This window comes from Streptomyces sp. NPDC058284, assembly GCF_042881135.1.
GTDB lineage: Bacteria > Actinomycetota > Actinomycetes > Streptomycetales > Streptomycetaceae > Streptomyces.
In genome coordinates, this window is the sequence record NZ_JBHVYE010000006.1 from 254,196 (window position 1) to 309,721 (window position 55,526).

Annotated in this window: 53 protein-coding genes (2 of these 53 cut by a window edge); 21 read left to right on the forward strand and 32 right to left on the reverse strand. The window is 72.5% G+C overall.

Features of this window, described 5'->3' with window-relative positions; genetic code table 11:
- Positions 1 to 67 carry the end of an acyl-CoA dehydrogenase family protein gene (locus tag ACFVYR_RS11795; RefSeq protein WP_384254885.1) on the forward strand. It extends 1,058 nt beyond the left edge of the window, so the window shows 67 of its 1,125 coding nt (coding positions 1,059–1,125); its start codon lies beyond the left edge, outside the window; it ends in the stop codon at positions 65 to 67.
- Between the two features lie 89 nt (positions 68 to 156).
- Entirely contained in the window at positions 157 to 1,206 is a 1,050-nt protein-coding gene (locus tag ACFVYR_RS11800) for an HAD-IIIC family phosphatase (protein WP_384254888.1), read from the forward strand.
- Between the two features lie 77 nt (positions 1,207 to 1,283).
- Here ACFVYR_RS11800 and ACFVYR_RS11805 read toward each other — a convergent pair whose 3' ends face one another.
- A complete protein-coding gene (locus tag ACFVYR_RS11805; RefSeq protein ID WP_384254719.1) occupies positions 1,284 to 1,946 on the reverse strand; it encodes an O-methyltransferase in 663 nt (220 codons plus the stop codon).
- Positions 1,947 to 2,360: 414 nt separating this feature from the next.
- Here ACFVYR_RS11805 and ACFVYR_RS11810 point away from each other — a divergent pair, with 414 nt between their 5' ends.
- The 3 genes from ACFVYR_RS11810 (at position 2,361) to ACFVYR_RS11820 (ending at position 5,986) form a co-directional block, all read left to right on the forward strand.
- Positions 2,361 to 2,876 (forward strand): EF-hand domain-containing protein, encoded by a 516-nt coding sequence (locus tag ACFVYR_RS11810; RefSeq protein ID WP_384254722.1) that lies wholly within the window; start codon positions 2,361 to 2,363, stop codon positions 2,874 to 2,876.
- A gap of 347 nt (positions 2,877 to 3,223) precedes the next feature.
- The gene (locus ACFVYR_RS11815; RefSeq protein ID WP_384254724.1) at positions 3,224 to 4,726 is read left to right on the forward strand and encodes an FUSC family protein; all 1,503 of its coding nucleotides are present in this window, start codon (positions 3,224 to 3,226) and stop codon (positions 4,724 to 4,726) included.
- A 174-nt stretch (positions 4,727 to 4,900) separates the two neighbouring features.
- Complete coding sequence (locus ACFVYR_RS11820; RefSeq protein ID WP_384254725.1) at positions 4,901 to 5,986, forward strand: lactonase family protein; 1,086 nt, start codon at positions 4,901 to 4,903, stop codon at positions 5,984 to 5,986.
- 85 nt (positions 5,987 to 6,071) lie between these two features.
- On the opposite strand, the gene ACFVYR_RS11825 is transcribed toward ACFVYR_RS11820, so the two are convergent.
- The 9 genes from ACFVYR_RS11825 to ACFVYR_RS11865 form a co-directional block, all read right to left on the reverse strand.
- Positions 6,072 to 7,025, reverse strand: a complete 954-nt coding sequence (locus ACFVYR_RS11825) for a sirohydrochlorin chelatase (RefSeq protein WP_384254727.1) — start codon at positions 7,023 to 7,025, stop codon at positions 6,072 to 6,074.
- A gap of 95 nt (positions 7,026 to 7,120) precedes the next feature.
- Positions 7,121 to 8,197, reverse strand: a complete 1,077-nt coding sequence (locus ACFVYR_RS11830) for an N-acetylglucosamine kinase (RefSeq protein WP_384254730.1) — start codon at positions 8,195 to 8,197, stop codon at positions 7,121 to 7,123.
- Positions 8,194 to 8,871: a uracil-DNA glycosylase gene (locus tag ACFVYR_RS11835; RefSeq protein ID WP_384254732.1), complete on the reverse strand. Its 678-nt coding sequence runs from the start codon at positions 8,869 to 8,871 to the stop codon at positions 8,194 to 8,196. The genes ACFVYR_RS11830 and ACFVYR_RS11835 overlap by 4 nt, the downstream gene beginning before the upstream one ends.
- A 33-nt stretch (positions 8,872 to 8,904) precedes the next feature.
- Positions 8,905 to 9,990, reverse strand: a complete 1,086-nt coding sequence (locus ACFVYR_RS11840; RefSeq protein ID WP_384254734.1) for a WD40/YVTN/BNR-like repeat-containing protein — start codon at positions 9,988 to 9,990, stop codon at positions 8,905 to 8,907.
- Between the two features lie 102 nt (positions 9,991 to 10,092).
- Positions 10,093 to 11,022, reverse strand: a complete 930-nt coding sequence (gene mmuM, locus ACFVYR_RS11845; RefSeq protein ID WP_384254737.1) for a homocysteine S-methyltransferase — start codon at positions 11,020 to 11,022, stop codon at positions 10,093 to 10,095.
- The gene (locus ACFVYR_RS11850) at positions 11,019 to 13,136 is read right to left on the reverse strand and encodes a dipeptide ABC transporter ATP-binding protein (RefSeq protein WP_384254739.1); all 2,118 of its coding nucleotides are present in this window, start codon (positions 13,134 to 13,136) and stop codon (positions 11,019 to 11,021) included. Before ACFVYR_RS11850 ends, mmuM begins: the two co-directional genes overlap by 4 nt.
- 16 nt (positions 13,137 to 13,152) lie before the next feature.
- On the reverse strand, positions 13,153 to 14,058 hold the full coding sequence (locus tag ACFVYR_RS11855) for an ABC transporter permease (RefSeq protein ID WP_384254741.1): 906 nt from the start codon (positions 14,056 to 14,058) through the stop codon (positions 13,153 to 13,155).
- Positions 14,055 to 15,014 (reverse strand): ABC transporter permease, encoded by a 960-nt coding sequence (locus ACFVYR_RS11860; RefSeq protein WP_384254744.1) that lies wholly within the window; start codon positions 15,012 to 15,014, stop codon positions 14,055 to 14,057. The genes ACFVYR_RS11855 and ACFVYR_RS11860 overlap by 4 nt, the downstream gene beginning before the upstream one ends.
- Complete coding sequence (locus ACFVYR_RS11865; RefSeq protein WP_384254746.1) at positions 15,011 to 16,852, reverse strand: peptide ABC transporter substrate-binding protein; 1,842 nt, start codon at positions 16,850 to 16,852, stop codon at positions 15,011 to 15,013. Before ACFVYR_RS11865 ends, ACFVYR_RS11860 begins: the two co-directional genes overlap by 4 nt.
- A gap of 279 nt (positions 16,853 to 17,131) precedes the next feature.
- On the opposite strand from ACFVYR_RS11865, the gene ACFVYR_RS11870 reads away from it, so the two are divergent.
- From ACFVYR_RS11870 to ACFVYR_RS11895, 6 genes are all read left to right on the forward strand, one after another.
- Entirely contained in the window at positions 17,132 to 18,346 is a 1,215-nt protein-coding gene (locus tag ACFVYR_RS11870) for an ROK family protein (RefSeq protein WP_384254749.1), read from the forward strand.
- Positions 18,343 to 19,944 carry a M81 family metallopeptidase gene (locus ACFVYR_RS11875; protein WP_384254751.1) on the forward strand — a complete coding sequence of 534 codons (1,602 nt, stop codon included), beginning with the start codon at positions 18,343 to 18,345 and terminating at the stop codon, positions 19,942 to 19,944. Before ACFVYR_RS11870 ends, ACFVYR_RS11875 begins: the two co-directional genes overlap by 4 nt.
- Before the next feature lie 16 nt (positions 19,945 to 19,960).
- Positions 19,961 to 20,794, forward strand: coding sequence for a transporter substrate-binding domain-containing protein (locus tag ACFVYR_RS11880; protein ID WP_384254753.1), 834 nt, complete (start codon positions 19,961 to 19,963; stop codon positions 20,792 to 20,794).
- Positions 20,795 to 20,870: 76 nt separating this feature from the next.
- Positions 20,871 to 21,230, forward strand: a complete 360-nt coding sequence (locus ACFVYR_RS11885; protein WP_384254755.1) for a DUF6479 family protein — start codon at positions 20,871 to 20,873, stop codon at positions 21,228 to 21,230.
- Positions 21,231 to 21,299: 69 nt separating this feature from the next.
- The gene (locus ACFVYR_RS11890) at positions 21,300 to 21,683 is read left to right on the forward strand and encodes a VOC family protein (protein WP_384254757.1); all 384 of its coding nucleotides are present in this window, start codon (positions 21,300 to 21,302) and stop codon (positions 21,681 to 21,683) included.
- 63 nt (positions 21,684 to 21,746) lie between these two features.
- On the forward strand, positions 21,747 to 22,010 hold the full coding sequence (locus ACFVYR_RS11895; protein WP_384254759.1) for a GlsB/YeaQ/YmgE family stress response membrane protein: 264 nt from the start codon (positions 21,747 to 21,749) through the stop codon (positions 22,008 to 22,010).
- A 43-nt stretch (positions 22,011 to 22,053) separates the two neighbouring features.
- Here ACFVYR_RS11895 and ACFVYR_RS11900 read toward each other — a convergent pair whose 3' ends face one another.
- Together ACFVYR_RS11900 and ACFVYR_RS11905 are read right to left on the reverse strand one after the other, a co-directional pair.
- On the reverse strand, positions 22,054 to 22,356 hold the full coding sequence (locus ACFVYR_RS11900) for a DUF3040 domain-containing protein (protein ID WP_384254761.1): 303 nt from the start codon (positions 22,354 to 22,356) through the stop codon (positions 22,054 to 22,056).
- Positions 22,357 to 22,475: 119 nt separating this feature from the next.
- Entirely contained in the window at positions 22,476 to 23,555 is a 1,080-nt protein-coding gene (locus ACFVYR_RS11905; RefSeq protein ID WP_384254764.1) for an NADH:flavin oxidoreductase/NADH oxidase, read from the reverse strand.
- A gap of 193 nt (positions 23,556 to 23,748) precedes the next feature.
- Between ACFVYR_RS11905 and ACFVYR_RS11910 the strand changes: the two genes are divergently transcribed.
- Entirely contained in the window at positions 23,749 to 24,144 is a 396-nt protein-coding gene (locus ACFVYR_RS11910) for an ArsR/SmtB family transcription factor (protein ID WP_384254766.1), read from the forward strand.
- A gap of 73 nt (positions 24,145 to 24,217) precedes the next feature.
- Here the strand turns inward: ACFVYR_RS11910 and ACFVYR_RS11915 are convergent, their stop codons facing one another.
- Together ACFVYR_RS11915 and ACFVYR_RS11920 are read right to left on the reverse strand one after the other, a co-directional pair.
- The gene (locus tag ACFVYR_RS11915) at positions 24,218 to 25,588 is read right to left on the reverse strand and encodes an FAD-dependent oxidoreductase (protein WP_384254768.1); all 1,371 of its coding nucleotides are present in this window, start codon (positions 25,586 to 25,588) and stop codon (positions 24,218 to 24,220) included.
- Between the two features lie 174 nt (positions 25,589 to 25,762).
- Complete coding sequence (locus tag ACFVYR_RS11920) at positions 25,763 to 26,389, reverse strand: DUF305 domain-containing protein (protein ID WP_384254890.1); 627 nt, start codon at positions 26,387 to 26,389, stop codon at positions 25,763 to 25,765.
- Positions 26,390 to 26,599: 210 nt separating this feature from the next.
- Between ACFVYR_RS11920 and ACFVYR_RS11925 the strand changes: the two genes are divergently transcribed.
- Entirely contained in the window at positions 26,600 to 28,102 is a 1,503-nt protein-coding gene (locus tag ACFVYR_RS11925) for an LVIVD repeat-containing protein (RefSeq protein ID WP_384254770.1), read from the forward strand.
- 9 nt (positions 28,103 to 28,111) lie between these two features.
- On the opposite strand, the gene ACFVYR_RS11930 is transcribed toward ACFVYR_RS11925, so the two are convergent.
- From ACFVYR_RS11930 to ACFVYR_RS11940, 3 genes are all read right to left on the reverse strand, one after another.
- Positions 28,112 to 28,771 carry a TetR/AcrR family transcriptional regulator gene (locus ACFVYR_RS11930; protein WP_384254772.1) on the reverse strand — a complete coding sequence of 220 codons (660 nt, stop codon included), beginning with the start codon at positions 28,769 to 28,771 and terminating at the stop codon, positions 28,112 to 28,114.
- Positions 28,772 to 28,920: 149 nt separating this feature from the next.
- A complete protein-coding gene (locus ACFVYR_RS11935) occupies positions 28,921 to 29,604 on the reverse strand; it encodes a phosphatase PAP2 family protein (protein WP_384254775.1) in 684 nt (227 codons plus the stop codon).
- A gap of 193 nt (positions 29,605 to 29,797) precedes the next feature.
- Positions 29,798 to 30,733: a M56 family metallopeptidase gene (locus ACFVYR_RS11940; protein ID WP_384254777.1), complete on the reverse strand. Its 936-nt coding sequence runs from the start codon at positions 30,731 to 30,733 to the stop codon at positions 29,798 to 29,800.
- A 140-nt stretch (positions 30,734 to 30,873) separates the two neighbouring features.
- Between ACFVYR_RS11940 and ACFVYR_RS11945 the strand changes: the two genes are divergently transcribed.
- Positions 30,874 to 31,515, forward strand: a complete 642-nt coding sequence (locus ACFVYR_RS11945; RefSeq protein ID WP_384254780.1) for an HAD family hydrolase — start codon at positions 30,874 to 30,876, stop codon at positions 31,513 to 31,515.
- A 75-nt stretch (positions 31,516 to 31,590) separates the two neighbouring features.
- Here ACFVYR_RS11945 and ACFVYR_RS11950 read toward each other — a convergent pair whose 3' ends face one another.
- A complete protein-coding gene (locus tag ACFVYR_RS11950) occupies positions 31,591 to 32,148 on the reverse strand; it encodes a DUF5134 domain-containing protein (protein WP_384254782.1) in 558 nt (185 codons plus the stop codon).
- A 182-nt stretch (positions 32,149 to 32,330) separates the two neighbouring features.
- Here ACFVYR_RS11950 and ACFVYR_RS11955 point away from each other — a divergent pair, with 182 nt between their 5' ends.
- Both ACFVYR_RS11955 and ACFVYR_RS11960 read left to right on the forward strand, forming a co-directional pair.
- On the forward strand, positions 32,331 to 34,064 hold the full coding sequence (locus ACFVYR_RS11955; RefSeq protein ID WP_384254784.1) for an FUSC family protein: 1,734 nt from the start codon (positions 32,331 to 32,333) through the stop codon (positions 34,062 to 34,064).
- The gene (locus ACFVYR_RS11960) at positions 34,061 to 34,597 is read left to right on the forward strand and encodes a MarR family winged helix-turn-helix transcriptional regulator (protein WP_384254787.1); all 537 of its coding nucleotides are present in this window, start codon (positions 34,061 to 34,063) and stop codon (positions 34,595 to 34,597) included. The genes ACFVYR_RS11955 and ACFVYR_RS11960 overlap by 4 nt, the downstream gene beginning before the upstream one ends.
- Before the next feature lie 236 nt (positions 34,598 to 34,833).
- On the opposite strand, the gene ACFVYR_RS11965 is transcribed toward ACFVYR_RS11960, so the two are convergent.
- Positions 34,834 to 36,180, reverse strand: a complete 1,347-nt coding sequence (locus tag ACFVYR_RS11965; protein ID WP_384254789.1) for an NAD(P)/FAD-dependent oxidoreductase — start codon at positions 36,178 to 36,180, stop codon at positions 34,834 to 34,836.
- A gap of 281 nt (positions 36,181 to 36,461) precedes the next feature.
- On the opposite strand from ACFVYR_RS11965, the gene ACFVYR_RS11970 reads away from it, so the two are divergent.
- A complete protein-coding gene (locus tag ACFVYR_RS11970) occupies positions 36,462 to 37,997 on the forward strand; it encodes a carboxylesterase/lipase family protein (protein ID WP_384254791.1) in 1,536 nt (511 codons plus the stop codon).
- Positions 37,998 to 38,027: 30 nt separating this feature from the next.
- On the opposite strand, the gene ACFVYR_RS11975 is transcribed toward ACFVYR_RS11970, so the two are convergent.
- Entirely contained in the window at positions 38,028 to 38,420 is a 393-nt protein-coding gene (locus tag ACFVYR_RS11975; RefSeq protein ID WP_384254794.1) for a VOC family protein, read from the reverse strand.
- A gap of 100 nt (positions 38,421 to 38,520) precedes the next feature.
- On the opposite strand from ACFVYR_RS11975, the gene ACFVYR_RS11980 reads away from it, so the two are divergent.
- Both ACFVYR_RS11980 and ACFVYR_RS11985 read left to right on the forward strand, forming a co-directional pair.
- Entirely contained in the window at positions 38,521 to 39,072 is a 552-nt protein-coding gene (locus ACFVYR_RS11980; RefSeq protein WP_384254796.1) for a GNAT family N-acetyltransferase, read from the forward strand.
- 161 nt (positions 39,073 to 39,233) lie between these two features.
- The gene (locus ACFVYR_RS11985; RefSeq protein WP_384254798.1) at positions 39,234 to 40,937 is read left to right on the forward strand and encodes a BCCT family transporter; all 1,704 of its coding nucleotides are present in this window, start codon (positions 39,234 to 39,236) and stop codon (positions 40,935 to 40,937) included.
- A gap of 67 nt (positions 40,938 to 41,004) precedes the next feature.
- Here ACFVYR_RS11985 and ACFVYR_RS11990 read toward each other — a convergent pair whose 3' ends face one another.
- The 4 genes from ACFVYR_RS11990 to ACFVYR_RS12005 form a co-directional block, all read right to left on the reverse strand.
- Positions 41,005 to 41,688, reverse strand: coding sequence for a glycerophosphodiester phosphodiesterase (locus tag ACFVYR_RS11990; protein ID WP_384254801.1), 684 nt, complete (start codon positions 41,686 to 41,688; stop codon positions 41,005 to 41,007).
- Positions 41,689 to 41,765: 77 nt separating this feature from the next.
- Positions 41,766 to 41,891: a hypothetical protein gene (locus tag ACFVYR_RS11995; RefSeq protein WP_384254804.1), complete on the reverse strand. Its 126-nt coding sequence runs from the start codon at positions 41,889 to 41,891 to the stop codon at positions 41,766 to 41,768.
- Positions 41,892 to 41,969: 78 nt separating this feature from the next.
- Complete coding sequence (locus tag ACFVYR_RS12000; protein WP_384254806.1) at positions 41,970 to 42,692, reverse strand: PadR family transcriptional regulator; 723 nt, start codon at positions 42,690 to 42,692, stop codon at positions 41,970 to 41,972.
- Positions 42,693 to 42,790: 98 nt separating this feature from the next.
- Positions 42,791 to 44,344, reverse strand: a complete 1,554-nt coding sequence (locus ACFVYR_RS12005; RefSeq protein ID WP_384254808.1) for a bifunctional phosphatase PAP2/diacylglycerol kinase family protein — start codon at positions 44,342 to 44,344, stop codon at positions 42,791 to 42,793.
- A gap of 103 nt (positions 44,345 to 44,447) precedes the next feature.
- Between ACFVYR_RS12005 and ACFVYR_RS12010 the strand changes: the two genes are divergently transcribed.
- Positions 44,448 to 44,828 (forward strand): DUF488 domain-containing protein, encoded by a 381-nt coding sequence (locus ACFVYR_RS12010; protein ID WP_384254811.1) that lies wholly within the window; start codon positions 44,448 to 44,450, stop codon positions 44,826 to 44,828.
- A 9-nt stretch (positions 44,829 to 44,837) separates the two neighbouring features.
- On the opposite strand, the gene ACFVYR_RS12015 is transcribed toward ACFVYR_RS12010, so the two are convergent.
- The 8 genes from ACFVYR_RS12015 to ACFVYR_RS12050 all read right to left on the reverse strand — a co-directional run bounded on the left by ACFVYR_RS12015 (position 44,838) and on the right by ACFVYR_RS12050 (position 54,777).
- The gene (locus ACFVYR_RS12015; protein WP_384254813.1) at positions 44,838 to 45,407 is read right to left on the reverse strand and encodes a non-oxidative hydroxyarylic acid decarboxylases subunit B; all 570 of its coding nucleotides are present in this window, start codon (positions 45,405 to 45,407) and stop codon (positions 44,838 to 44,840) included.
- Entirely contained in the window at positions 45,398 to 46,786 is a 1,389-nt protein-coding gene (locus ACFVYR_RS12020) for a UbiD family decarboxylase (protein ID WP_384254816.1), read from the reverse strand. Before ACFVYR_RS12020 ends, ACFVYR_RS12015 begins: the two co-directional genes overlap by 10 nt.
- Positions 46,773 to 47,516: an aspartate/glutamate racemase family protein gene (locus ACFVYR_RS12025; protein ID WP_384254818.1), complete on the reverse strand. Its 744-nt coding sequence runs from the start codon at positions 47,514 to 47,516 to the stop codon at positions 46,773 to 46,775. Before ACFVYR_RS12025 ends, ACFVYR_RS12020 begins: the two co-directional genes overlap by 14 nt.
- Positions 47,517 to 47,649: 133 nt before the next feature.
- Positions 47,650 to 48,579, reverse strand: coding sequence for an amidohydrolase family protein (locus ACFVYR_RS12030; protein WP_389611704.1), 930 nt, complete (start codon positions 48,577 to 48,579; stop codon positions 47,650 to 47,652).
- A gap of 77 nt (positions 48,580 to 48,656) precedes the next feature.
- The gene (locus ACFVYR_RS12035; protein WP_384254893.1) at positions 48,657 to 50,909 is read right to left on the reverse strand and encodes a molybdopterin cofactor-binding domain-containing protein; all 2,253 of its coding nucleotides are present in this window, start codon (positions 50,907 to 50,909) and stop codon (positions 48,657 to 48,659) included.
- A 44-nt stretch (positions 50,910 to 50,953) separates the two neighbouring features.
- A complete protein-coding gene (locus ACFVYR_RS12040; protein ID WP_384254823.1) occupies positions 50,954 to 51,673 on the reverse strand; it encodes a GntR family transcriptional regulator in 720 nt (239 codons plus the stop codon).
- Positions 51,674 to 51,687: 14 nt separating this feature from the next.
- The gene (locus ACFVYR_RS12045; protein ID WP_384254825.1) at positions 51,688 to 53,193 is read right to left on the reverse strand and encodes a nucleobase:cation symporter-2 family protein; all 1,506 of its coding nucleotides are present in this window, start codon (positions 53,191 to 53,193) and stop codon (positions 51,688 to 51,690) included.
- 165 nt (positions 53,194 to 53,358) lie between these two features.
- Complete coding sequence (locus ACFVYR_RS12050; RefSeq protein WP_384254828.1) at positions 53,359 to 54,777, reverse strand: amidohydrolase family protein; 1,419 nt, start codon at positions 54,775 to 54,777, stop codon at positions 53,359 to 53,361.
- Positions 54,778 to 55,079: 302 nt separating this feature from the next.
- Between ACFVYR_RS12050 and ACFVYR_RS12055 the strand changes: the two genes are divergently transcribed.
- Positions 55,080 to 55,526, forward strand: the 5' end (the start) of a protein-coding gene (locus tag ACFVYR_RS12055) for an alpha/beta fold hydrolase (protein ID WP_384254830.1). The gene runs 552 nt beyond the window's last position; only the first 447 of its 999 coding nucleotides appear in the window; it begins with the start codon at positions 55,080 to 55,082; the stop codon falls past the right edge of the window.

The following is a 55,526-nucleotide window of genomic DNA, read 5'->3' on the forward strand; positions in this document are numbered from 1 at the left end:
CATCGAAGGCAGCAACGAGATGTGCCAGTTGATGCTGGCGCGACACGTCCTCGGCAGCAGTGTGTGAAGGGAATCGGAGTGACGACAACCGGAGCGAACCCGCCCACCGCGCCGACAGCGCCGATATCGCCGACAGCGCCCGCATCGACGCCCGTACTGAAGTGCCTGGTCTGGGACCTCGACAACACCCTCTGGCAGGGGACCCTCCTGGAAGACGACGAGGTGACGCTGTCCGACGCGATACGCGAGGTCGTCGTGGAGCTGGACTCCCGCGGCATCCTCCAGTCCGTCGCCAGCAAGAACGACCACGACACGGCCTGGGCCCGCCTGGAGAAGCTCGGCATCGCCGAGTACTTCGTGCTGCCGCGGATCGGCTGGGGGCCCAAGTCGGACTCCGTACGCCGCATCGCCGACACCTTGGGTTTCGCTCTGACCACCGTCGGCTTCATCGACGACCAGCCCGCCGAACGCGCCGAGGTCACCCACCACCTGCCCGAGGTCCGCTGCTACGAGGCCGAGGCCGCTGAACGCCTGCTGGGCCGACCGGAGTTCACCCCGCCCTTTCAGACGGTCGACTCCCGGCGGCGGCGCCAGATGTACCAGGCGGGCTTCCGGCGCGAGGCCGCCCGGGACGAGGCGACCGGTCCCGACGAGGACTTCCTGCGCTCCCTGGAACTGGACATGCGCATCGGCCGCGCCACCGACGAGGAGCTGTCGCGCGTCGAGGAACTCACCCTGCGCACCAGCCAGATGAACGCCACCGGAGTGCACTACTCCGATGCCGACCTGCGCGGGCTCCTCACCGATCCCGGCCACGAGGTCCTGGTGGTCACGCTCACGGACCGGTTCGGCCCGCACGGCGCGGTCGGCGTACTGCTTCTGGAGCGCCGCCCGCAGGCCTGGCACCTCAAGCTCCTGGCCACCTCGTGCCGCGTGGTGTCGTTCGGCGCGGGCGCGACCATCCTCAACTGGCTCATCGCCGAGGCGGCCCGCGCGGGCACCCATCTGGTGGCCGACTTCAGGCCGACCGACCGCAACCGCATGATGGAGATCGCCTACCGCTTCGCGGGGTTCACGGACGGCGACCCGTGCTCCTGCGTCGCCACCCTGCCGCGGGCGGCGGACGACCTCCAGCGCCTGCATCTGCGGCCCGCGCCACGTCCGGCGTCCACGACGATCAAGGTCACCGCGGTGGAACTGTCCTGAGCGACGGCGGCGGGAGCGAGCCGCCGGGGGCGGCCCCGGTAGGAGTGCCACACCGACCGGGGCCGCCCCCACCCGACTCAGCGCTTACGGGCCAGAGTGATGCCGTCCGCCATCGGAAGCAGGGAGATGTCAACGCGCTCGTCCGTGGCGAGCGCCGAATTGAGCTCTCGAATGGCCACGGTGTCGGCGTCGTCGAATTCCGGGTCCGCGACGCGTCCGAAGAAGAGCGTATTGTCGATGACCAGAAGTCCGCCGCTCCTGGTGAGGGCGAGCGACTTCTCAAAATACGCGCGGTAGTTGGTTTTGTCGGCGTCGATGAATACGAGGTCGAACGCGCCGGTGCCCCGCTCGGCGAGGAGCTCGTCCAGGGTGTCCTTCGCGTCCCCGACGCGCAGCTCGATACGGTCGTCGACGCCGTCCCGCTTCCAGTACGCGGCGCCGATATCGGGCCACCGGTCGGTGACGTCGCAGGTCACGACCTTGCCGTCGGCGGGCAGCGCACGGGCCATGCACAGCGTGCTGTATCCGGTGAAGGTGCCGAGCTCCAGCACGGAGCGGGCTCCGGTGAGCCGGACGAGCAGGGCGAGCAACTGCCCTTCCTCCGCCATCACCTGCATGGTCGTACCGCCGGGCAGCTGCGCCGTTTCCTCCCGCAGTCCTCTCAGGATCTCGTCGTCGCGAAGGGATACGTCCCTGACGTAGGCGAGGAGGTTTTCGGCGGCGTCGATCTGATGGGCCATAGAGGCGATGCCCTTCTCTTGACTGTGTGCTGAATCCCGGCTGCTGTGCGCTGAATGGAAGTCCCTTGCCGACCGTAACAGCGGATACCGCGACGTGCCTCCGAAATGGGCGAATCCAAAGGGCAGTTGACCGAAAATCCGTGCCCGCGACGCCCTCGCCTCCTGCCGCCCTCGAACGCCACGGCCCTCACTCCTGCGCGTCCGGGGTAGTCGTGGGGCTCCAGATGCACAATTTCCGTGAACGATGGATAGCGTGCCAGGCAATTTCGAATGTCAAGTCGCCGACGGCCGCGCCGAGTCACCTGATTCAGCCATCGTCATATGCACCCGACCTGACCATTGAACACTCTTTACCGAGGTGTCTACTATTCAGCGAAATGATCGCCGGAACTGGTGGAGAGGTGGGTACGGAAAGTGAGTATCGAACAAACCGAGAGCCAACGCAGCAGGGTGAGCAAGGCATTCGATCTGATGGACCTCGACGGTAGTGGCGAGCTGGGCATCGAGGACATCGAGTCGCTGGCCGAGCAGTTGACCGGCCGGTTCGGTTTCGCTACCGGCTCCCAGCAGCACGAAGACTTCCGGCAGGCGAGCACCCGGCTGTGGCAGGGCGTGCTCTCCGACATCGGCCTGAGCGCCGGCGACAAGATCAGCCGCAAGGAGTACGTCGACTTCTACGCCGACGCCGAGCCGGCAACGGTCCAGCGCACCTTGGCTCCGTTCACCGAGCAGCTCTTCAAGCTGTTCGACGCCGACGGCGACGGCAAGGTCTCGAAGAGCGAGTTCGAGCGTTACCACCGCGCGTGGGGTGTTCCCCAGGAACGGATCCAGGGCACGTTCGAGCAACTGGACACGGACGGCAGCGGCGACCTGTCGAAGGAGGAGCTCCACAAGTACCTCAGTGGGTTCATTTTCGGAGACTTCCGGTAACACCTCACCGGAAACAGTTCGGCCCGAAATCAGACCTTCCCCGGTCGGGCGCTGACGTGCGGCGGCCGACCGGGGAAGTTTGCGTGTGGCATGAAATCTCACGTGCCGGGGACGAGAAATGCGTATTGGTCCCTGCCGAGCAGCGGTGGGCCGCCCACCCCTTGGCCAGTTGGCCAGCCATGCCTCGCATCCGCAGCCCGGGAGTGAGCCATTGGCCCAGTCACGGCTGCACCGGTTGAGCCAATGGCGGTTCGATGATGTGATGTCCTGGTCGATGGCGCTGCGGATCTCCGCGGCGCCTTTTTCATGTGGACAGAACGAGTCGGAGCGAAAGGGGCGGGGAAGCCGTGCTGAAGAGGGTGTTCGTGGCGCCGGATCCGGGACGTGCGAGGCTGCGCTTCGCCGCACGTGCCGTCCTCGGCATCACGCTTGCCGTGGCCGTGTGCGGTGCCGCAGGGCACTCGCTCGCCGCAGCGATCACCGGAGGGCTCGCCGCCCTCCTCGCCCTGTTCACCGTCTCCGACGCGAGCGTGCGGGGGCAGGCGGTCACCACCGCGCTGCTGCCCGCCGTCGGATTCCCCGTGCTTGCCCTCGCCGCCGGGTTGCACGACTACCCCGTGGCGCGGGACATCGCCTTCCTGGCCGTCATGGGGGCGGGCGTGTACGCGCGGCGGTGGGGGCCGCGCGGGCACTCGCTCGGCGTGTTCGCGTTCATGACCTTCTTCACCGCGCAGTTCCTCCACGCGGAGCCGGCGCAGCTGCCCCAGCTCTGGGCCGCGGTCCTGCTGTCCCTGGTCGCCTCCTCGGCGGTGCGCTTCGGGGCGTGGTGCTACGAGCGCCGGCTGCCGCCCGCCGTGGTCCCCGCTGCGCCGGGCGGCAGGGGGCTGGCCCGAGCCACCACCCGGCAGTCGATCCAGGCCGTGGCAGGCGGCGCCTTCGCGCTCGCCATGGGGCAGGCCCTGTCCGGCGAGCGCTGGTACTGGGCCGTAGGGGCCACCTGGTGGGTCTTCGTGAACACCACCTCGCGGGGCGAGACGCTGGTCCGGGGATTTCGCCGGGTGCTCGGCACCGTCCTCGGCATCGCCGCGGGACTCGTCCTCGTGGTGCCGCTGGACGGGGCTCCCGTCCCCAGTGCCTTGCTGATAGCGGTCAGCGTCTTCGGAATCTTCTACACGGCCGCTGTCTCGTACTCGTGGATGATGCTCTCGGTGACGGTGCTCGCGGGATCCCTCTACGGACTCCTCGGAGTACTGGACACGAGCCTGCTCGGGCTGCGGCTCGCGGAGACCGGCGTGGGGGCGCTGGGCGCGGCACTCGCGGTGCTGCTCATCCTGCCCATCACGACCCATGCGACGACCGAGGCCTGGATCGAGCGCGCGCTGCGCTGCGTGCACGCCTGCACGGCGGAGGCCGCCGCCCGGCTGGGGGGCTCGGCGTCCGCCGACCCCACCCCGGTGATCGCCGAACTCGAGGCGCTGCTGGGCCGGGTCCGGCTTTCCCTGGCCCCGCTCGTGCACCCCTTCAGCCCGTTGCGGGCCCGAAAGGGACGGGCGCTGCAGGTGCTCGCCCTGCTCGACGACTGCGCTCGCGAGGTCCGCGGTCTCGCGGCCATAGCGGATGACCCCGAGGCGTCCCACGACGACCGCCTCGCCGCGGCGTGCTGGCGCGTCGAGGCGGCGGTCGAGGCCCTGACGACACCAGGGGCGAGCGCGGGGCCGACGGCCGGCGACCTGGCGCACGCAGCCGTGGCCGAGCCCGCGCTCGCTCACCTGCACAGCCTGGAAAGAGCGCTTGTCGACCTCGCGACGCCGTTGCAGCGGGCGGGCTCCACGCCGCTGACCGGCCGCTGAGCCGCCGAGCGTCGCCCCTCCGGCCCGTCTCAGTACCCCATCCCGCCACCCCGCCCGTACGCGAACTCGACGGTTCGACCGACGTGCGTCGACCTCCTGGTCTAGACCGGCTGCTAGCGTCGGCCGCACGAAGGGCGGCGCGGACGCGGCGCTCCGGGCGAGAGGGGACGGACAGTGGTCGTCGGCAGGCAGGCGGGACGGGGCTCGGGGCGAGCGTCGGGACGTACATCGGGGCGGGCGTACATCGGAGGTTTCACCGCGGCCGGAGGGCACGGTGTCCTCACCGCGGACGTCGATCCGGACACCGGCGCGCTGACCCTCGTCGGCGCCACGGACGCGGTCGCGGACCCCTCCTACCTCGCGCTCTCTCCCGACGGGGAGACGCTCTACGCGGTCAGTGAGACGCCCGACGGCGCCGTCGCCGCGTTCCGGACCGCGGGGGGCAGGGCCGTGCTCACGGGCCCGCCCGTCCCGGTCGGCTCCGCGCCCACGCACCTCGCTCTGCACGACGGCCACGTACTCACCGCGAACTACCGCTCGGGCAGCGTCACGGCCGTACCGCTGCGCGCCGACGGCACCCTCGCGCCCGCGCCGTCGAGCGAGCTGCGGCACACCGGCTCAGGCCCGCACCCGCAGCGCCAGCAGGCCCCGCACGCCCATCAGGTCCTCGCCGACCCGAGCGGGCGCTGGGCGGTCAGCGTCGACCTCGGCACGGACTCCGTGCGGGTCTGCGCGCTCCGGGACGGCGAGCTGTCCCTGCACCGCGAGGTCGCGCTGCGCCCGGGTTCCGGCCCGCGGCACCTCGTCTTCCACCCGCGCGGCGATCGCGCGTACGTCCTGAACGAGCTCAGCCCCACCCTCACCGTCTGCTCCTGGGACGCGGTGGACGGCGGGCTCAAGCCCCTCGGTGAGCTGTCGATCCTCGTGGACGCCCCGGACGGCGACACCTACCCCTCGGAGGTCGTCGTCGCGCCCGACGGGCGGTTCCTGTGGACCGCCACGCGCGGGCCGGACGTCATCTCGGTCATCGCCCTGGACGAGGCGGGCGACACGCCACGGCTGGCGGCCACCGTGCCGTGCGGCGGCCACTGGCCGCGCGACCTCGCCATCGACCCGGCCGGGCGGCACCTGTACGCGGCCAATGAGCGCTCCGGGGACGTCACCTGGTTCACCATCGACCAGGAGACGGGCCTGCCGAAGCGGACGGGCTCCGTCGAGGCGCCGGCGGCCTCCTGCGTGATCTTCGGCCGGGCGACGTGACGTGATCCCCTGGTGAATACGGCGACGGGCCCGCCCCCACATCGGGGCGGGCCCGTCGTCATACGGTCCGAATACGGTCCGAGTGTCAGTGCACCGGCGTGCCCGAAGGCTGCTGCGGCGTGATGCCGAGCGCCGTCGTGTACTTGGCCAGCGCCAGCTTGCCGATCGCCGGGTAGGGGCCGAGCGGCTCGGCGACGGAGCAGCCCGCCTCCTTCGCGGCGGCGTCGAGCAGGGCGGAGTCGAGCTCGGGGCCGATCAGGTACGGCGCGAGGGCCAGCTGGGCCGAGCCGGAGCCGCGCAGCTCGTCGGCGGTCGCCGCGATGGCGCCCTCCTCGTCGAGCGCGGCGGCCATCACGGGCACCGCGAGGCGCGCGGCGAGCAGCATGCCGGTGATCCCGGCGGCCTGCACGGCCTCCTCGCCGCCGACCGTGGCCAGCACGATGCCGTCCGCGGCGGTCGCCACGGTGAACAGGCGGGCGCGGTCGGCGCGGGCGAGCCCGGCCTCCGAGAGGCGCACGTGCAGCGCCTCGGCGAGCAGCGGGTGCGGACCGAGCACATCGGTCAGCTCGGCGGCGGCACCGCTGTCCATGACGGCCTGCCGGAAGCGCCGCATCAGCGTGGCGTCGGGGCCCGCGAGCAGCGGCACGACCACGGCGACGGGGCCCTCGGCCTGCGCGGCCTCGGCCACCTCGGGGTCGGCGGCACGCGCCCGCTCGGCGCGGGCGGCACGCTCCGCGGACGCGCGCGCGAGCACGGACTGCAGCGAGGGAAACTCGGGGAAGGGCGTGACGGTGGCGTCCTCCGTACCGTCGAGGTAACCGATTCTGGCGTCGAGACCGGGCAGCTCGGAGCGGGCGATGCTCACGACTTCCTCGGCGAGGCCGCGCGTGGTGGTGCTGGGGGCGCCCGGCACGGCGAGAACAAGTGCGGGCGCGCCTTCAGGAGCCGCGACGGGCTCCGGACGGCGGTGCCGGCCCGGCTGACGGGGGCGCGGCATTCGTACAGGCAGGCCGGATGCGGGCCCAGTGGAGGAGCTCATGCGCCCGCATGCTACTGGCTTGCGAGCCCTCGCTGTTCGGGGAGGGTGCAGGTGGGCGGTATAAGTCCGTTTTTGTCTGATGAATTACGCAGAGGTCAACTCTCGCCTCGTCCGTGAAGGCTGTCGCCCCCTCCGTGAGGGCTGTCATCCTCCCCGTGGCTGTCCTCCTGTCCGTGGACGGAGAGCATGCGCGCGTCGTGCGGCAGGCGCAGTCGGCCGACGGCAATGTCGACCGCGATGCGCAACGCTCCGTCCAGCGGGTCACCGGCCGCGGGAACCCGCCTCGCGCGCGGCAGTTGATCCGCGAGTTCTTCGCGCAGGGGCGCGAGCAACGGCTCGCCCACGTTGAACAGGCCGCCGGTGAGGGCGACTTCGCACTCCTCGGTGCCGGGGCGGACGGCGGCCGCGGCCTCGGCGATGTGGCGGGCCGCGGCCCGCAGGATGCCGTCCGCCACCGGATCGTCCGCCGCGCAGCCGGCCACGTCGGGCGCGAAGGAGGCGAGGACCGCGGGCCGGTCCGCGCGCGGGTAGAGCAGGCCGGGCAGACCCGGCAGTGGGCCGAACCTCTCCCGCGCGCGCGTGAGCAGTGCTCTCGAACCGCCGCGCCTGCCGTCGTGCGCCCGCATCGCCGCTTCGAGTCCCGCGCGGCCGATCCAGGCGCCGCCGCCGCAGTCGCCGAGCAGGTGGCCCCAGCCGTCGGCGCGGTGCCAGGCGGCCAGGTCCGTGCCGATCGCGATCATTCCGGTGCCCGCGGCGACGACCACCCCGGGGCGGTCGCCGAGCGCGCCCGCGTACGCGGTCACGGCGTCCGCGGCGAGCGCCGTGCGCCGTACGCCAAGGGCCCGGCCGAGGGCGGTGGGCAGCTCGGCGCGGAGGTCGTCGCCGAGGGTCGCGAGGCCCGCCGCGCCGACGCAGACCGTCGTGATGTGTCCGCCGCCCGCCTGCTCCAGCAGGGCCCGCGCCATGGGCAGGAGCTGGTCGAGGAAGTGGGCGGCGTCGATGCCCCGGGGCTCCGTGCGTACCGGCTCGGCCGAACCGGCGCGCACCGGTTCGGCTCCGCGCGGCTCCTGCGGCTTTTCCGGTCCCCGCGACCCGTCCGGCACGTGCCGCAGCGCGGCCCGCAGGCCGGACCCGCCCGAATCGACGCCGAGCACCCACTGACCGGGCGTCACGGCAGCCGCCAGTCCACCGGCTTCGCCCCCTGCTTGACCAGCAGGTCGTTGGCCCGGCTGAAGGGGCGCGAGCCGAAGAAGCCGCGGTCGGCCGACATCGGTGACGGGTGCGCGGACTCCACCGAGGGCAACTGGCCGAGGAGCGGGCGCAGATTGCGGGCGTCGCGCCCCCACAGGATCGACACCAGCGGCTTTCCGCGCGCGGCCAGCGCCCGGATGGCCTGCTCGGTGACCTCTTCCCAGCCCTTGCCGCGATGCGCGGCGGGCTTGCGCGGGGCGGTGGTGAGCGCCCTGTTGAGCAGCAGGACGCCCTGCTCGGTCCAGGGCGTGAGGTCGCCGCTCGACGGCGGGGGCAGCCCCAGGTCGTTGCTCATCTCGCGGTAGATGTTGATGAGGCTGCCGGGCAGCGGTCGCACTTCGGGGGCGACCGAGAACGACAGGCCCACCGCGTGACCTGGTGTGGGGTAGGGGTCCTGGCCGACGACCAGGACGCGGACGTCGTCGAAGGGCTGCTGGAAGGCGCGCAGGACGTGCTGCCCCGAGGGGAGGTAGGTGCGTCCCGCGGCGATCTCCGCGCGCAGGAAGTCCCCCATCGAGGCGATCCGTTCGGCCACCGGCTCCAGGGCCTTCGCCCAGCCCGGTTCGACGATTTCATGCAAGGGTCGTGGTGCCACGGCGTCACCCTACTGCCGTAACGGCGGGGTCGATCAACCGATGGCCGCGGCCCGTACGCAGAGCACGTCCGGCAGGTGCGAGGCGAGCAGCCGCCAGCTGTCGCCGTCGTCCGCCGACGCGTACACCTCGCCGTTGCGGTTGCCGAAGTAGATGCCCGCCGGATCGCAGTCGTCGCTCGCCATCGCGTCGCGCAGCACCGTGCCGTAGTGGTCCTCCTCGGGCAGTCCGGCGCTCAACGGCTCCCAGCTCCGGCCCGCGTCACCCGTGCGGTAGACCCGGCACCGGTGGTCGGCCGGGACACGGTCGCTGTCCGCGGTGATCGGGAAGACGTACGCCGTGCCGCCGCGGTGCGGATGTGCGACGGCCGCGAAGCCGAACGTGGACGGCAGGCCCGCACCGATGTCCGTCCAGTGCGCGCCCGCGTCGTCGCTTCGGTACACACCCCAGTGGTTCTGCAGGTACAGCCGGTCGGGGTCGGCCGAGTCCCGTGCGACCTTGTGCACGCACTGGCCGAACTCGGGGTCGGGCTCCGGCAGGAACACCGCCGAGACGCCCCTGTTCGCCGGGGACCAGCTCGCGCCGCCGTCCAGCGTGCGGAACACCCCGGCCGCCGACACCGCGACCGTCACCGCGCGTGCGTCGCGGGCGTCGGTGAGCACGGTGTGCATGCCCTCCCCGCCGCCGCCCGGCACCCACTTGGAGCGGGTGGGGTGCTCCCAGAGGGGGCGGACGAGCGAGAAGGACTCGCCGCGGTCCTCCGAGCGGTACAGCGCCGCGGGCTCCGTGCCCGCGTACACCACGTCGGGCTCGGCGGCCGACGGGTGCAGCTGCCACACCCGCTCCAGCGACGCCCCGGTGTCCTTGGGGAACCGCACCGCGGGCTTCGCGGGCTCCGTCCAGCTCCGTCCGAGATCGTCGGAGTGGAACACGGAGGGCCCCCAGTGCGCGCTGTCACCGCCGGCCAGCAGGCGGGGGGTGGGGCCGCGGGTGTCGATCGCGACGGAGTACACGGCTTGCGCGTTGAAGTACGGGCTGTCGTCGAACTCCCAGGCGCCACCCCGCCTGCGTCCGATGAAAAGGCCCTTGCGGGTGCCTACGGTCAGGATGATGTCGGCCATGCCGACCACCTCCGGGACGTCGTTGTCTCAGGTAGCGGCCAGTCTGCACCCCACCACTGACAGTCACCCCCGCTGACGGCGTCCGGCCAGGTCAGCGGGGTGTCACTCGTCCGCTGCCGGACCTGCCCGGCCGGTGGTCCGCCCCGGCGCGAGCTCCGCCGCCACCGACGCGATCGCGCCGGGACCCACCCGGCAGCACCCGCCGATCAGCCGCGCCCCCGCCGCCCGCCACTCCTCGGCCTGCCCGGCAGCGAACCGGCCGGGACCGCGCCAGGACCGCGTCGCGGCGTCCCAGGCCTCCCCGCTGTTCGGGTAGACGACCGCGGGTTTGCCGGTCACCCGCGCCGCGAGCGCCACCGCGGGCCCCGCGTCCCTGGGATCGCAGCAGTTCACGCCGACCGCGATCACCTCGTCCACCTCCGCGGCGAGCGCGAAGGCCTCCTGGAGCGGTTGCCCCGCGCGGGTGCGGTCGCCCGCGACGCTGTACGACAGCCAGGCGGGCACCCCGAGTCCGCGGACCGCTCTCAGCAGCGCCCGCGCCTCGTCGGTGTCGGGCACCGTCTCCAGGGCGAGGACGTCGGGTCCGGCCTCGGCGAGGGTTTCCAGCCGCGGCCGGTGGAAGCGCTCCAGCTCGTCGACGGACAGGCCGTACCGTCCCCGGTACTCGGCGCCGTCGGCGAGCATCGCCCCGTAGGGCCCCGCCGACGCGGCCACCCACACCTCGCGCCCGAGACGCGATCCGGCGCGGCGCGCCAACTCGACGCCGAGGACCAGGAGTTCCCGGGCTCGCGCCGCGTCGATGCCGTGCCGCGCGAACCCCTCGTACGTCGCCTGGTAGCTCGCGGTGATGGCGACCTCGGCGCCCGCCTCGTAGTACGCGCGGTGGGCCGCCTCGATCGCGGTCGGCGCGTCGGCGAGCAGTCGCGCGGACCACAGGGCATCGCTCAGGTCGTGCCCGGCGGCCTCCAACTGGTTGGAGAGGCCGCCGTCGAGCACGACGGGGCGCTGGGCGAGGGCTTCGGCGAGTCTCACACCCTCGACGCTAGCTGAGGCGAGGTCAACGGGAAGTGGCAGGCCACCTCGTGCCCCTCCCCGTTCGGCGTGCTGACCGGCGGTTCGGTCGTGGCGCACACGTCCTGCGCGAGAGGGCAGCGGGTCCGGAAGCGGCAGCCCGACGGGGGCTTCGCCGCGGAGGGGGTCTCGCCCTCCAGAGGTGTGCGTGCGGCGCCGGAGGCCGCCTCCGGGTCGGGCAGGTTGACCGTGTCGAGGAGCCCGCGCGTGTAGGGGTGCAGCGGATGCGCGTACACGCGCTCGGCCGGACCCGACTCGACGAGCTTGCCCAGGTACATCACGCCGACGGTGTCCGCCAGATGGCGTACGACGGCCAGGTCGTGCGAGATGAACAGGTAGGTCAGACCGCGCTCGCGCTGCAGTTCGCGCATCAGGTTGAGGATCTGCGCCTGCACGGACACATCGAGTGCGGACACCGGTTCGTCGGCCACCACCAGATCGGGCGACAGTGTCAATGCTCTTGCCAAACCAAGCCGTTGGCGCTGACCGCCGGAGAACTCGTGCGGGTAGCGGTGCACGGCGCCGCGCGGCAGGCCGACGGCGTCGAGGAGCCCGGCGACGAGGTCCTCCCGTTCGGCACGGTCGCCGACGCCCTGGATGACGAGCGGCTCGCGCAGGATCTCGCCGACCCGCATGCGCGGGTCCATCGCGGCGGTGGAGTCCTGGAACATCAGCTGCACGCGGCGCCGGTGCGCGCGCCGCTCGGCCCGCGACATCCGTGCCGGGTCGGCGCCGTCGAACCGCACTGTGCCACCGGTCGGCTCGTCGAGGCCCGCCACGATCCGCCCGAGCGTCGTCTTGCCGCAGCCGGACTCGCCGACCATGCCGTACGTCTCGCCCTTGCGGATGGTCAGCGACACCCCGCCGACCGCGCTGACCGTGCCGCGGCTGCGCGAGAACGCGCCGCCCTTGAGGGGGAACTCCTTGACGAGCGAGTCGAGTTCCAGGAGTACGTCACCTGGTGCGCCGGTGGCGGGCACGGTCGCGGGCACCACCACCTCGTCCTCGGAGGCCACCACCTCCGGTACCGGGTGGAAGCACGCGAACCGGTGCTCCGTGCCCTCGGCTCCGGCGTCCACGAGCTGCGGCTCCTCGGCGCGGCACTCGTCCGTGGCGAACGTGCAGCGCGGCGCGAAACGGCAACCGGTGGGGCGGACCGCGAGGTTCGGTGGCAGGCCCGCGATGGTGTGCAGTTCGGTGCCGCTGTCGGCCGCGCGCTCGGGCAGCGCGGCGAACAGGGCCTCGGTGTAGCGGTGGCGCGGGCGGGCGAACAGGCTCCGCACGTCCGCGTGTTCGGCGACCTTGCCCGCGTACATGACCGCGACCCGGTCCACGCGGTTGGCGATGACGCCCAGGTCGTGGGTGACCAGGATCATCGCCATGCCGAGGCGGGAGCGCAGCTCGTCGATGAGTTCCAGGATCTGGTGCTGCGTCGTCACGTCGAGGGCCGTCGTCGGCTCGTCCGCGATCAACAGCTTCGGCTCGCAGACCAGCGCCATGGCGATCGACACGCGCTGGCGCATGCCGCCCGACAGCTGGTGCGGGTAGGCCTTCATGCGCTCGGCCGGCTGCGGCATGCCGACCAGGCGCAGCATTTCCTGGGCCTTGGCCCAGGCCTCCTTCCTGCTGATGCCGGGGCGGTGCAGGAGCAGCGGCTCCGCGACCTGCGCGCCGATGGTCATCGTCGGATTGAGGGAGGTCAGCGGATCCTGGAAGACCATGCCGATCGTGTTGCCGCGGATGTCCTGGAGGACGGGGGCGGAAGCCGTGGCGAGGTCGCGGCCGTCGAACAGGACGCGTCCGCCGGTGATCGCGCCGCCCGGCGGCAGCAGGCCGAGGACGCTGAGCGCGGTCATGGTCTTGCCGCAGCCGGACTCGCCGACGATGCCCAGGGCCTCGCCGGGGGCGAGGGAGAGGGAGACGCCGTCGAGGGCGTGGACGGTGCGCTCGCGCGAGGCGATGTCGACGCGCAGGTCCTCGATACGGAGCAGGGGCTCGGTCGCGGGCTCGGGCTCGGCGGCGCGCTCGGTTTCGGTCGCGGTCGCGGGCTCGGCGGCGCGCTGGGGCTCGGTCATCTTCTCGTCTCTCCTGTTACTTCCGCAGCCGGACTTCGAACGCGTCCCGCAGCCCGTCGCCGATGAAGTTGAACGCGGCGACGACCAGCACGATCGCGATGCCCGGCGGGAAGATCAGCCACCAGTAGCCGTTCTGCGTGTAGGTGATGCCGGCCGACAGCATCGAGCCCCAGTCGGCCGAGGGCGGCGGGATGCTCAGGCCGAGGAACGCGAGGTAGCTGACGTAGAGGATCGCGTCGGCGATCTGGAACGTGCAGTTGACGATGACGGTGCCGATGGCGTTCGGCACGATGTGCTTGAAGACCGCCCGTGCGCCGCCGCCGCCCATCATCCGCATGGCCTGGACGTACTCGCGGTCGCGCAGCGACAGAGCCTCGCCGCGCACCAGGCGGGCGGGGGACAGCCACGCCACCGACGCGATGATCACGATGAGGACGCCCTTGCTGGGCGTGATGATCGCGGCCACCACGACGAGCAGGAACATCGCGGGGATGGCGAGCGCCGCGTCCGTGATCCGCATCATCGTGGCGTCGACCCAGCCGCCGAAGTAGCCCGCGATCGCGCCGTAGACGGTGCCGAAGAGGGTGGCGAGCAGGCCCGCCGCCAGACCGATCTCCAGGGATGTCCGCCCCGCGACCATCAGGCGGCCGGTCATGTCGTAGCCGAGATCGGTGGTGCCCAGGAGATGGCCGGAGGTGCCGGGCGGCAGGTTGGCCTGCGAGAGGTCGGTGTGGACCTGCTCGGTCGAGTACAGGAACGGGCCGAGATAGCTGAAGGCGAGCAGCAGGAGCAGCACCACCACGCCCGTCAGGGCGAGCTTGTTGCCGGTGAAGACCCGGAGCGTGCGACGGGCCAGCGAAGGCGTGGCCCGCGCGGCGTCCTCATGGCCTGGCGCGGTGACAGGGGCGACCGTGGTACTCATGCCACGCTCCGTATCCGGGGATCGAGGACGGCGTACAGGACGTCGGTGAGCAGCGAGCCGACGACGGTGGCGACTCCGACGACCAGCGTCACGCCGAGCAGTACGGGGAAGTCGGAGCCCTGCGCCGCGTTCCAGAACAGCAGCCCCATGCCGGGGTAGTTGAACATCGACTCGACGACGAGGGCGCCGCTGAAGAGGGTCGGGAGGTAGAGGCCGAGGAGCGTCGCGAGGGGGATCAGCGCGTTGCGCAGGACGTGCCTGACCATGATCCGGCGGCTCGACTGGCCCTTGGCCATCGCGGTGCGGACGTAGTCCTCTGTGAGGTTGTCGAGTACCGCCGAGCGCATATAGCGGCTGAACATCGCGATGATGCCGAACGCCATCGTGACCACCGGAAGGATCAGTCCGGTGAAGTCGCCGAGCAGTGCGCCGATGGTCTCGCCCTGCGGAGCCTCCGCCGGGAACACGGGCATGACCTGCGCGAACAGGATGATCATGATGAGGCCGAGGAAGAACACCGGCGTCGCGTACAGCAGGAAGGCGAGACCCGTGAGCGCGTAGTCCGACGCCTTGCCGCGCCGGACGGCCTGCAGCAGGCCGAGCGGCACCGCGATGACGACCGCGAGCACGGTGGAGAGCACCGTCAGGAGCAGTGTCTTCGGCAGCCGCTGCGTCAGGAGGTCGATGACCGGCGAGTTGAGCTTGAAGGACTCGCCGAGGTCGCCCGTGAGCAGCCGCTTCAGATACATCGCGTACTGCATCGGCAGGGAACGGTCGTAGCCCTGCTGGTGGTTGAAGTGTTCGATCTGCTGCGGTGTGCCCTTCGGGCCGAGGATGGCGCGGGCCGGGCCGCCCGGCAGCAGGTGCAGGAGGACGAAGACGATGACCGACACCAGGAAGAGGACGACGATCGCCTGGAGGAGGCGCTTGACCAGAAAGCCGGTGAAGCCGGTCACTTCTCGGCCCCCTTCTTCTTGACGTAGTACCAGTGCTGGGGAGCGAAGGTGACGGTCGGGTTCTGCGAGACGCCGCGCAGGTCGTTGCGGATCACCGAGACCTGGTACGCCGGGTTGGGCATCCACATCACGGGGAGCTGCTCCGCGAGGTACTCGCCGTACTCGTGCACCGACTTCATGTCGGGGGAGTACTGCACGCTCCGGATGATGCGGTCGGCCCTCTTGTCGCTGTAGTTCCCGAAGTTGGCGGACGCGCCCGTCGAGAAGAGCTGCTCGCCGCTGGGGTTGAGCGGGTAGTACCAGCTGCCGGCCGTCCCGAAGAACGACATGTCCCAGTCGCATCCTGGGTCCTTCGCCTTGCACGGCACGGAGTTGCCGAGCACCGAGTTGAGCGGCTGCTGGCGCACGGTCAGGTCGATGCCGGCCTTGGAGAGCGACGACTTGAGCTCCTGCATCATGTTCGTCGTCTCGGTCGAGCCGGACTGGGAGAGCAGGGTCAGTTCGAGCGGGGTGTTCGCGCCGATGCCCTTGCCGCACCGGTCGGGGCCGGTGCCGGGGCGTACGCAGCGTGCCGTGCCGTCCTTCGTCCGCCAACCGTGCCGGGAGAGCAGGGCCTTGGCCTTGCCGACGGAGAACGGGTACTGGTTCTTCGCCATCTTCTCGGACAGGTACTGGCTCTTCGGGGTCACCGGTACGGGGCCGAGCGTCGGTGTCGCGCTGCCCTGCCAGATGACGTCGCTCATCGCCTTCTGGTCGACGAGGTGCTGCATCGCCTGGCGGATGTAGAGCTGGTTCATCAACGGGCCGCCCCCGGCGGAGTTGAAGTTGTAGACGATGTACGTCGCCGCCCAGCCCTCCCACGGATCGACGCGGTAGCCCTTGCCCTCGAACTTCTCCTTCTGAGCCATCACCGACGGCGGGATGTAGCCGTAGTCGACGCCGCCCGAACGGAGCACGTTGTACTCGGAGTCGGCGGTCGTGAACGGTTTGAAGACCACCTTGTCCAGGTGCGGGCGCTCCGACCGCGGGCCGGTGAACTTCTCGTTCGGCACGATGGTGACCTGACCGCTGTCGCGCCAGCCCGCCAGCCTCCAGGGCCCGTTGACCGTCTTCCAGAGCGGGTCGGAGCCGTACGAGCCGAGGCTCTTGGCGTGCCGGGTCAGGCGGGCGAAGACGGCCTTGGCGCCCGCGGTCGTGCGGTCCCAGTCGCCGATCCTCCCGCCGTCGCTCTTCGCGTCCCAGGCGTGCTGGGGGAGCGCCCGCAGAAGGGTGAGCTGGTTGGCGGTGAACCAGTCCGGGTTGTACGCGCGGGTCAGGTGCAGCCGCACGGTGTGGTCGTCGAGCGTCTCGAACCGCTTGATGTTGTCGGGCATCGTGCCGACCGAGTAGCTGCCCCACTCCGCCTTGTTGGCCTTGACCAGGTGGAACCAGAACTCCAGGTCGCGGGCGGTGACAGGCGTCCCGTCGGACCACTTGACGCCCTCGCGCAGCGGCACCGTCACGGTCCTGTTGCCGTCGCTGTACTTCGGCGCAAGGCCGAGCGTGCTGGGTCCGTGGGTGGTCAACTCGCCCCGCGCCCTGTCCTGCACGGCGTCGTACACCGGCATGAACAGCAGGGAGATGATGCCGTAGTTGTACGAGGCGCCGTAGCCGGGCGCGCCGATCGGGAAGATCCAGTTGGGCGTCGCGGCCGGGGGCAGCGCCATCGTCGCCGTGCCGCCCTCGACGGGCGTGCCGCCGGTGGGGCCCATGTCGATGCGGCCGCCCTCGCGGGTGCAGCCGGTGAGGGCCGCCGCGAGGACGAGCAGCGCGGCCGCCGCGGACCTGAGTGAGCGCATGGCGATGGGCCTCCAAGGGGTACGGGGCCGGCCCGTGCCGGAGAACGACGGGGCGGCGCCCGAACGCTAGGCCGCTGTCGAAAAACAAGTCAATAGCTTCGTTCGGTGAAGACTGAGGGAGGGTTGGGAGAGTCGTTCTGGAATGCCCGATTAAGTTCTCCGTCACAGCCGGGATTCTCCGGGGAGGCCTGGTCAACTTGGTTCGTGGACACCTAGAGTTCGGCCCGTTGTCGAAGCAAGATGTCGCACAAAGCGGCGAACCAACCCTGGGGGAGCGGCATGGCCGGCACTGCACACGGCGAGTCGGGGTCGGCGCAGGACATCCTGCGGCTGGTCTCGTCGGGCGTCGCCTCCTCCCGTACGGAGCTCGTGCGGGAGCTGGGCCTCGCCCCCTCGACGGTCTCCCTGCGGGTGCAGGAACTCGTCGACGCCGGACTGCTCTCCGAGTCGGGCGAGGGCGCCTCGCGCGGGGGCCGCAGGCCGCGGCTGCTGCGGGTGGCCGCCCAGGGGGGCGTCGCCGTCGCCGCGGACCTGGGCAGCCACCACGCGCGCCTCGGCGTGGTCGACCCCGGCGGCACCGTCACGGACGCCGTCGATCTGCCGCACGACATCACCGCCGGGCCCGAGTCCGCCGTCGACTGGCTCTGTGCACAGGTCGAAGGACTCGTGGCCCGCCAGCGCGAGCAGGGCCGCACCGTGCGCGCGTTCGGCGTCGCCTTCCCCGGCCCCGTGCAACCCGCGACCGGCCGCGTCCTCAGCCCCTCCCGCATGCCCGGCTGGCACCGCCACCCGCTGCGCGACGTCCTCGCCGAGCGGCTCGGCATCCCCGTCACCGTCGACAACGACGCCACGATGATGGCCGTCGGCGAGCACCGCGTCGCCCGCCCCGAACTCGACCACCTCGTCGTCGTCAAGGCGGGCCGCGGCATCGGCAGCGGCATCATCTCCGCGGGCCGTCCGCACGACGGCGCCAACGGCAGCGCGGGCGACATCAGCCACGTCCGCGTCGACGCGGCGGGCGACCGCCCGTGCAGCTGCGGCAACATCGGCTGCCTGGAGACCGTCGCAAGCGGTGCCGCCCTCATCCGCGAACTCGCCCTGCAAGGTGTCGAAGTGGCCGACACCGCCGACCTGCTGAGGCTCGTCGCGGACGGCGACCCGCAGGCCACCACGCTCGTCCGCACCGCGGGACGGCACATCGGCACCGTCCTGTCCGTCGTCGTCAACTTCTTCAACCCGCAGGCCGTGGCCCTCGGCGGCGTACTCGCCACCGCCGAACCGCTGGTCGCCGCCGTGCGCGGCGTCCTCTACGAACGCTGCCTGCCGCTGGCCACGGCCGACCTGGAGATCACCACCACGGTGACGGGCGTCGACGCGGGCCTGCTCGGCGCGGGCCTGACGGCGCTGCGCCACCACCTCCCGACCTCCCCGGCCTCCCCTGCCACCCCGGCGTCCCAGGCCCCCGCACCCCAGGAAGAGAGCGCACCCGCATGACCCCCTCCGCGAACCACCGCCGCCTGCGCATCGGCATCGGCGGCATCGGCATCGAGTCGTCCACCTTCTGCCCGCACCGCTCCACGACGGACGACTTCCGCCGGACCCGCGGCCAGGACCTCCTCGACCGGTACACGTGGACGCGCGCCGACTCCGACCTCGCCGCGACGGTCGAATGGGTGCCGCTGCTGCACGCGACGTCGCTGCCCGGCGGACCGGTGGAAGCGGAGTCGTACCTGATCCTCAAGGACGAACTCGTCGCCCGCATCAGGAAGGCGGGTCCGCTCGACGGCCTCGTGTACGACATCCACGGCGCGATGAGCGTCATCGGGCTCACCGACGCGGAGGCGGACCTGACGGAGGCCGTCCGCGCCGCGCTCGACTCCGTCGGCACCCCGGACGGCACCGGGCGTCCGATGATCTCCGCCGCCATGGACCTGCACGGCAACGTCTCGCGCCGCTTCGCCGAACCGGTCGACCTGCTCACCGCCCACCGCCTCGCCCCGCACGAGGACGCCTGGGAGACCCGCGAACGCGCCGCCCGCAACCTCGTACGCTGCCTCCTCGCCGGCACGCGCCCGCACCGCGCCTGGGTCCAGGTCCCCGTCCTGCTGCCCGGCGAGAAGACCAGCACCCGCCTGGAGCCCGCCAAGTCCCTCTACGCCTCGCTCGCCGGGATCGAGAAGCTGCCCGGCATCCTCGACGCCGCGATGTGGGTCGGCTACGCCTGGGCCGACGAGCCGCGCTGCAAGGCCGCCATCGTCGTCACCGGTGACGACGCCGAACTCGCCGCCGCCGAGGCCGGGAAGCTCGCCCGCCGGTACTGGGACGCCCGCCGCGACTTCGTCTTCGTCGGCCCGACGGGCAGCGCAGAGGAGTGCATCCAGCGGGCGGTGGCCTCGCCCCGGCGCCCCTTCCTGATCAGCGACTCGGGCGACAACCCGACGGCGGGCGGCGCGGGCGACCTCGCGTACATGCTGGGCAAGCTCCTGGAGAACGAGGCGATCCGCTCCGGGCAGGTCACCGCGGTCCACCCCGGCATCACCGATCCGGTCGCCGTCGCCCGCTGCTTCGAGGCGGGCGTCGGCGCGGAGGTCACGCTGAGCGTCGGCGGCAAGGTCGACGCGAACCACGGCGGGCCGTACGAACTGACCGGCACCGTCGTCGCGTTGCAGCGCGCCACCGACCAGAAGGACCGTGCCGAGGGCGGCGCGTACGACCGCGGCGTCGACATGGCGGCCGTGCGCAGCGGTGGCCTCACCGTGATCCTCGTCGAACGCCGCAAGCCGTTCCACACTCTGGCCGACTTCATGGGCCCCGAAGAGGGCGGCCTCGGCGTCGACCCGCGTACGTACGACATCGTGGCCGTGAAGATCGGCTACCTGGAGCCCGAGCTGCACGACATGGCGGCCGACTGGCTGCTGGCCCTCACGCCGGGCGGCGTCGACCAGGATCTGCTGCGGCTCGGCCACCATCGGGTGGAGCGGCCGCTCTACCCCTTCGACGAGGACGCGTACGACAACGAGGAGCCCGAGCTGACCCCGGCCCGCCTCGCCCCTCTCAGCCCTCTCACCCCTCTCAACAGCCGCCGTCCGTAGCGCAGAGGAGCCCCCCATGAAGCGTGCCGCCGCCCTGTCCGCCCTGGTCTGCCTGCTGGCCGTCACCGCCGCCGCGCCCGCGTCGCCCGACGCGGCCCGGCGGGCGGACCGCCCGGACCGCCCGGACAGGCACCACGGGACTCTCCTCGACTCCGTCCCGAAGAAGGGTGTGCTGAAGGTCTGCACGACCGGCGACTATGCCCCGTTCACGAAGCTCGACCCGGCCGAGGGCACGTACAGCGGTGTCGACGTGGAGATGGCGCGGGACCTGGCCAAGAGCCTCGGAGCCAAGCCAAAGTTCGTGGCCACGACCTGGGCGAACCTGACCAAGGACGTGGCGGCCGGACGCTGCGGCATCGGGGTCGGCGGCGTCTCCGTCACCCTGCCGCGCGCCCGCCAGGTCTACTTCAGTGAGCCGACGCGCGAGGACGGCAAGACGCCCATCGTGCGCTGCGCGGACAAGGCCAGGTTCGGCGCGGGCGCTCTGACGGACATCGACAAGCCCGGCACGAGGGTCGTCGTCAATCCCGGCGGGACGAACGAGCAGTTCACCCGCGCCAACATCAAGCGGGCGACCATCAAGCTGCACCCGGAGAACACCACGATCTTCCAGGAGATCGTCGACGGCCGGGCGGACGTGATGATGACCGACGCGAGCGAGACGCTCTACCAGGCGAAACTCCACCCCCAGCTGTGCCCCCTCCACCCCGACAAGCCCTTCACCTTCTCGGAGAAGGCTTACGCGGTGCCGCGCGGCGACGACGAGTTCAAGGCATACGTCGACCAGTTCGTACACCTCGCCACGCACGACGGCACGTATGCCGCGTATGAGGCGGAGTGGATGAAGTGAGCTGAAGCCCGGGCCGCGCCCGGGGCTCGGGGGTTCGCGCGGGCTTTTGTCGCGGGTATGCGGGTACCCGCCGCCCATGACTGATCTCAGCGTGGGACATCTGGCCGCCGGGGTGCCCGGGGGTGGCCTCGCGCCGTTCCTGGTCGGCCTGGGCATCGCCGCCCTGCTGGTGTGGGCCGTGTGGTTCGGGATCCGGGTCCGCGGCAGGGAGCAGCGGCCACCGAGGCCCGAGGAGCAGCCGCGCCTGCCTGCCGAGGGGCCCGTAGGGGAGGTGGCGGAGCATCGTGAGCCGGACGAAGTCCCAAAGGACGCGGGGCGGTTGACGCCGCGTCAGGTCAGGGGAGCGGGCAATGCCTCGTCCACGCGGAGTGGCGACCAGCGGCGCAGGCGTTGGATCCGGGGGCGCAGTGGTTCGTTCGGCAGTGGCGGCAAGTGAGGGCAAGTCAGGACGGCTGGGCGAACCGTACGTCCGTTTGGGCGGTCCGGCGCGGGGGACCCGGTCGGTATGACCGTTCACAAGAAGACCGTGCTCGTACTGGACTGCTCGGAGCCGGAGGAACTGGCTGAGTTCTACGCCGGACTGCTCGGCGCCGAGGTGCGGTTGAGCAAGGACCCCGACTACGTCGAGGTCACGAACGACAGCGGCGTCCACCTGGCCGTGCACAGGGAGCGCGACTACATACCGCCGAGCTGGCCGCGTCCCGAGGACTCGCAGCAGGCGCATCTGAGGATCATGGTGGCCCGCCACGACATGGACGAGGCGGAGCGCGAGGCGATCGGCCTGGGCGCGCGGCCCGTGGAGACGAAGAACAACAGCGGGCCGCGGGACACGCGGACCTACTCCGACCCCATGGGGCACTCCTTCACCCTGGCGGCCATACCCGAGTGACCTAGTACATCTCCTGCAAGAGACCGGCGAGGGAACCGGTCAGGAACCGGACAAGGGGCAGTGATGGAGATTTCCGGGCTCATCAGCGCGATTCTGATCGGCGCCGTCATCGGCGTCCTCGGCAGGCTCGTCGTCTCCGGACGGCAGCGCATCGGCGTGCTGTGGACCATCGTCGTCGGCATCGTGGCCGCGCTGATCGGTACGGCCGTGGCGGCGGGCCTCGGCGTGGCCGACACCGACGGCGTGGACTGGGTGGAGTGGCTCATCCAGATCGCCCTGGCGGCTTTCGGCGTCGCGGCCCTGGACCGTCTGAAGCTGCGTCGCTGAGTGGACCGTCTGAAGCTGCGCCGCTGAGCTGCGGCGGCGGAGCTCACGGATCGGTCCACCGGCACAGCAGACGCAGGAACCCGACCAGAGTGAGCGACCACAGAACGGCGAAGGCCCAGATCACGCCGGGCGTCGAGGTGCGGATCCCGATGATGAGGAGCGCGCCGCACACGATCGCGAGGAAGGCCACGGTGAGGGGTCGCGGCGTGTGCGCCAGTACGTTCCGTACGCGCCGTTCGAGGCGCAGGAGCCGCCAGCGCGCCTGGAGGGGCCGGTCCCGCCGGAGGGACTCCTCCAACTCCTCCAGGATGCGCTGCTCGTGCTCCGGAAGCCGTTCTGTCGCCATCGCCGCCCTCCCGCGCCGGATGAGATCCAACTGTGTCGGATGAGGTCCGGCCTCAACGGGTGCCCCGAGCCGCCCGGGTCTAACAGGGCGGCGGCGCGGCCACCGTGGCGTCAGAGGGATCAGACGGAACGGTGGTACTGGTCCGGCACGTGCACGTCGTCGCCGAGTTCGCGACCCGCGAGCCGCGCCCACGAAGGGTTGCGCAGGAGTTCGCGCCCCAGGAGGACCGCGTCCGCCTCGCCATTGGCGAGGATCTTCTCGGCCTGCTCCACCTCGGTGATCAGACCGACCGCGGCGACCGCGAGCTCCGTCTCGGCCTTCACGCGGGCCGCGAACGGGACCTGGTAGCCGGGCTCCACGGGGATCCTGACGCCCGCGGCGTTGCCGCCGGTGGAGACGTCGAGCAGGTCGACGCCGTGCTCCTTGAGCTCGCCGGCGAAGCGGACGGTGTCGTCCGCCGTCCAGCCTGCCTCCTCCAGCCAGTCGGTGGCCGAGATGCGGAAGAACAGGGGCTTGTCCTCGGGCCACACGGCACGCACCGCGTCGACCACCTCGAGCGCGAAGCGCGTGCGGTTCTCGTACGAACCGCCGTACACGTCGGTGCGCTTGTTGCTGTGCGGGGAGAGGAACTCGCCGATCAGGTAGCCGTGGGCGCCGTGCAGTTCGGCGACCTCGAAGCCCGCGTCCAGGGCGCGGCGCGCGGCCTCGGCGAACTGGCCCACGATCGCGCGGATCTGATCGACGGTGAGCTCCGTCGGCACGGGGTGCTGCTCGTCGAAGGCGACCGGACTCGGCGCGACGGCCTGCCAGCCGTGCTGGTCCGTGCCGAGCGGGGCGCCGCCCTTCCAGGGCCGGTCGGTGGACGCCTTGCGGCCGGCGTGCGCGAGCTGGATGGCGGGCACGGTGTTCTGGCTCTTCAGGAAGTCCGTGACGCGGCGGAAGGCGCGGGCCTGCGTGTCGTTCCAGATGCCCAGGTCGTACGGGCTGATGCGGCCCTCCGGGCTGACGGCGGTGGCCTCGACGATGATCAGGCCCGTACCGCCCGCGGCGCGCGCCGCGTAGTGCGCGAAGTGCCAGTCCTGCGGTGCGCCGGCGTCGGCACCGTCGGGCGCCGCCGAGTACTGGCACATCGGGGGCATCCAGACCCGGTTCGGGATGGTCAGCGATCGCAGGGTGTACGGCTCGAACAGCGCGCTCACGGCGGGCTCCATTCGTTCACGGCGGATGTGCGTGCGGGTGCGGAGGCGCCGATGTGCGGTTCCGCTGCTCGTACGATAAACCTCGTAGTACGGCGCATGTCAAACTACGATGGCTCTCGTACAATGAAGCGCAGGGAATACCCGGGGGTCAGGGACTCGGGACCCGGGATCAACAGGACGAAGTGGAGCCGCCATGACGACCGCCGCCGCGACCGGCAGTGCGAGCAGTGCGACCGGCAGTGCGAGCAGCAGGACGCTCGCCCACCCCGAGCCCGGGGACGTCCGGCTCGAAGGGGTGCTGCACGCCTTCGCCGACCCCATGCGGATGCGGGTGGTGCGGGAGCTGGCCCGGGAGGAGGGGGCGGACGGGCTCTCCTGTTCGTTCTTCGACCTGCCCGTCACGAAGTCCACCTGCACGCACCACTTCCGGGTGCTGCGCGAGAACGGCGTCATCCGGCAGATCTACCGGGGCACGACGAAGCTGAACGTGCTGCGCCGCGACGACCTGGACGCCCTCTTCCCTGGTCTGCTCGACAGCGTCCTCGCGGCCGCCACCCGACAGGACGCCCGTCTCGCCGCCCAGGCGTGAGCCGACCTGGCCGCGTGAGCCACCCCGACCGCTTCCTGAACGCCCCTCCCGACGTGCCCCTCCGGTGCAGGTCCTAGCCGGAGGAGGTGTGGCGCGCCGCCGCCCGCAGGCCCTCCCAGTCCGGGATCTTCACCACGCCCCGGCCGAGCGTGCGCCCCAGCTCCGCCTCCGCGCGTTCGATCGCCAGCCAGCCCGGCCACTCGACCGGCCGCAGCCCCGCCGCCCGCAACCCGGACAGGGGGTCGTCGAGCACCTGCCTCCGTCCGAGAGCGGGGGCGTCGTCCAGCAGGGACTGGACCGTCTCCTTGGCGCACGGCCGGTTGGTGCCGATGACGCCGGTGGGGCCGCGCTTGATCCAGCCGGCCACGTACTCGCCGGGGGAGGGCGCGCCGTCCCGCAGCACCCGTCCCGCCGCGTGCGGCACCGTGCCCCGCTCCGCGTCGAACGGCAGCCCTTCGAGGGGCACCCCGCGATAGCCGACCGAGCGCAGCACCAGCTGGGCCGGGATGTCCTCGTACTCTCCCGACCCCGTCACCCCGCCCCGGCCGTCCGGCAGCGTGCGCTCGAAGCGGGTCAGGGCCACATGGCCCGTCGCCCCCGCCGTCAGCGCGACGGGACGCAGGAAGAAGCGCAGCCTGATCCGCCGGGCAAGGCCCCGCGCAGGCCGGTCGGCCCAGCCGCGCAGCACCTCGACGTTGCGTCGGCCCGCGGCGGGCAGGCCGGAAGGGTCGGTGTACGCGGGGTCCAGCGCCAACTCCGCCGGGTCGACGACGACTTCGGTGTCCGGCAGGGCGCCGAGCTCGCGCAGCTCCTTGGTGGTGAACCGCGCCTGTGAGGGCCCGCGCCGCCCGACCATGGACACCTCACGCACCCGGCTGCCCGCGAGGACGCCGAGCGCCGCGTCCGGCATGTCGGTGGGGAGCAGTTCCGCGGCGCCGCGGACCAGCATGCGGGCGACGTCCACCGCGACGTTGCCGACGCCGATGACGACGGCCGACTCCACGTCCCTGATGAACCCGGCCCGCGCGCCCGGCTCCGCCATCGCGTCCGGATGCGCGCTGTACCAGGAGACGAACTCGGTCGCGGAGTAGCTGCCCGGCAGCTCCTCGCCCGGTATGCCGAGCCTGCGGTCCGCCGCCGCGCCGACGCAGTAGACCACCGCGTGGTAGAGACCGAGGAGCCGGGCCGGGGGCAGGGTGGCGGGGCCGATCTCGACGGAGCCGAGGAAGCGTACGCGCTCGTCCTCCAGGACCGCGCGCAGATTGTTCTGCAGGGACTTGATCTTCTCGTGGTCCGGCGCCACTCCGTAGCGCACCAGGCCGTACGGGCAGGGGAGGCGGTCGAGCACGTCGACCCGCACATCCGGCACCCGGTCCTGCTGGATGAGGGACTGCGCGGCGTACACCCCGCTGGGACCCGAACCGACGACGGCGACGTGCAGCACGGTGGTGCTCCTTCCGCGAGGTGACCTCGGGACGGTTTCAGGATCGCACCGGGGAGCGCGCGTGTCAGGGGTGTGGGCGCACAGGCGCGTGTGGTGTCGCGTGCGGTGTCAGTGGCCCGGGCGGCCCTCGGTGCCCGCGCCGGGGGGAGAGGGGGGAGAGGGGGGAGGCGGCCGTCACTCCATCTCCCGCATCCGGCTGATCTCGCTCGACTGCTGCGCCACGATGTCGTTCGCCATCTCCTCGACCTGGATGTTGTTGCCCTCGGAGAGCACGTCCGTGGCCATGGTGAGGGCCCCGCTGTGGTGCGTGATCATCAGCTTGAGGAAGAGCTGGTCGAACGCCTTGCCCCTGGCCGCGCGCAGCTGCTTCAGCTGCGCCTCGCTCGCCATGCCCGGCATCGCCGCGTGCTCGTGCCCGGCGTGCTCGCGCGGGCCGCCGTGCTTCTTCAGCCAGCCCTTCATCGCGCCGATCTCGGGCCGCTGCGCGGAGCTGATGCGTGACGCCAGCCGTTTGACGCGCACCGACCCGGCCCGCTCCGGGGCGAGTCCGGTCATCCTCAGCGCCTGGCCGTGGTGCACGATCATCATCTGCGTGTACGTGAAGTCGGCCGAGTTGGGGGAGTCGTCCTCGGACCTCCGCCGCGCGGCGTCCTTCGCGGACATCGTCGCCGCGCTCTCGCCCGGCTTGCCCGGCGCGATCACCGAAGGACCCGGCGACGCCTTGTGCCCGGCATCGGATCCGTCCCCGCCGCCCCCGTCGGAGTCGCACCCCCCGAGTACGAGAACGGCGGTCGCCAGCATCGCGCTGACGGCGGACGTACGGCGGTGGGGCACAGTGACCTCCTGGTGGCGCGCGGGCGATTCGGGGTCCGTATTAGCACGCGGATGAGCATCGGTGACCGGAAAGTCTCGTGACGAGTCCGATTCCCTCTGTTGATCTGTGCATGATGAGCACGATACTGCGGGTGTGCGTGAACCGTTCAACTGCGAACGGCCACAAGGGAGGATGCAGTGACCCTGTTGAACAATCCCCGAACGCGGCGCAGACGTCTGGGAGTCGGCGCGGCGGCGGCCGGACTGCTGGCCGCGCTGCTCACCGCCGCGCCCGCCGGAGCCGTCCCCGACCCCGGTGACTCTCCGGCCGCCCCGAAGAGCGTCTCCAAGAGCGACGCCGACCGGACGAAGAAGGCCATCGAGCGCGGGGACATACCGGCGCCCGACGAGGTCGTCCACTCGGACAACATCGAGCACCTGGCCAACGTCCCGAAGGACGCGCTGCCCGGGCTCAACACCGACATCGCGTTCCAGGGGAAGTACGCCTTCGCCGGAAACTACGACGGCTTCCGCATCTACGACATCAGCGACCCGAAGGCCCCGAGGACCGTCTCGCAGGTCCTGTGCCCGGGCTCGCAGAACGACGTGTCCGTCTCCGGGAACCTGCTCTTCCTGTCCACCGACTCCTCGCGCAGCGACAACTCCTGCAACAGCACCACGCAGCCCGCCACGGAGAAGTCCTCCTGGGAGGGCATGAAGATCTTCGACATCAGCGACAAGTCGAACCCCAGGTACGTCTCCGCCGTCGAGACCGCCTGCGGCTCCCACACCCACACGCTGGTGCCGGAGCGCAGGAACGTCTACATCTACGTCTCCTCGTACTCCCCGAACGCGGCGTTCCCCGACTGCCAGCCGCCGCACGACGGGATCACCGTCATCAAGGTGCCGCGCAAGGCCCCGGAGAAGGCCGCGGTCGTCAACTTCCCCGTGCTCTTCCCCGGTGAGGGTCCCGACGGCGGCGGCAACCCGGGCGGGCCCACCAACCCGGGCGTCTCCAAGACCACCGGCTGCCACGACATCACGGTGCTGCCCTCCAAGGACCTTGCGGCGGGCGCCTGCATGGGCGACGGCATCCTGTTCTCCATCAAGGACCCGGAGAACCCGCGGATCATCGACCAGGTGCAGGACAACACCAACTTCGCGTTCTGGCACTCGGCGACCTTCAACCAGAAGGCCGACAAGGTCGTCTTCACCGACGAGCTGGGCGGCGGCTCGGCCGCCACGTGCAACGCGGCCACGGGACCGAACCGGGGTGCCAACGGCATCTACGACATCAAGGGCAAGGGTGACAAGCGCAAGCTGGTCTTCAAGAGCTACTTCAAGATCCCGCGCCACCAGGCGGACACCGAGAACTGCGTGGCCCACAACGGCTCGCTGATCCCGGTCAGGGGCAAGGACCTCATGGTCCAGGCCTGGTACCAGGGCGGCGTCTCCGTCTGGGACTTCACCGACTCCACGAAGCCCAGGGAGATCGGCTACTTCGAGCGCGGCCCGCACACCACCGACAAGATCACCACGGCGGGCGCGTGGTCGGCGTACTACTACAACGGCCGCGTCTACTCGAACGACATCGAGATGGGCCTCGACGTCCTGAAGATCAACGACAAGCGGACGGATCCGGCCCAGCGGGTCCGCATGCGCGAGCTCAACGTCCAGACGCAGCCGGACTACTTCGACTGACGGACGGAACTAGCCGGGCTGTCCTGAGGGAAGAGGCCTCAGGGGCCCGTGCGGTGAGTTCCCGTCGGGCGGTGCGCCGCCCGGCGGGACGCCGAGCTCCCAGTCCAGTCCGTACCGTTGGAACAGCTCGGCGCGCAGCGTCGTCAGCGGCATCGGCGCGCCGGGGATGAGTAGCGCGAAGACCGCGCCCATCAGGAGCGCCCGCAGCAGCGGGTAGTCCCGGTCGGCGTCGGGCGAGCCGTAACGGACGACGGTCTCGCGCAGCAGCTCCGCGAGACGCTGCTGCTCGGGGCACTGCACGAAGCCCTCGGCCTGGAGGATGCCCGCCATGTGCGTACGCATGAGCAGCGGCTCGTCCCTGGCCAGACCCAGGATCGCGTCGACGGCCCGCGCCAGCCGCTCGCGCCCGTCATCGGTGCGCGGCTCCCGCTCAAGCGCCGCCTCCAGCGTGCGGTGCATGAGCCGGTGCACCGCGGACTGGAGCAGCTGACGCTTGCCGGGGAAGTAGTACGACACCAGGCCGCGGGCGGCGCCGGCCCGGTCCGCGATGTGCCCGAGCGTCGTGGCCTCGAACCCGTGCTCGCCGACCAGGTCCACCGTCGCCTGCAGCAGACGCTCCCGGGAACGTCTGCGCAATTCTTCGTTGACCGATGGGCTACGCGGGGACATCCTGATAACTCCTGCGTTGACTGGCTCCGAGCCAGTATACTCGGGGAGTCCCGAGGCGGAGTCTCGCAAGAGGCGCCGCGCGGGTCGCAGCAGCCTGGGGCAGGCAGCACCGCGGGGGAGTGTTGCCTGCCCACAGGCGTGCGACGCCGTCATGCCCCGTTCGCGCGCCCGCCGGGCCCCTTCTCGTACGTCATGACGGCCAGGGCCACCGTCAGTGCCCCGAGCAGCCAGCCGCCGAGTACGTCGGAGGGCCAGTGGACGCCCAGCCAGACGCGGGTCAGGCCTACGCCGGTCACCGAGAGCGCGGCCAGGGCCAGGGCGGTGCGCCACAGGGCGGGGCGTGCGCCGTGCGTGTGCAGGAGCCACAGCAGGAGGCCGCAGACGATCGTCGCCGTCATCGCGTGGCCGGAGGGGAACGCCGCGAAGTGCGCGGAGTCCACGGGGTCCGGCCACACCGGGCGCGGCCGGTCGACCGCCGCCTTGAGTCCCTGCTGCACCGCCGAGCCGGCCACGCAGGTGCCGGTGAGCCAGAGCGCCGGCCACCACGCCCCGCGGGCCGCGAACCGGACGACCACCACCGCGATGACCGCGCGCATCGTCCAGGGGTCCCACACCCAGTCGCTGAGGATCCGGACGGTCCGGGTGGCGCCGGGGCCGTCCACCGCCCAGCGATGCGTGGTGCGCGCGATGTCGCCGTCCAGGGAGAGCAGCGGACGCCACTCCAGCCCGACCAGGAGGAGCAGCAGGAGCGAGGGCACGCAGAGGGCCGCGGCGGTGAGCGCGGCCCGGGAGCGGGGCGGGCGGGTCGGGGAGTCGGTGGACGCGGGGTGCATGGAGTGATCCTCGCCGACGGATCGGAGCTGCGGCCGTCATGGGGCCCGGGGCGTGGCGCCTACCCGACAGCGGCGCGGGTACGCACGGTTCGGTTCCGCCCCGGCCGCGCGGCCCGCTGTCCGGCACGCGGGATCGCCGTGCGGCGCAGGCGTCCCGGTGCCGCGTCGGACGCCGTGAATTCTCGGATGCGGGCTAGCCCAGTGCGCGAAGACCCGGTACGAAAGTGACCAGGACGGGGATCACCGGCACCAGCGCCGCCGTCGCCGTCAGGCGCAGCCTGCGGGCCGCGGTCAGGCGCGGGCGGGCCGAGAGCAGCCGGTGGACGCGCTGCGGGACGTGGGCCTGCGGGGCCGGGCAGGGGCCGAACACGCCGCGGTCCTCGTTGAGTTCGACCAGGGCGAGGGCGATCGTCAGACGGCCGAAGCGGCGCGAGGCGACGTCGTCGGCGGCGAGCTCCACCAGGCGGTGCATCTCGTCGCGGAACGCCGCGAACACCCGCACCTGCGGAAAGCCGACGGCCAGCGCCCCCGAGCAGTGCAGCAGCCAGTCGTGCCTGGCCCGCGCGTGACCCTGCTCGTGCGCCAGCACGGCGTCCAGCTGACGGCCCTTCAGCCGCCGCAACGCGGCCGTGGTGATGACCAGTTGGGGCGCCTGGCCCGGCAGCCACCAGGCGTCGGGCCGCTCGCCCTCCAGGAGGACGAGGCGGTTGGCTCCGGGCTCCTCGCCGGGCAACAGCGGGGAACGTACGAGCAGTTCGGCCCTGCGGTCGGAGCGCCGGGCGCGGGCCCTCGCGATCTCGCGGGTCAGCATGACCGCCGTCCACACCCCGCCGCAGGCAAGCGCCACCGCGGTGGCCGCCGCCCAGGGGCCAGGCGCCTGGAGGGCGTACGCCTCGACCACGGCGTGCGGCGCGGGCGCGAAGACATGGCCGCGCACGGCCTGCCACGCGGCGGCGGCGCTCAGGGTCATCGAGAGCGCGCAGCAGAGCAGGACGCCCGCCACCACGCACTGCCAGGCCCACAGCGCGACCACGGGTTCGCGTTCCGGCCAGTCGGCCCGCGCGAGCATCCGCGGGGCCACGACAGCGGTGAGAACGCCCAGCAGCAACAGCGCGACGGGGACCATCATGGCGCCCAGCCTATGAGGGTTGGGCTACCGGAGGGTATGGCCTGTCACCCCAAGTGACGCACGCCACGGCCGACACGGGTGTATTTCCCGTACGGGTGACGACCGCGGCCGGGGCGGCGGGACGCCGTAGTGTGCTGACGGTGATCGAGACCATCGTGTTCGACGTGGGGGAGACCCTCACCAAAGACGACCGCTACTGGGCAGCCTGGGCGGACTGGCTCCAGGTGCCGCGTCACACGCTCTCCGCGCTGATCGGGGCCGTCGTCGCGCAGGGCGGGGGGAACGCCGACGCGCTCCGGCTCGTCAGCCCGGACATGGACATCGCCTCCGCCCACCACGCACGCGAGACCGCGGGCCGGGGGGAGCACCTGGGCGAGGCCGACCTCTACGCGGACGTACGCCCCGCCCTCGGCGGTCTCCAGAAGCTCGGTGTCCGCGTCGTCATCGCAGGCAACGCGACGGCGCGGGCGGCCGAACTGCTGCGCGACCTCGACCTGCCCGCCGACCTCGTCGTCACGTCGGGCGACTGGGGAGTGTCGAAGCCGGACCCCGCCTTCTTCGAGCGGGTGCTCGAAGTGGCCCAGGCCGAGCCCCAGGAGACGCTCTACGTCGGCGACCACCCCGGCCACGACCTCTTCCCCGCCAAGCAGGCGGGGCTGCTGGCCGCACACATCCGGCGCGGTCCCTGGGGGTACTACTGGGCGGACGATCCGGCCGTCGCCGACACGGCGGACTGGCGGGTCGACAGCCTCACCTCGCTCGCCGCGCTGATCGCCCGCTGAGGCGGCGGCCACCACTCGCAGGGGCGACCGCCACCACCGCGCCGGGACGAAGGGCGCCACCCGCAGGGGCGGCGCCTACAGCGTCATCAGCATCGCCACCATCCCGATCCCCATCGAGAGCCGGCAAGCAAGCGCCACCTCGGAGCGGTCCGCCCACCCCAGCACAGCGGACCCACCCCCCGCGGAGGAGGCCGCCCGGGGAGCGAGGCGCGCGCCCGACCACAGCACGTACCCGGCGAAGTAGAGCAGCAGCGCGCCGGTCAGCAGCGGGATGCCGGCGCCCCCGTGGTGCCCGGCGTGTGCTGCCGGAGTCGTGGCCATCGCCACCGACATGTAGGCCATGGCGCACGCGCCGATGAGGTGGTGGAGGTGGTGGCGGTTCGCGCGGGCCGCCCACCCGGTGTGCAGCGCGGCGCCGCCGAACACCGCGGCGTAGACGAGCCAGGCCCAGCGCGGCGGCGCGAGGACGGCCGCGGGGACGGCCATCACCGCCATCCCGAACCCCATGAGCGCCTCGCCGCCGGCCGTGCGGCGCTGTTCCTCGATCCGGCTGCGCATCCGCAGCAGGCAGTAGCCCCCGGTCGCCGCGCACAGCGCGACCAGCAGCCAGGCGGCCTGTGCCGGTCCGTGCACCGCACCCTCCCCCTGTCGACGGTGTCGTCTCGACCGTGTCGTCCGGTCGATTCCCGGGTCGCCGGGGCCGTACGCGAGCGCACGGGGGTGCATGGGGAGCACGGGGGCGCGGGCGCGCCTGTCCGACGGGGCTGGCGCCGCCTAAATCGTTTCCGAGTAAAACACTTGCTAACCTTTTGGTCATGAGCAGTACGCCCCCGCCCCCGCCCCCGCAGCTGTCCCCCCGCCCCGCCCGCGTCCGCCGCCTCCCCCTCGCGGGCGTGCTGCGCCCCGGCAAGCCGTCCGACATCTGGTTCAAGCCCGCGACCAGCGTGGTCGTGGCCAACGCGATACCGAACCTGACACTGCTCGCCCTCGGCCGGCTCGACCTGGTGATGTACACGATGGCCGGGTCGTTCTGCGCCCTGTACGCCCACAACCTCCCCTACGCCGCCCGCGCGCGGACCCTGGCCCTGGTCGTCGCCGGGATGACCGCGAGCATCGCCCTCGCCCTGGTCACCGCGTCTCTGACGAGTTCCGCCGCGGTCCTCGTCGCGGTCGGCGCGCTGCTCGCCGCCGCACAGAAGACACTCTGCGACGCCACCCGCGTCGGGCCGCCCGGGCACCTGATCTTCACCTTCATCAGCTCCGCGACCCTCTTCGCGCCGCAGACACTCGGCCAGGTCCCCGGCCACCTCGCGCTCACCCTCGCGGGCGGCGCCATCGCCTGGCTCGTGGGCATGGCGCCCGCCCTGGTGCGCCCGCACGGACCCGAGCGCCGGGCCACCGCACGCGCCCTGCGCGCCACCGCCGCCTACGCGGACGCGGCGCGCGCCGACGCCACCGCGCCGGGCACCGAGCAGGCCCGCGCCGCCGCGGCCGGCGCCGTGCACGCCGCCTGGCAGTCGCTGCTCGCCACCGGCGCCCGCACCGCCGCCCGGCACGCCCTGGCCCGCCTCGTGGTCCGTGCCGAGGAGGCCCTGGCTGCGCCCGCCGCGGTCGACCCGGCCGCGCTGCGCACCTGGGCGGCCGGACTGCGCGGCACGGGCGCCGTACCGCGCCCCGGTGCCGCCCGCCCCGGCGAGGAGGACGAACTCCTGGGCGTGGCCGCCGAACTCGCCGAGCCCGTGGTCCCGCTGTGGCGGCGGCTCGGGCCGGGCTCCCCGCTGCTGCCCATCGCGCTGCGCACCGCCGTCGGCTGTGCCCTCGCCGGATACGGCTCGCTCGCGCTCGGCATCGGCCGCCCCTACTGGGCGCTGGTCACGGCCGCCTCCCTCTACCAGGCCAACACCACGCTCACCTGGAACCGGGGCGTGCAGCGCGTGGTCGGCAACCTCGTCGGTGTGCTCGCCTTCGCCGCGATCGCGCCGTTCGCGCACCTCGGCCACGCCGAGCTCATCGTGTGCTGCCTCGCCCTCGCCTTCGGGGCGGAGGCGCTGATCACCCGCAACTACTGGCTCGGCACCGTGTGCGTGACGCCGATGGCGCTGCTCGTCACCGAGTTCGCCCGGTTCCAGCAGCCCGGCGAACTCATCCTCGACCGCGTCGTGGACACCCTCGTCGGCGCCGTGCTCGGCGTGGCGGCGGCCGTCCTCGTCACCAACCGGCGCGCCGGAGACCACATCGAACGGGCCATCGCGGCCGCAGAACGGGCCACGGCGCAGGCCGAGGCGGCTCTCGCGGGCGCGGGCCCCGTCGAACCGGCGCGGCGCCGGCTCACCGCCGCCCTCGTCGACCTGCGCGCCGCCGCCGACGCGGCGGCCGGCGAATGGTGGCAGCGCGCCCTGCCCGAACAGCGGGTGCTCGCCGCCGAGCGCGCCGGACACCGTACGCTCGCGGCGACGGTCCGCCGGCCGAACGGCCAGGGCGGAGACGACGGTCAACGGACGCGGACCCGCGCGAGGGACGCCGACGCCTGGGAGGGCGCACGAGCATGACGACGGAGAACGGCCCGGTGGCCGGCCCCGCTGGGGACACGGTGGCCGCGGTGGTGCGGCAGTGGCAGGCGGTGCGACCCGACATCGACACCGGGCCGATGGAGGTGATCGGCCGCATCAACCGCTGCGCGGCCCTCCTCCAGCAGGCCGAGGACGCCCCGCTGCGCCGGGCAGGACTGACCCGCGCCGAGTTCGACCTGCTCGGCGCGTTGCGCCGCACCGGGCACGAGCTGACGCCCGGCGAGCTGGCCCGGGAGACCTTCTCGTCAGGGGCCGCCGTCACCAAGCGGCTCAAGCTGCTGCAGGAGCGCGAGCTGGTCGACCGGCGAGCCGACGCGCGGGACCGCCGCGTCGCGCACGTCGGCCTGACCGAGGCCGGCCGCGCCCTCGTCGACGCGATCCTGCCCGAGCAGCTCGCGTACGAGACGGTCGTCCTTTCGGTACTCGACGGAGCGGGCCAGGGCCAACTGAGCGGGCTCCTCGGGGAACTGCTCGCACAGTTGGAGGGGCGCATCGGCGTGCGGCACGGCTGAGAGCCTGTCTTTGAACCCCCGCCTGCGCCTCGACGCCCGGCACGCGCCCTCGGCGCACGGAGTTCCAGGACAGGTGGCTCCGCCACATGGCCTGGGACTCCGCACTCCGATCGAACGCTTCCCCAAGCTCTCGGCTCCGCTCGAGCAGGGGAGGCCCCAATCCGCCGCTGCGCCCGCGCCTCGCGCGGACGACGGGGGTTCAAAGACAGGCTCTGACCCTGGTCGGTCGAGGCTCCTCAGGCAGCGGCGACCCGCTCGTCGATCTGCTCCCGCGTCAGGTAGGCGTCGGTCATCTCGAAGTCCTTGAGCGTGGCCGGCCGCTGGGCCTGGAAGCCGGTGCGTACGTAGTCGTCGCCCGCGAGCGCGTTCAGGCCCCAGTTGGCGGCCGTGCGGAAGCGGGCGGTGACCGTGCGCAGCGCGCCCAGGTGGTAGCCGCGCGCCACGACCTGGGCGGGCAGCCCCGTCAGCTGGACGCCCATCGGCTTCGACACCGCCTGGACGCCGCCGAGGTCGACGACGAGGCCCATGTCCTTGTGCCGGTAGTCGGCGAGCGGGAAGCCGCGCAGCGCGGATACGACGTTCTTCGCGGCGGCCCATCCCTGGCGCATGGCGTGCTGCGCGGTCGGCGGGCAGATCGCGTCGCCGCCCTTGACCACGTCCGGCACGGCCGCCGCGTCGCCGAGCGCGAAGACGCCGTCGAGACCGGGGACCGTCAGATCGGCCCTGACGACGAGCCGCCCCCTGTTCGTCTCGGCGCCGAGCGTCGCGATGAGCGGGCTCGGCGCGACACCCGCGGTCCAGATCAGCGTGCGGCACGGCAGGACCCGGTCGTCGGTGAGGGTGACGGTGTCCTCGGTCGCCTTGGCCACGGAGACACCGAGCGAGACGTTCACGCCCCGGCGCTGCATGATCTCCATCGCCTTGTCGCCGAGCCGCTCGCCGAGCTCCGGCATCAGCTTGGGGGCGACGTCAACCACGTGCCACTTGATCTGCGAGACGTCGAGGCCGTGGTAGCGCTTGACCGCGGCGCAGGTCAGGCGCTGCAGGTACGCGGCCGTCTCCACGCCCGCGTAACCGCCGCCGACCACCACGAACTGCAGCCGCTGCTCCCGCTCCTCGCGGCTCGTGCTCGCCGCGGCGAGGTCCAGCTGCGAGATGACGTGGTCGCGGATCCAGGCGGCCTCGGCGAGCGTCTTGACGCCCACCGCGTACCGGTCGACGCCGGGGATGTCGAACTGCCGTGTGACGCTTCCGGGCGTCAGGACCAGGTAGTCGTAGCGCTCCACGACCTCCTCGCCGTTGATCTTCCGTACGATCACGGCCTTGGCCTTGGGGTCGATGCCGATGGCGCCGCCCGGCACGATCGAGGTGCGGCGCAGCATCCGGCGCAGCGGCACGGCCACCGACTGCGGAGTGAGCACTCCGGAGGCGACGTGCGGCAGCAGGGGGAGATACAGCTGGTGATCCTGTGGGCTGATCAGCCGCAGCTCCGCCTCGTGGGGCGAAAGCTTCTTCTCCAGTTTGTGAGCGCACTCCATGCCGGCGAAACCGCCGCCGACGATGAGGATCCGGGGAGCTGCCATGTGATGTCTCTCCTGAGCTGTTGGAGATCGACTTCAGGGCCGTCAGGTCTTGCCAGAGCCGTGGATGATCTTCTGCGGACCGTACCCGTGGCCTTGTACCCCTGCATCCCGGATGGATTGCTCGTGTGACGTGCTTCACAATATTGGCGGCGCGAAACGGCTTGCGGCCGGGCCTTCCGTAAATGACTGGCGCGGGTCCCGGCAGGGGCGGGATGCTGCGTGGTGCCCGGGCGACGCGCGTCCCCGCGACCGCGTTCCGCCCGTGCGGAGGGGGAGTCGTGATGACCGTTTCCGAGTCCGGTGCGTCCGGAGCCGGGCCCGAGGTCCGCACGCGGGCCGGAGCGCTGCGCGGCGCCCGTGAGGCGGGCGTCGCCGTCTTCCGCGGCATCCCGTTCGCCGAGCCGCCCGTCGGCGCGCTGCGCTTCGCCGCGCCGCGGCCGGTCCGGGGCTGGAGCGGGACGCGCGAAGCCGTCGGATACGGGCCGCCGCCCCCGCAGGGCGGCCACTTCGGCATGGACGCCCTTGCGCGGGAGTCGGCGGGCGACGACTGGCTGACGGTCAACGTCTGGTCGCCCGACCCCGGGCCGGGCGCGGGACTGCCGGTGATGGTGTGGATCCAGGGCGGCGCCTACACCATCGGCATGTCCGGCCTTCCCGAGTACGACGGCGGGCGCCTGGCACGGGAGGGCGGCGTCGTCGTGGTGACGTTCAACTACCGCGTGGGGCTCGAAGGCTTCGGGCAGTTCGAGGGGGCCCCCGCCAACCGCGGCCTGCTCGACCAGATCGCCGCCCTGGAGTGGGTGCGGGACCACATCCGCGCCTTCGGCGGCGACCCGGACCGTGTCACGGTCTTCGGTCAGTCGGCGGGCGGCGGATCGGTCGCCGCGCTCCTTGCGATGGACGGCGCGGCCGGGCTCTTCGGCCGGGCCGTCGCACAGAGTGCGCAGGGCACGTTCTTCTCGCCGGAACTCGCCGCCGACATCGCCGCCACGTGCGCGGCCGAGCTGGGGCTGCGGCCCACGGCGGCCGACCTCCGCGAGGTGCCGCCGCACCGGCTGTCCGCCGCCGGGGACGCGGTCGGCGCCGGGTGCGCGGGGCGGGCCGCGCGCTGGGGCAGGCCCGCGCTGCGGTCGGTCATCTTCTCGCCGGTCGTCGACGGCGAGACGCTGGCCGCCACCCCGTGGCAGGCCCTCGCCGACGGCGCGGGCCGCCGCATCGACCTCCTCGCCGGGCACACCCGCCACGAACAGCGGCTGCTCACCGCGCTCGACGGACTGCTCGGCCAGGTGAGCCAGGCGCAGGCCGCGACCGCCCTGCACACCTTCGCCCCGCACCCGGACGGCGCCGACCGCTACCGCGCCGCCCATCCGGCCGCGGGCCCGGACGAGCTGTACGACCTCGTCCTGTCCGACTGGGTGTTCCGCATGCCGACACTCCACCTCGCCGAAGCGCAGGCCGGTGCCGGGGGCCGCGTCCACGTCTACGAACTGACCTGGCCCGCCCCGGGCATGGGCGGCGTACTCGGCGCCTGCCACGGCCTGGACGTGCCCCTGGTGTTCGGCACCCCGGACCGCGGCCGGCCCGCCGCGCTGATCGGCGCGGCGGGCATGGCGCAGGCGGAGGCGGTGTCCGCCGGGATGCGCGCCGCGTGGACGTCGTTCGCGGCCCACGGCGACCCCGGCTGGCCCCCGTACGACGAACAGCGGCTCGTACGGCTCTTCGACACCCACCCGGCCGTCGTGCCCTACCCCGAGGAGCCGTCCCGCCTGATCTGGCGGGACCACACCTTCCCTGTCCTGCCGCTGACCGCCACGTGAGAGCCGCGCCCAGCCTGCCGGAGGCGGCCCTCAGATGCCCGGCCGGTAGCGGATCGGATGGTCGTGCGGGACCTCGACGAGGACGATCCGGACGCCGTCCGGGTCCGCGATCCACATCTCGACGAGCCCCCACGGCTCCCGCACCGGGGGCCGCAACACCTCGACGCCGTTCCCCAGCAGCTCCTCGTGCGCCGCCCGGACGTCCGCCACCTGGAGCCACAGCTGCATGCCGGGCGCGGGCGGGGCCTCGGAACGGCCGGAGAGTTCGAGGAAGCCGCCGCCGAGGAAGTAGACGGTGCCGCGCTCGGGCCCCGTACCGAACTCGCGGTAGACGCCGAGACCCAGCGCCTCGCCGTAGAAGGCGCGCGAACGGTCCGGATCGGTGGGGCGCAGCAGGGTCCTGCCGCTCAGTACATGCACCATGCGGCCGCACCTTAGCGCCTGGGGGAGGGGGGTTAGGCTCGGCGGAGCCACTTGACGGCCCCGCTGCCCCCTTGCGACACGAAACCGGAGAGTCAGCTTCATGGAAACCGCCCCGCACCCCACACTCGGCGAACTCACCTACCGGGACGCCACCGCCGCCGACGTCGACGCGCTCGTCGCGCTGATCGAGTCGGCGTACCGCGGGGACACCAGCCGGGCCGGCTGGACCACCGAGGCGGACCTCCTGGAGGGCCAGCGCACCGACCCGCAGGGCGTCGCCGAGGTCATCGAGTCGCCCCTGAGCCGGCTCATCGCCGTCGAGCGGGACGGCGGACTCGTGGCCTGTTGCCAGCTCGAACACCGCGGCGACCACGCCTACTTCGGGATGTTCGCGGTGCGCCCGGACCAGCAGGGCACCGGGCTCGGCAAGGTGATCATCGCCGAGGCGGAGCGGGCCGCGCGCGAGACGTGGGGCGTCCGCGAGATGCACATGACCGTGATCAACGCCCGTGAGGACCTCATCGCCTGGTACGAGCGCCGCGGCTACCGCCGTACGGGAAAGATGACGCCCTTCCCGTACGGCGACGAGCGGTTCGGCATCCCGCAACGCGACGACCTGCAATTCGAGCTCCTGACCAAGGACGTCGCCTGACATGCGGTGGACATTGTCCGGAATTTGACGAAAACGGCCTTCGGATAGCACCCTTCCACGCTGACCTGCGCACCGAGCGGCTCTGACCGCCGTGCGCGCGTACGCCCCGCGCCGCGCGCCCGCGCCGCCCCGTGTGCGAAGCCCCCTCAGCAAGGAAGCCCATGCCGACTGCCCCCGCCCGCACCGCCGTACCCACCGACGGGGAGCCCGCCGCGGACGACGACGCGGCGGGCCATACCGTGCCCGCCGCGGCCCCCGGAGACCGCGGCCGCGCCGACATACCGGTGCTCGCCGTCAGCGGCGGGCTGCTCACCGCGTTCGTCCTGGCCGCGCTGATCGCGCCCACGGCCACGGGCGACGCCGTGAACACCGTCTTCACCTTCGTCGCGCGGTGGTTCGGCCCACTGTGGCAGGTGCTGCTGCTCGCGACGTTCGGCGTCGCGCTGTGGTTGGGCTTCTCCCGGTACGGGAAGGTACGGCTCGGCGGCGCGGGGGAGCGCCCGGAGTACGGCAGGTTCCAGTGGATCGCGATGATCATGTCGACGCTGCTCGCGGGCGGCGGCGTCTTCTTCGCGGCGGGCGAGCCCGTACAGCACTACGTCGACACGCCCCCCTTCTACGACGGCGTCAGGAGCGGTACACAGCAGGCGGCCGACGCGGCGCTCTCCCAGAGCTTCGCGCACTGGGGCTTCCTCGCCTGGGCCGTCCTCGGCACGCTCGCCTCGATCGTGATGATCCGCGGCCAGGAACGCGGCATGCCACTGCGCCCGCGGACGCTGCTCCACCCGCTCCTCGGCGAGCGCATCCTGCACTCCCGCCTCGGGGCCGCGGTCGACATCGTCTGCGTCATCGCCGTGGTGGCCGGAACCGTCGGACCGATCGGCTTCCTCGGCCTCCAGGTGTCCTACGGCCTCTCCGAGGTCTTCGGCATCTCCGGCGGCTACCCGGTGCAGCTCGGCGTCATCGTCCTGCTGACCGTCGTCGCCGTCCTCTCCGTCGCCAGCGGCCTGGACCGCGGCATCCAGTTCTTCAGCAAGGCCAACATCTGGCTCGCGGTCGCCCTGATGGCCGTCTTCCTGGTCCTCGGCTCTCTCGGCTTCGTGCTCGACTCGTTCCTCGGCGGCTTCGGCCAGTACGCGCGGGACTTCGTGCCGCTGGCCCTCAACCGGGGCGACCACGCGTGGCTCAGCTCCTGGACGGTCTTCTTCTTCGGCTGGTTCCTCGGCTACGGCCCGCTGATGTCCATCTTCGTCGCCCGCATCTCCAAGGGCCGCACACTGCGCGACCTCGTGGTCTCCACCGCGATCATCCCGCCGCTCGCCACCATGTTCTGGTTCACGGTGTTCGGCGGCACCGGCATCTTCCTGGAACAGCGCGACCCCGGCGCGATCTCGGGACCGCTGAAGGCGGTCGGCATGGACGCCGCGGTCATCTCCATGGCGCAGCGGCTCCCGATGGGCGCGGTGGTCGCGGTCGCGCTGCTCCTGCTGACGATCACGTTCGTGGTGACGACCACCGACTCGATGTCGTACAGCATCGCCGCGGCGGGCACGAAGGCCGGTGAACCGGCGCGCGCGGTACGGTCGTTCTGGGCCCTGCTGATGGGCGCGGCGGCGGCGGTGCTAATCCTGGTCGGCGACGGCGGCATCACGGCGTTGCAGTCGTTCATCGTCGTCACGGCGGTCCCCGTGGGCTTCATCATGCTGCCGACGCTGTGGACGGCGCCCCGGGTGGCGCGCGAGATGGCCCTGGAACAGGGCGTGATCACCCCGGACCGCCCGGCACCGGCGCCCCCGGAAGACGACCGTTCACCGGACCCGGACCCGGAACCGGCCCCGGACCTGGAACCGGCCCGGACCGGCTGAACCGATGTGCGCCGAAGCCCCGGACCGACGGTCCGGGGCTTCAGTGCTGCACGGGCACGGCCCGCGCCTAGGCCGTGAAGCGGCCCGTCCGCTTGATCTCGGGGTAGTCGGTGGTCGCCCCGTCCAGCTGCAGCGCCCGCACCAGCCGCAGGTCGTCCTGCGTGTTCACGACCCAGCCGATGATCCGCAGGTCGGCCTTCCTCGCCCGTTCGACGATCTCCAGGGTCAGGCGCCGGATGTTGAGGACAAGGGTGGTGGCGCCCACGGCCGTCGCCCGCTCCACCACGTCGGTGCCGTAACGGCTGGCGACGAGCGCGGTGCGTACCCCGGGCACCAGGCGCGCGATCTCGGCGACCGCCTCGTCGTGGAAGGAGATCACCTCCACGCGGGCGACCAGATCGCGGCTGAGCATCACATCGGCGAGGGCCCGCGCCGCCGCGACGTCCTTGATCTCGGCCTGCAGCGGCGCCTTCACGGCGTCCAGGACCTCATCGAAGGTGGGGACGCGCTCGCCGCGGCCCGCGTCGAGCTCCCGCAGTTCGGCGAGGGTCTTCTCGGCGATCGGCCCCTTGCCGTCGGTCGTACGGGCCACGTCGGCGTCGTGCATGACGACGAGGGCGCCGTCCTTGCTCAGATGCAGATCCAGCTCGATGAGATCGAGGCCCGCCGCTTGTGCGGCGCGGAACGAACGCAGGGTGTTCTCGGGCTCGACACCCATGACCCCGCGATGCCCGATGGTGAGGAAGTTCAAGATCCACTCGCTTCCGTCGACGGAGGCTCGGCGACCGCGCGAAGAGGACGGAGGAAGCCGCGCGGCAATGTCGCAGCCTAATGGCCCGACGCGGTGAGCGAACCGTGCGGACGGGGGTGGGTGGAGCCGTCCGCCCTGGTTCCGGTGATCCCGAGCAGGAGGCCGGTGATGAGGGCGGCGACAAGGACGGCACGGGTGCTCACGGGTGCGCTGCTCCGTACGGCGGGGGACGGCTGACCCCGCCCGTCCTACCGGGCGCGGGGCCATCGGGGCGAGTCGCTTCACCCGGGGGTGGGCGCGTCCTTCGTACGTTGACGGGGGCGGCGGGGAGCGGGGACGGCTGACGGCGCCGCGTCCGCCGGGGCCTTTGGCGCGGCCAGTGCGTCGAGGTCGCCGAGCATCGCCTCGGCCAGCTCCACCTCGGCCGCCAGCCGCCGCTCGCTCCAGCGCAGCGCCACCCCGGGGTGCGACCAGGCCTCCGCCCCGTCCGCCCGCGCGAGCGCGTCCCGCACCTCCTTCAGCTCGCCCTGCGTCCGCGCGATGTCCTCGGCGACCAGCGCGCGCAGATGGTCCGGCGCCGTGAGGTGCCCGAGCCACACCCGCAGCAGCAGCGGATGCTTCAGGACGGGCGGCCCGGCGTCCTGGCCGCCGCCCGCCCACGCCCCAAGGGCGGCGCGCCCCTCGTCGGTGATGGCGTACGACCGCTTGGCGCGGGGCTCGTCGGGCCCCGACCGCCGCGAGGTGGCGTACCCGAGGCCCTCCAGGCGGCGCAGCTCGGCGTAGATCTGGCTGATGGCGGGTGACCAGTAGAAGAACCGGAGCGAGGCGTCGGCCCACTTCTTGAGTTCGTAGCCGGTCCGTTCCCCGGGGAAGGAGAGCAGCCCGAGCACCGCCCAGGCGGTCGGCGGCAGCGGCGCCGCCGGCTCGCTCCCGGAAGCGTCTTCCTGCCGCCGCGGTGTGCTGTGCCGCGATGAGCTGGGCGATGTCGTGCGACGGGCTGCCATACGCGGCATTGAAGTGAACGGCACGGTGTGGGCGCAAGGGGTCGGGGGCCCTGGTGGGACGGTGCGCGGGGATGACGCCACAGGACCTGTTGCACAGCTCAGGCAGTGGGCCCCCGGCGCGGGCGGCGGTTCGTCGCGAGCGACATGGTGCGGGCCCGCTGCGCGATCTCGTCCAGCGGCGCGGCCGGGCTGTAGACCAGCAGCGCGCCGTGCCGCTTGTCGAGGCGCAGGGCGTCCGGCGCCGGAGCGGTCTCCCCGTCGTACGCGAGGCTCGCCACGTCCTCAAGGCCGCTGAGCGCGATCTCCTCGACGCGCTCGGCGCGGAAGACCCGGGAGCGCCGCAGCGCACCGCCCAGGGCGGAGAGGGCGACGCGGGTGCGGGCCAGCGTCGCCTCCGCGTCGACCGTGCGGACGTCGAGGAGGCCGTCGTCCATGCGCGGCCGGTGGGTGAACGCGAGGCCGTCAGGGACGTACTGGCCGTTGCCCGCGAAGAGCAGCCACAGGACGCGGTCCCGGCCGTCGAGCCGGATCCGCAGCGGGGCCGCCGTCCGCAGCACGTCGAGGAACGACACGGCCGCCGCGGGCCACTTGCCGATGCGCCCCTCCAGCTTCTCGCGCTTGCGCACCAGTTCCGGGTAGAGCCCGATGCTGAAGGTGTTGACGAAGCCGGTGACGGCCGCGCCCGACCCGTCGCGCACGCGGGCCAGGTCGACGCGGACGGCCTCGCCACGCTGCACCGCGTGCGCGGTGTCCTCGAAGGTGGGCGTGCCGACGTCCAGGGCGAAGTGGTTGAGGGTGCCGCCGGGGAAGACCGCGAGCGGAAGGCCTGCGGACGCGGCGCGCCGGGCGACGGCGTTCACCGTGCCGTCGCCGCCGCACACCCCGAGCACGCCGCCCGACCCGGTGGCCCGCGCCACTGCCTTGTCGAGCACCTCGCCGAGGTCGTCGCCGGGGCCGCGCGCGAGGATCTCGGCCCCCGGCAGCAGCAGCTCCAGGTGCTCACGCGCGGGCAGCCGCCCCGGAACGCCTTTGCCCGCACCGGAGTTGAGGACCACGACCAGCCCCTCGCCGTCCGGCAGCGCGGGCGCCGCGACCCGGGTCCGCCGGTGCTGGGCGGGCGAGGGGCGCGGCGGCCACCAGTAGCAGGTGAGCGCGGCCGCGGCGGCGCCGAGCGCGCATCCGGCCAGCACGTCGCCGGGGTAGTGGACTCCCACGTACACCCGGGAGAAGGCGACGGCCGCGGCGACCGGCGCGAGCAGCGCGCCGTACCGGGGCGCCTCCAGGGCCACCCCGACGGCGAACGCCGCCGCCGACGCGGAGTGCCCGGACGGGAACGACGACGTCCAGGGTCTCTCGCCCAGGTGCCGCACCGCGGGGACCCCGGCCATGACGGGCCTGCGCCGGCGTACGGCGTACTTGGCGACGGAGTTCGTGGTCAGCGAGGCAAGCGCGAGAGCGCCCACCCCGCGCCGCGCGGCACGCCGGGCCGCGGGGCCGCCCACGGCGGCGAGCACCGCCGCCGAGCCGAACCAGAGGCGCCCGTGGTTCGCCGCCCTGCTGAGCGGCGGCAGCAGCTGCTCGGCGCCCGGCAGCCGCGCCGACGCCACCCGTTCGAACCACCGCCGGTCGATGCTGCCGATGCGTCCCGTCATGGGCACACTGGATCAGGGCCCGGGAGCCGTGGCCCGTACTGCTCGCCCGAACGGGTCATGCGCGTGGTGCCCGAGCCCCTTCCCGCGGAGGGAAAATGCGGACATGACGACAAGTCGCCACCTCGACATCCAGGTCAAGCGCGTCTACGACCCCTCGGACCCCGGTGACGGCAGCCGCGTCCTCGTCGACCGGCTGTGGCCACGCGGAATCTCCAGGGAGCGGGCCCACCTAGACGTCTGGGAGAAGGAGCTGGCCCCTTCCGACGAGCTGCGCCGCTGGTACGCCCACGACCCGGACCGCTTCGAGGAGTTCGCCGGGCGCTACCGCCAGGAGCTCGCCGACGCCGGCCGCGCCGCCGGACTCGACCGGCTCCGCGCCTTCGCCCGCACCGGCCGCCTCACCCTGCTCACGGCGACCAAGGACCTCCCGCACGGCCATGTGCGCGTCCTTTCCGCCGTCCTCACCGAGGGCGCCACGCGCTGAAACGGCGCATCAGCGCCCCGGAACGCCGTTCCACCGCCCCGTCCCCGGCCCCGGGAGACCGAGCTGGTCCAGCACGCGCGCCACGACGTGGTCGACGATGTCGGCGACCGTCGCCGGGTGGTTGTAGAAGGCGGGCATCGGCGGGACCAGCGTGACGCCCATCCGGGCCAGCGCCAGCATGTTCTCCAGGTGGATCTCGTGCAGCGGCGTCTCCCGCGGGACGAGCACCAGACGGCGCCGCTCCTTGAGCACGACGTCCGCGGCGCGGCCGATCAGACCGTCCGCGTAGCCCGCCCGTATCCCGGCGAGCGTCTTCATGCTGCACGGCACCACCACCATGCCGTCGGTGGCGAAGGACCCCGAGGAGAGGGGCGCCGCCTGGTCGCCGGGGCGGTGCGCCACGTCCGCGAGCTTGCCGACGTCGCGGACCGTCCAGGGCGTCTCCAGTTCGATCGTGGCGCGCGCCCAGCGGCTGAGGATCAGATGCGTCTCGACGTCGTCGAGCTGCCGCAGCGCTTCGAGGAGCCGGACGCCGAGGATCGCCCCGGTCGCGCCCGTGATGCCGACGATCAACCGCATGGCGCGGGCCCGTCGATGATGCGGCGCGCCGTTTCCACGCGGTGCGGCTCCACGTGGATGCGTACGCCGTGGAAATCGGCGCCCCGCGTCGCGTCGAGCGCCATCCGGGACGTCGTGCCGTCCGCCGTCGACGACGGGTCGAGCGGGCTGCCCGGCAGGCCGTCGACGAGGAACACGTCACGGTGCGGCTGGAGGTGCGTGGCGACGGCCCACAGCACGTCCGCGTCCCGGCTCACGTCGACGTCCTCGTCGACCGCCACCACCGTCTTGAGGTACGGGTCCCAGCCGAGCAGCGCCAGCATGATCTGGCGGGCCTGGCCGGGACGGGACTGCCGCAGCGCCGCGTAGGCGTGGAAGTGCGTGCCCGACGTGGGGTAGTGCAGGGCGGTGACCTCGGGGAAGCGGCGCGTCAGCTGCTCGGCCATCTCCGCCTCGCGGGGCAGCCTGGCCAGGGTGAGGTGCTCGGCGCTGTTGCCGCCGACCACGTCGAGGAGCAGGGCGTCGCGGCGGCGCAGGACCGTCTGCACGGTCAGGACGTTGTGGGTGGAGCGGTCCGACGAGTACCCGGAGAACTCCCCGAACGGCCCTTCCTCCGCCCGCCGCCGGGGATCGATGAACCCCTCAAGGACCAGCTCGGCCCCCGCGGGCACCCGGATGCCGTGCCGCGGCGTCTCGACCACGTCGAGCGGCGCGCCGAAAAGACCGCCCGCGATGGCGCGTTCGTCATCGCCGGGGCCGACCCGGGCGGACGCGGCGAGCAGGAACAGCGGATGGGCGCCGATCACCATCGCCACCGGCAGGACCCGGCCCCGCTCCTCGGCGAGGCGCAGGAGCTGCCACAGATGCCCGCGCGAGTGCAGGCTGGTGGCGAGTTCGTCGCGGGAGTGGACCATGGCCCGGTGGTAGCTGAGGTTGCCGGCGCGGCCCGGCGCGTCGTCCGGCGCCTCCACCGTGACGACGCCGCTGGTGATGTACGGGGCACGGTCGGACGCGAAGTGCCGGATCAGCGGCAGGGCGGTCAGGTCGACGGCGCCGCCCTCCTCCACCACCTCCTGCACGGGCCCGCGGGCCACCACACGTGGTTCGCGGCGCCGTGCCGATGCCGCCTGGTAGGCGCGGTGCAGGCCGGCCCGGTCGGTGCCGAGGAGGCGGGCCACCCGGTGGCGCGAGGCGAAGACGTTGGTGACCAGCGTCGTGCCGAGGCCCTTGACGTGCGGGCACACCAGCATGTCGTGCCGACCGCGCGCCGCCAGCTCCTGGACCAGCGCGGCCACGTCCTCCCCCTCGATCTCCTCCGCCACGGTCAGGACGTCGTCGGCGCCCGCCTGCGCGTCGAGGAACCCCCGCAGGTCCTGCGCCCCGCTCTCAGTGGCTGTCACAGCAGACCCCCGCGTGCTCGTCGCCGGTGAACAGCACTCCCCACTCGGGGGAGTTGACGCGCAGCCCCAGGAGTTGCAGGCCGGTGTGCACCGCGACCCGCGCACCGTCGAAGACGGGCTTGCCGAGCTCCCGCTCCACCAGGGCGGCGACCGGCGCCACCGGCAGCTCGGTGCCCGCCACCACCACGCAGCGCGCGTCGTCCGTGTCCGCGTCGAGCAGCAGCCGCCGCAGCCGCGCCACGGGCAGCTCCGCGGCCTCCCGCGCCGTGGCGAGGCCCAGTGCGGTGACCGAGGAGACCCGCAGGCCCGCGGCGAGGTAGGTGTCGGCGATACGCCCCGCGCGCTCGCGCGAACCCGGGACGATCAGGGCCAGCGACGGCAGCCCGCGCCGGGCGAGCAGGTCGAGCTGGCCCAGGGTGACCGTGGACGCGGGCACACCGGCCGTCGCCTCGATGGCGCGGACCACGGCCCGCGCGTGTGCCACTCCGTGCAGCCCGCACGATTCGCCGTTCCATACGACGGCGTCCGCGCCCGCGTGAGCCAACTGCTGAGCCGCGCGGCCCAGTTCGGCCGTCTGGCTTTCGGTGAGCGCAGGCCCGTACAGCTGCTCGGCCAGTGCGGCGCGGGCCGTGGGGTGCGCGGTCTCCACCGCTACGGGGGCGCAGATCCGCACCGCCCAGCGGTCGGCGCCGAGCGTGGTGGAGGGAAGGATGTGACCGATGCGCTGCATGAGGGATCCGTTTCTCGACGCCGTGCTGTGCCGTGCCTGCCGGACCGGCGGGAAGTGGACGCCGGGTCGGCCCGGCTGACGGGAAGCAGGCGCGGGGCCGCCCGAAGCACAAGGGCGGCCCCGCGCGCGGGAGTCACGCCCGGGACGCCGTGTCCAGCGAGGCGTAGGTGTCCTTCAGGCGCAGCTGCGCCTCCGCCTGGTCACGCGGCGGGGGAGAGGGCTTCAGCCCGAGCAGCTTGGCCATGTTGTTGCCGAGGTAGCCCTCCAGGTCCTCCTCGGACAGGTGCATGCCCTGCGGCGGTGGCCCGCACAGCACCTCCAACTCCCTCGCCCACATGCCCGGCTCGTTCGGCGGCGAGTCCGTGCCGAACACCAGCTGGTGGCGCTCCATCTGCTGCGCGAACTCCACGATCCGCGACTGGAGCAGCCAGCCCGACTCCCCGTACACATTGGGTGAGTCGAGGATCATGTACAGCGCCTCGAAGCAGTAGACGCCGCCCGTCTGCACCCCGAAGTGCGCCAGGATGAAGTTGACGTCCTTGAACTCCCGGATGATTGGGTAGAACTGCGTCGGGATCGAGTACGGTCCGTCCCCGGTGTGGATCAGCACGACGAGGCCCAGTTCGTCGCAGACCCGCAGCACGGGACGGAGCCAGTCGAGCGCCCGGTCGGGACGGTAGGCATGCATGTTGGCATGCAGCTTGACCATCTTGTAGCCGTATTCCTTGACGTGGAACTCCAGCTCCTTCGCGCCGTTCTCGGGCCCGAAGCGCGGGTTGTACATGAAGTTCCCGATGAACCGGTCGGGGTAGCGCTGGACCAGTTCGGTGATGTACGCCATGTAGTCGCGGATGCCCTCGCGCCCGGTCCGCATCCCGTCCTGCCAGACGCTGTTGCCGGGCGGCGGCATGATGCAGCCGTAGTCGATCCGGCGCGGCTTGCCGTTGATCATGTACGGGCCGTCCATCATCTCGATGGTGCGCTCGCCCGTGAAGGGCGACCCGTCGTGCCGCCAGGCCTGGTCCACGATGTTCGTGGGGTGCATATGGGTGTCGATGATCAAGGTGCTCGTTCCTTCCCAGCTGGTACCGACCATGTCTCACGTGGTGGACCGTTTGGGGACCCAGGGCAGGGCCCGCCTCACCTCCCTTCCGCGGTCAGGAAGTCGGTGGGCCGCACCGGCACCCTGGAGAGCTCCAGGCCCGTCGCGTCGCGCAGCGCGTTGACGATCGCCGGGGTGGACGACAGGGTCGGCGGCTCGCCGACCCCGTTCAGGCCGTACGGCGCGTCGGGGTGCGGCAGTTCGAGGAGGTCGACGGGGACGGAGGGCATGTCCGCCACGGTGGGGATGAGGTAGTCGGTGAACGACGGGTTGCGCACCCGGCCGCCCTCCACGCGCAGCTCCTCCATGAGGGCGAGCCCGAGCCCCTGTGCGCTGCCGCCCTCGATCTGGCCCGTCACCGCGAGGGGATTCATCGCCTTGCCGACATCCTGCGCGGTGGCGAGCTCGACCACCTTCACCAGGCCGAGCTCGGTGTCCACGTCCACCACGGCCCGGTGCGCCGCGAAAGCGAAGGCGATGTGCGCGTCGCCCTGCCCGCGCTCCGGGTCGACCGGGTGGGTGCGGCGGTGCGCGAACTCGTACTCGCTCTCCAGTGGCCCGTGGGCGGCCAGGAGGTCGGTCAAGTCCCCGTCGCCGAGGCCGGCCAGCCGATCGCGCAGTGCCTCGCACGCGCCCCGCACCGCGCCCCCGCTCATCCAGGTGATCCGGGACGCCGACGCCGACCCGGCGTCCCCCACCAGGGTGTCGGCGGGGAGCACCACCACGCGGTCCACGCCCAGCTCGGTGCTGACGATCTGCGCCTGCACGGTGACGATGCCCTGCCCGCACTCGGCCGCCGCCGTGCGCACCTCGGCGACCGGCTCGCCGTTCACCAGCGAGAGCCGCACGCGTGCCACCGAACGGTCGTCGACGCCACCGGAGAAGCCGATCGCCTTGACCCCGATCGCGTACCCGACGCCCCGTCTTACGCCTTCGCCGTGCGTGGTGTTGTTGAGGCCGCCGGGCAGGCCGAAGGCGCCGTCGGGGGTGGAAGGAAGCGGGCGGGCGCGCAGCCGCCGCAGGAGTTCGGCGGCGGGCGCGGGGCCGTCCACGGCCTGCCCTGTCGGCAGTACGGTCCCGGTCTTCATGGCGTTGCGCAGCCGCAACTCGACCGGATTTAGACCGAGTTCGCGTGCCAGCTTGTCGAGGTTGGACTCCACTCCGTAACAGGACTGCACGGCGCCGAAGCCGCGCATCGCCCCGCACGGGGGGTTGTTGGTGAAGACGGAGAACCCGTCGATCTCGGCGTGCGGCACCTCGTACGCGCCCGCCGCGAAGTACGAGCCGTTCGCGATGACGACCTGTGACGTGGAGGTGTACGCGCCGCCGTCGAGGAGGAGCCGCGCCTTGACGAAGACGAGCTTCCCCTCGCGGGTGGCGCCGTGCTCGAACCACATCTTCGCCGGGTGCCGGTGCACGTGTCCGAAGAACGACTCCTCGCGGTGGTAGCTCATCTTCACGGGACGGCCGGTGCGCAGCGCGAGGAGCGCGGCGTGGATCTGCACCGACACGTCCTCGCGGCCGCCGAACGCGCCGCCCACCCCGGAGAGCGTCAACCGCACCTTCTCCGGGGGCAGTCCGAGAGCCGAGCACATCTGGTGCCGGTCGTCGTGCAGCCACTGCGTGGACACGTAGACGTCCACGCCGCCGTCGTCGGCCGGGATCGCGAGGCCCGCCTCCGGGCCGAGGAACGCCTGGTCCTGCATGCCGACCTCGTACGTTCCCGACACGACCACGTCCGCCGTCCCCCGCGCGGCGGACAGGTCGCCGTGCCGGATGCGGACGTGCCGTACGACGTTGCCCTCCCCGCCGTTCACGCGCCGCTCGTGGACCAGCGGCCCGGCGGCCACGAGCGCCTCCTCCGGATCGGTGAGCGCGGGCAGTTCCACGTACTCCACCTCGATCAGGCGCAGCGCGCGGCGGGCCGTCTCGGGATGGTCGGCGGCCACCAGGGCGACCGGCTCGCCCTGGTAGCGCACCCGGTCGATGGCGAGCACCGGCTGGTCGGCGACCTTCATGCCGTACAGCTTCTTCCCCGGCACGTCCTCGTGGGTGAGCACCGTCACCACCCCCGGGAGGCGGCGGGCGCGGGAGGTGTCCAGGCGCAGGATGCGGGCCGACGGGTGCGGGCTGCGCAGGGTCGCGCCCCACACCATGCCCTCCCAGCGCAGGTCGGAGGCGTAGGCGAAGTCGCCGCGGACCTTCAGCCTGCCGTCGGGGCGCGGGACGCTCTCGCCGACGCCGTTGCGTACGCCGACGCCGTCGCGCTCGCTGGTGGTGGTGCTCACGATGGGGTCACATCCCTTCCGTGGAGCGGGGGGGCGAGGCCGGGCCTTCACGCGGTGGGGCGCACCGGCCGGTGGGCGGCGTCCGGGGCGGCGTCCGCCGATACGGCCTGGGAGAGCCGGGTCCGCAGCCGCCTGATGTGGTCGCGGGCCGCCTGCTCCGCGGCGTCCGGATCGCCCGCCGTCATCGCCTCGAAGACGCGCCGGTGCTCGTCCACGGCGAGCCGCGGGGCCCGCGGGCTGCGCCACAGCGAGTGCAGCGCCAGGTGCGCCTTGCCCTGGATGGTGTCGAGGGCGGCGGTCAGGTGGTCGTTGCCCGCCGCCTCGCGGATCAGCCGGTGGTAGGCGACGTCCATCTCGATGTGTGCCTGCTCGTCGAACTCGGAGGTCACCAGCGCCTCGTGGCGTTCGAGGAGGCGGCGCAGCTCGCCGACCGTGCCGGCGTCGAGCCGCTCCGTGGCCAGGCGGGCCGCGAGGCCCTCCATCACCTCGCGCACGGCGTAGAGCTGGCGCACGTCCTCGATGTCGACCGTGGAGACGACCGCACCCCGGTGGGCGGCATGGGTGGCGAGGCCGTCGTGGATGAGCCGCTGCACGGCCTCACGGACGGGGCTGCGGCTGATGCCCATCTGCACGGCGAGAGCGGGGACCGAAAGGGCGTCGCCGGGACGCAGCCGCCCGGCGAGCACGGCGCCCTTCAGCTCGTCGTACGCGCGGTCCGCCAGCAGGGTCCCCGCCGCCACCGGATTCACCGCCCTCTGCGTCTGCATCTCCAACTCCCTTGTCATGGCGCGTCCTTGGCGGCGACTTCGGGTCCGTCAGGTAGGTCTTCATGTTGCATGTAATGTTCGGACCGGTCAATGGAGTGCGCGTCGCTCTTCTCGGAACGCGCGTCGTTCTTCTTCTGTCCCGGCAGTCGCAGATGGTGGAAGAAGAGGTTGAGTAGCACCGCCGTGAGGGTGCCGAGGATGATGCCGCTCTCGAACAGCGCATGCAGTTGCCGCCCCGGCATCTGCTCGGCGAACTGCGGGAACGCCGTCGGCAGGAAGCCGATCCCCACGCTGGCCGCGACGAGGATGGTGTTGCGCTGGTCGGCCAGATCGGCCTGGCCGAGTATCTGCACGCCGACCACCGCGATGGTCGAGAACAGCACGATCGTCGCCCCGCCCAGCACCGACGTCGGCATCGACGCCACCACGGCACCCACCTTCGGCACCAGGCCGAGCAGCATCATGATCACGCCGCTCGCCGCGACGATCCAGCGCGACTTCACGCGGGTCAGCTGGATCAGCCCGATGTTCTGCGAATACACCGTGCTGGGAAAGGAGTTGAGTGCCCCGGCGGCTGCTGTCGCCAGGCCGTCCGCCCGCAGGGCGCGCGTGACGTGCAGGCCCGACACCTCCCGGCCCACGATCCGGCCGACGGCGAAGAACTGCCCGATGGACTCCACCGCGATGATGACCATCACGAGGAAGACGGACAGGAGGGCCACGGTGTCGAACCGGGGCGCGCCGAAGTGCAGCGGCGCGGCCATGCCAAGCCAGGCGGAGTCCCCGATCCCGGAGAAGTCCGTACGCCCGGTGAGCGCGGCGACCCCGGTCCCGATGACGAGCCCGGCCAGGACGGCGACGGTGGCGAGGAAGCCCCGGGAGAGCTTGTTGAAGAGCAGGATGGCGACCAGCGTGACGGCGGCCAGGCCGAGATGGGCGGGCGAACCGAACGAGCGGTCCGCCGGGTCGCCGCCGCCGACCTGACGCGCGGCCACCGCGAGCAGCGTGATGCCGACGATCGTGACGATGGTGCCGGTGACCAGCGGCGGGAAGAACCGCACCAGTCTGCTGAAGACCGGCGCGATGACGAACAGCGCGAGGCCCGCGGCGATCACCGCGCCGAACACCGTCGGCAGCCCCGCCCGCGCGCCGCCCGCCGCGAGGCCCACGGAGACGAGCGAGGGGACGGCGGTCGTCGACGTGCCCTGCACGACCGGCAGCCGGATGCCGATGCCGGGCAGCCCGACGGACTGGAGCAGCGTCGCGAGACCGCAGGTCAGGAGCGAGGCGTTGACCAGCAGACCGATGTCGTCGCCGGACAGGCCGATGCCCTCGGCGACGAGCAGCGGCATGACCACGGCGCCGGCGTAGAAGGCGAGGACGTGCTGGAGCCCGTAGACGGCGAGCCGCCAGAGCGACGGCACGGCCTCGACGGGGTCTCTGCCGGCGGGGGCCTTCTCAGGGGGGTTGCGTTCAGCGGCTGTGCGGGCGTCCTTGCCGTGTGCTTTCCGGTGGTGCATGTGCGTTCTCCCTCCGCCCGTCTGGGCGTGAGCCGACGGGGCGTGACTTGTGGCGCACGTGCGGGGCCGCGGACGGGCAGCCGAGGGACAGCGATGCGGTGTGGTGGGGTGCAGTGCAGTGCAGAGTGCGGTGTGGTGCGGTGCCAGAGGGTGCGTGCGGCGGTCTCAGTGCCGCCAAGGGGTGCGCAGTCCGGCGAACCCGGCCCGCGCCACGAGGCGTTCGGCCCGTTCCTGGGCCTCGGTGAGCAGCGCATCCTCGTCGACCAGCGGGCAGCGGCCGTCCTCGAAGACGACTCTGCCGTCGACGATCGTCATGTCGACGTCCGAGCCGCGCGCCGAGTAGACCAGCGCCGCCACGGTCCGGTGCAGCGGGCGCAGATGGGGCCGGTCGAGGCCGACCACGAGGAGGTCGGCCGGGGCCCCGGCGCACACGGTGCCCGCGCCCGCGGCGGCGTACCTGCCGCCCTCGCGGGTGGCGAGCTCCAGGACGTCCTCGGCCCGCAGCGCCGCCGGATCCAGCGTCTGCTGGCGCTGTCCGAACAGGGTCTGCTTCATCACCTCGAACATGTCCTGGCGGTGCCCCGCGCTGGGTCCGTCCGTGCCGAGGGACACCACGGCCCCGGCCTCCCGCAGCGCGCGCAGCCGCATGACCCCGGAGGCCAGATAGGCGTTGGACGCCGGGTTGTGCGCGACGCCCGCGCGGCGCTCGCCGAGCGCGGAGATCTCGTCGTCGGCCAGCCACACGGCGTGGGCGAGCGTCGCCCGCGAGTCGAGCAGCCCCGCGCGTTCGAGCCACTCCACGGGCCGCACGCCGTACGCCTCCACATAGCTCTCCGGGTCCTTGGCGCCCTCGCAGCAGTGCGTGTGCCAGCGGACGTCGAACTCCTCGGCCAGCGAGACCGCGCCGGTGACCAGCTTCTGGTCCACGTAGCTGAGGTTCAGCGGCGCGGGCCACACGCCGACCCGCGCCCTCGGCCCACGGCGCACCAGGCACTCGCGGGTGATCTCCAGTTCCTCCGCGGTGGAGTGGCGGAACAGCTCTTCGGGAAGGCCCCGGGCCGCCGCGACGGCCGTACGGTCGCCGAGCATGCCCCGGGCGACCGCGCCGCGCAGACCGGCCGACTCGACGGCGTCGGCCACCGCGAGCACGGTCTCGACGTCCGTGGGCGCGTAGTGGTTGTCGACGACGGTCGTGATGCCCGAACGCAGCGCCTCCACCGCGCCGAGCGTGGCCGCGATCCGCGCGTCGGCCGGTTCCATGGCGATCGAGTACGGCCACATGAACTCGCACAGCCACGGCCAGATGGGCAGCCCCTCGCCGAGGCCCCGCGCGAGCGACTGGAACAGGTGGGTGTGCCCGTCGGTGAACCCCGGCAGCACGGCACGGCCCCGGCAGTCCACCGTCCTGGTCGCCCGCCACGCCGCGTCGACCTCCGCCGCGGGCCCCACGGCGGCGACGTGCCCGCCCACGACGGCGACCGACCCCGGTTCGTACACGGCGCGCCGGTCGTCGACGGTGACGACACGGGCGTGGGAGAGCAGGAGATCACACGGGCGCGGTCGGTGATGGCTTGTCTCTGTCACGGAAGTCCCATCTGTTCGACGGCATGTTCCATATTGCATGTAACGTATTCCGGCCAACGGCGGTGTCAACCCCCGGCGTACGCACCGGACTTGAGGCATGATCCGATTCCCCGCGGCGCGACCGGCCCCGAAGCCGATCCGGATTCCGGCCCCGGCGGCGGCTCCACGCCAACCGGCGATTTGCCGAATCGGCAACGAAGATCGCGACACCGCCCGCGCCGCAGCAAGCTCGTGACCACGCCCATCTCAGTCGCACGGTCGGCGGACCCCGCCGCCGACGGCATGAGCGCACAGGAGGATCCATGTCTCAGCCTTCGTCCGCCGCGGACCGCACGCACCGCCTGGTCGCCTCACCCGCGGGCCGGACCCATCTGGTGGAGCAGGGCACCGGGCCCCTCGTCCTGCTCGTGCACGGCTTCCCGGAGTCCTGGTACTCCTGGCGCCATCAGTTGCCGGCCCTGGCCGCGGCCGGCTACCGCGCGGTCGCCGTCGATGTACGCGGCTACGGCCGCTCGTCGAGGCCGCGGGACGCCTCCGCGTACCGGATGCTCGAACTCGTCGAGGACAACGCCGCCGTGGTGCGCGCGCTCGGCGAGGAGACCGCGGTGATCGTCGGACACGACTGGGGCGCGACCGTCGCCGCGCACTCCGCCCTCCTGCGGCCCGACGTCTTCAGCGCGGTCGGCCTGCTGAGCGTCCCGTACACGCCGCCGGGCGGCCCGCGCCCCGGCGAGGTGTTCGCGGGCATG

What these genes read in the sequence shown, in the direction of transcription:
- ACFVYR_RS11805 (WP_384254719.1), bottom strand. Translation starts at nt 1,946, where the DNA reads ATGGCCCATCAGATCGACGCCGCCGAAAACCTCCTCGCCTACGTCAGG.
- ACFVYR_RS11825 (WP_384254727.1), bottom strand. Translation starts at nt 7,025, where the DNA reads ATGAGCTCCTCCACTGGGCCCGCATCCGGCCTGCCTGTACGAATGCCG.
- ACFVYR_RS11840 (WP_384254734.1), bottom strand. Translation starts at nt 9,990, where the DNA reads ATGGCCGACATCATCCTGACCGTAGGCACCCGCAAGGGCCTTTTCATC.
- ACFVYR_RS11850 (WP_384254739.1), bottom strand. Translation starts at nt 13,136, where the DNA reads ATGACCGAGCCCCAGCGCGCCGCCGAGCCCGCGACCGCGACCGAAACC.
- ACFVYR_RS11855 (WP_384254741.1), bottom strand. Translation starts at nt 14,058, where the DNA reads ATGAGTACCACGGTCGCCCCTGTCACCGCGCCAGGCCATGAGGACGCC.
- ACFVYR_RS11865 (WP_384254746.1), bottom strand. Translation starts at nt 16,852, where the DNA reads ATGCGCTCACTCAGGTCCGCGGCGGCCGCGCTGCTCGTCCTCGCGGCG.
- ACFVYR_RS11870 (WP_384254749.1), top strand. Translation starts at nt 17,132, where the DNA reads ATGGCCGGCACTGCACACGGCGAGTCGGGGTCGGCGCAGGACATCCTG.
- ACFVYR_RS11875 (WP_384254751.1), top strand. Translation starts at nt 18,343, where the DNA reads ATGACCCCCTCCGCGAACCACCGCCGCCTGCGCATCGGCATCGGCGGC.
- ACFVYR_RS11880 (WP_384254753.1), top strand. Translation starts at nt 19,961, where the DNA reads ATGAAGCGTGCCGCCGCCCTGTCCGCCCTGGTCTGCCTGCTGGCCGTC.
- ACFVYR_RS11885 (WP_384254755.1), top strand. Translation starts at nt 20,871, where the DNA reads ATGACTGATCTCAGCGTGGGACATCTGGCCGCCGGGGTGCCCGGGGGT.
- ACFVYR_RS11890 (WP_384254757.1), top strand. Translation starts at nt 21,300, where the DNA reads ATGACCGTTCACAAGAAGACCGTGCTCGTACTGGACTGCTCGGAGCCG.
- ACFVYR_RS11895 (WP_384254759.1), top strand. Translation starts at nt 21,747, where the DNA reads ATGGAGATTTCCGGGCTCATCAGCGCGATTCTGATCGGCGCCGTCATC.
- ACFVYR_RS11900 (WP_384254761.1), bottom strand. Translation starts at nt 22,356, where the DNA reads ATGGCGACAGAACGGCTTCCGGAGCACGAGCAGCGCATCCTGGAGGAG.
- ACFVYR_RS11910 (WP_384254766.1), top strand. Translation starts at nt 23,749, where the DNA reads ATGACGACCGCCGCCGCGACCGGCAGTGCGAGCAGTGCGACCGGCAGT.
- ACFVYR_RS11920 (WP_384254890.1), bottom strand. Translation starts at nt 26,389, where the DNA reads ATGCTGGCGACCGCCGTTCTCGTACTCGGGGGGTGCGACTCCGACGGG.
- ACFVYR_RS11930 (WP_384254772.1), bottom strand. Translation starts at nt 28,771, where the DNA reads ATGTCCCCGCGTAGCCCATCGGTCAACGAAGAATTGCGCAGACGTTCC.
- ACFVYR_RS11935 (WP_384254775.1), bottom strand. Translation starts at nt 29,604, where the DNA reads ATGCACCCCGCGTCCACCGACTCCCCGACCCGCCCGCCCCGCTCCCGG.
- ACFVYR_RS11940 (WP_384254777.1), bottom strand. Translation starts at nt 30,733, where the DNA reads ATGATGGTCCCCGTCGCGCTGTTGCTGCTGGGCGTTCTCACCGCTGTC.
- ACFVYR_RS11955 (WP_384254784.1), top strand. Translation starts at nt 32,331, where the DNA reads ATGAGCAGTACGCCCCCGCCCCCGCCCCCGCAGCTGTCCCCCCGCCCC.
- ACFVYR_RS11960 (WP_384254787.1), top strand. Translation starts at nt 34,061, where the DNA reads ATGACGACGGAGAACGGCCCGGTGGCCGGCCCCGCTGGGGACACGGTG.
- ACFVYR_RS11965 (WP_384254789.1), bottom strand. Translation starts at nt 36,180, where the DNA reads ATGGCAGCTCCCCGGATCCTCATCGTCGGCGGCGGTTTCGCCGGCATG.
- ACFVYR_RS11970 (WP_384254791.1), top strand. Translation starts at nt 36,462, where the DNA reads ATGACCGTTTCCGAGTCCGGTGCGTCCGGAGCCGGGCCCGAGGTCCGC.
- ACFVYR_RS11975 (WP_384254794.1), bottom strand. Translation starts at nt 38,420, where the DNA reads ATGGTGCATGTACTGAGCGGCAGGACCCTGCTGCGCCCCACCGATCCG.
- ACFVYR_RS11980 (WP_384254796.1), top strand. Translation starts at nt 38,521, where the DNA reads ATGGAAACCGCCCCGCACCCCACACTCGGCGAACTCACCTACCGGGAC.
- ACFVYR_RS11985 (WP_384254798.1), top strand. Translation starts at nt 39,234, where the DNA reads ATGCCGACTGCCCCCGCCCGCACCGCCGTACCCACCGACGGGGAGCCC.
- ACFVYR_RS12000 (WP_384254806.1), bottom strand. Translation starts at nt 42,692, where the DNA reads ATGGCAGCCCGTCGCACGACATCGCCCAGCTCATCGCGGCACAGCACA.
- ACFVYR_RS12005 (WP_384254808.1), bottom strand. Translation starts at nt 44,344, where the DNA reads ATGACGGGACGCATCGGCAGCATCGACCGGCGGTGGTTCGAACGGGTG.
- ACFVYR_RS12010 (WP_384254811.1), top strand. Translation starts at nt 44,448, where the DNA reads ATGACGACAAGTCGCCACCTCGACATCCAGGTCAAGCGCGTCTACGAC.
- ACFVYR_RS12015 (WP_384254813.1), bottom strand. Translation starts at nt 45,407, where the DNA reads ATGCGGTTGATCGTCGGCATCACGGGCGCGACCGGGGCGATCCTCGGC.
- ACFVYR_RS12025 (WP_384254818.1), bottom strand. Translation starts at nt 47,516, where the DNA reads ATGCAGCGCATCGGTCACATCCTTCCCTCCACCACGCTCGGCGCCGAC.
- ACFVYR_RS12040 (WP_384254823.1), bottom strand. Translation starts at nt 51,673, where the DNA reads ATGCAGACGCAGAGGGCGGTGAATCCGGTGGCGGCGGGGACCCTGCTG.
- ACFVYR_RS12045 (WP_384254825.1), bottom strand. Translation starts at nt 53,193, where the DNA reads ATGCACCACCGGAAAGCACACGGCAAGGACGCCCGCACAGCCGCTGAA.